At 69.9% G+C, this 55288-nt stretch carries 54 protein-coding genes and 2 tRNA genes (1 of these 56 cut by a window edge); 18 read left to right on the plus strand and 38 right to left on the minus strand.

Annotated features, from left to right (window positions below; genetic code table 11):
• The first annotated feature begins 308 nt into the window (after positions 1-308).
• Positions 309-1022: a response regulator gene (locus tag ACFWZ2_RS22515; RefSeq protein ID WP_384548298.1), complete on the plus strand. Its 714-nt coding sequence runs from the start codon at positions 309-311 to the stop codon at positions 1020-1022.
• A 30-nt stretch (positions 1023-1052) separates the two neighbouring features.
• On the opposite strand, the gene ACFWZ2_RS22520 is transcribed toward ACFWZ2_RS22515, so the two are convergent.
• Positions 1053-2102 carry a 3-oxoacyl-[acyl-carrier-protein] synthase III C-terminal domain-containing protein gene (locus ACFWZ2_RS22520; protein ID WP_384548300.1) on the minus strand — a complete coding sequence of 350 codons (1050 nt, stop codon included), beginning with the start codon at positions 2100-2102 and terminating at the stop codon, positions 1053-1055.
• A 215-nt stretch (positions 2103-2317) separates the two neighbouring features.
• On the opposite strand from ACFWZ2_RS22520, the gene ACFWZ2_RS22525 reads away from it, so the two are divergent.
• Entirely contained in the window at positions 2318-2587 is a 270-nt protein-coding gene (locus ACFWZ2_RS22525; protein ID WP_384548301.1) for an acyl carrier protein, read from the plus strand.
• Between the two features lie 136 nt (positions 2588-2723).
• Positions 2724-3635 (plus strand): LLM class flavin-dependent oxidoreductase, encoded by a 912-nt coding sequence (locus tag ACFWZ2_RS22530; protein WP_384548303.1) that lies wholly within the window; start codon positions 2724-2726, stop codon positions 3633-3635.
• 27 nt (positions 3636-3662) lie between these two features.
• Here the strand turns inward: ACFWZ2_RS22530 and ACFWZ2_RS22535 are convergent, their stop codons facing one another.
• From ACFWZ2_RS22535 to ACFWZ2_RS22560, 6 genes are all read right to left on the minus strand, one after another.
• Complete coding sequence (locus tag ACFWZ2_RS22535; RefSeq protein WP_384548305.1) at positions 3663-4142, minus strand: hypothetical protein; 480 nt, start codon at positions 4140-4142, stop codon at positions 3663-3665.
• A 6-nt stretch (positions 4143-4148) separates the two neighbouring features.
• Positions 4149-4763 carry an RNA 2'-phosphotransferase gene (locus tag ACFWZ2_RS22540; protein WP_384548307.1) on the minus strand — a complete coding sequence of 205 codons (615 nt, stop codon included), beginning with the start codon at positions 4761-4763 and terminating at the stop codon, positions 4149-4151.
• 224 nt (positions 4764-4987) lie between these two features.
• Complete coding sequence (locus tag ACFWZ2_RS22545) at positions 4988-5926, minus strand: MerR family transcriptional regulator (RefSeq protein WP_384548309.1); 939 nt, start codon at positions 5924-5926, stop codon at positions 4988-4990.
• A 27-nt stretch (positions 5927-5953) separates the two neighbouring features.
• Positions 5954-6886 carry a metal-dependent hydrolase gene (locus ACFWZ2_RS22550; RefSeq protein ID WP_384548311.1) on the minus strand — a complete coding sequence of 311 codons (933 nt, stop codon included), beginning with the start codon at positions 6884-6886 and terminating at the stop codon, positions 5954-5956.
• Positions 6883-8682 (minus strand): SDR family oxidoreductase, encoded by a 1800-nt coding sequence (locus ACFWZ2_RS22555; RefSeq protein ID WP_384548313.1) that lies wholly within the window; start codon positions 8680-8682, stop codon positions 6883-6885. Before ACFWZ2_RS22555 ends, ACFWZ2_RS22550 begins: the two co-directional genes overlap by 4 nt.
• Entirely contained in the window at positions 8679-9530 is an 852-nt protein-coding gene (locus tag ACFWZ2_RS22560; protein WP_384548315.1) for a M24 family metallopeptidase, read from the minus strand. Before ACFWZ2_RS22560 ends, ACFWZ2_RS22555 begins: the two co-directional genes overlap by 4 nt.
• Positions 9531-9800: 270 nt before the next feature.
• Here ACFWZ2_RS22560 and ACFWZ2_RS22565 point away from each other — a divergent pair, with 270 nt between their 5' ends.
• The 6 genes from ACFWZ2_RS22565 to ACFWZ2_RS22590 all read left to right on the plus strand — a co-directional run bounded on the left by ACFWZ2_RS22565 (position 9801) and on the right by ACFWZ2_RS22590 (position 14014).
• A complete protein-coding gene (locus ACFWZ2_RS22565; RefSeq protein ID WP_384548510.1) occupies positions 9801-10811 on the plus strand; it encodes an ABC transporter ATP-binding protein in 1011 nt (336 codons plus the stop codon).
• Complete coding sequence (locus tag ACFWZ2_RS22570; protein ID WP_384548317.1) at positions 10808-11689, plus strand: ABC transporter permease; 882 nt, start codon at positions 10808-10810, stop codon at positions 11687-11689. Before ACFWZ2_RS22565 ends, ACFWZ2_RS22570 begins: the two co-directional genes overlap by 4 nt.
• Entirely contained in the window at positions 11689-12600 is a 912-nt protein-coding gene (locus ACFWZ2_RS22575; RefSeq protein WP_384548319.1) for an ABC transporter ATP-binding protein, read from the plus strand. Before ACFWZ2_RS22570 ends, ACFWZ2_RS22575 begins: the two co-directional genes overlap by 1 nt.
• 11 nt (positions 12601-12611) lie before the next feature.
• Positions 12612-13331, plus strand: coding sequence for an ABC transporter permease (locus tag ACFWZ2_RS22580; protein ID WP_384548321.1), 720 nt, complete (start codon positions 12612-12614; stop codon positions 13329-13331).
• A gap of 93 nt (positions 13332-13424) precedes the next feature.
• Positions 13425-13634, plus strand: a complete 210-nt coding sequence (locus ACFWZ2_RS22585; RefSeq protein ID WP_384548323.1) for a hypothetical protein — start codon at positions 13425-13427, stop codon at positions 13632-13634.
• Between the two features lie 292 nt (positions 13635-13926).
• Positions 13927-14014: transfer RNA gene (locus ACFWZ2_RS22590), tRNA-Ser, on the plus strand.
• Between the two features lie 84 nt (positions 14015-14098).
• On the opposite strand, the gene ACFWZ2_RS22595 is transcribed toward ACFWZ2_RS22590, so the two are convergent.
• The 9 genes from ACFWZ2_RS22595 to ACFWZ2_RS22635 form a co-directional block, all read right to left on the minus strand.
• Positions 14099-14935: an HAD family hydrolase gene (locus ACFWZ2_RS22595; RefSeq protein ID WP_384548325.1), complete on the minus strand. Its 837-nt coding sequence runs from the start codon at positions 14933-14935 to the stop codon at positions 14099-14101.
• Entirely contained in the window at positions 14932-16209 is a 1278-nt protein-coding gene (gene serS / locus ACFWZ2_RS22600) for a serine--tRNA ligase (protein ID WP_384548327.1), read from the minus strand. The genes ACFWZ2_RS22595 and serS overlap by 4 nt, the downstream gene beginning before the upstream one ends.
• A gap of 668 nt (positions 16210-16877) precedes the next feature.
• Positions 16878-17813 (minus strand): prephenate dehydratase, encoded by a 936-nt coding sequence (pheA, locus tag ACFWZ2_RS22605; protein WP_384548329.1) that lies wholly within the window; start codon positions 17811-17813, stop codon positions 16878-16880.
• Between the two features lie 188 nt (positions 17814-18001).
• Positions 18002-19255, minus strand: a complete 1254-nt coding sequence (gene efeB / locus ACFWZ2_RS22610) for an iron uptake transporter deferrochelatase/peroxidase subunit (RefSeq protein ID WP_384548331.1) — start codon at positions 19253-19255, stop codon at positions 18002-18004.
• Between the two features lie 12 nt (positions 19256-19267).
• Positions 19268-21241: a copper resistance CopC/CopD family protein gene (locus ACFWZ2_RS22615; protein ID WP_384548333.1), complete on the minus strand. Its 1974-nt coding sequence runs from the start codon at positions 21239-21241 to the stop codon at positions 19268-19270.
• 14 nt (positions 21242-21255) lie between these two features.
• Positions 21256-21774 (minus strand): copper chaperone PCu(A)C, encoded by a 519-nt coding sequence (locus ACFWZ2_RS22620; RefSeq protein ID WP_384548335.1) that lies wholly within the window; start codon positions 21772-21774, stop codon positions 21256-21258.
• Complete coding sequence (locus ACFWZ2_RS22625; protein ID WP_384548337.1) at positions 21771-22499, minus strand: SCO family protein; 729 nt, start codon at positions 22497-22499, stop codon at positions 21771-21773. The genes ACFWZ2_RS22620 and ACFWZ2_RS22625 overlap by 4 nt, the downstream gene beginning before the upstream one ends.
• 91 nt (positions 22500-22590) lie before the next feature.
• Complete coding sequence (locus ACFWZ2_RS22630; RefSeq protein WP_384548339.1) at positions 22591-23313, minus strand: YcnI family protein; 723 nt, start codon at positions 23311-23313, stop codon at positions 22591-22593.
• A 124-nt stretch (positions 23314-23437) separates the two neighbouring features.
• The gene (locus ACFWZ2_RS22635) at positions 23438-24289 is read right to left on the minus strand and encodes a hypothetical protein (RefSeq protein ID WP_384548340.1); all 852 of its coding nucleotides are present in this window, start codon (positions 24287-24289) and stop codon (positions 23438-23440) included.
• Positions 24290-24553: 264 nt separating this feature from the next.
• Here ACFWZ2_RS22635 and ACFWZ2_RS22640 point away from each other — a divergent pair, with 264 nt between their 5' ends.
• Positions 24554-25030 (plus strand): ATP-binding protein, encoded by a 477-nt coding sequence (locus ACFWZ2_RS22640; protein WP_384548342.1) that lies wholly within the window; start codon positions 24554-24556, stop codon positions 25028-25030.
• 38 nt (positions 25031-25068) lie between these two features.
• Here the strand turns inward: ACFWZ2_RS22640 and ACFWZ2_RS22645 are convergent, their stop codons facing one another.
• Together ACFWZ2_RS22645 and ACFWZ2_RS22650 are read right to left on the minus strand one after the other, a co-directional pair.
• On the minus strand, positions 25069-25530 hold the full coding sequence (locus ACFWZ2_RS22645; protein WP_384548344.1) for a nitroreductase/quinone reductase family protein: 462 nt from the start codon (positions 25528-25530) through the stop codon (positions 25069-25071).
• Between the two features lie 88 nt (positions 25531-25618).
• Positions 25619-27124 carry a PLP-dependent aminotransferase family protein gene (locus ACFWZ2_RS22650; protein ID WP_384548346.1) on the minus strand — a complete coding sequence of 502 codons (1506 nt, stop codon included), beginning with the start codon at positions 27122-27124 and terminating at the stop codon, positions 25619-25621.
• Between the two features lie 47 nt (positions 27125-27171).
• Here ACFWZ2_RS22650 and ACFWZ2_RS22655 point away from each other — a divergent pair, with 47 nt between their 5' ends.
• A complete protein-coding gene (locus ACFWZ2_RS22655) occupies positions 27172-27669 on the plus strand; it encodes a carboxymuconolactone decarboxylase family protein (protein ID WP_384548348.1) in 498 nt (165 codons plus the stop codon).
• 77 nt (positions 27670-27746) lie between these two features.
• Here ACFWZ2_RS22655 and ACFWZ2_RS22660 read toward each other — a convergent pair whose 3' ends face one another.
• The gene (locus ACFWZ2_RS22660) at positions 27747-29207 is read right to left on the minus strand and encodes an aminopeptidase P family protein (protein WP_384548349.1); all 1461 of its coding nucleotides are present in this window, start codon (positions 29205-29207) and stop codon (positions 27747-27749) included.
• 109 nt (positions 29208-29316) lie between these two features.
• Entirely contained in the window at positions 29317-30840 is a 1524-nt protein-coding gene (locus tag ACFWZ2_RS22665) for a PP2C family protein-serine/threonine phosphatase (RefSeq protein ID WP_384548351.1), read from the minus strand.
• Between the two features lie 454 nt (positions 30841-31294).
• Between ACFWZ2_RS22665 and ACFWZ2_RS22670 the strand changes: the two genes are divergently transcribed.
• Both ACFWZ2_RS22670 and ACFWZ2_RS22675 read left to right on the plus strand, forming a co-directional pair.
• Positions 31295-31972 (plus strand): bifunctional DNA primase/polymerase, encoded by a 678-nt coding sequence (locus tag ACFWZ2_RS22670; RefSeq protein WP_384548353.1) that lies wholly within the window; start codon positions 31295-31297, stop codon positions 31970-31972.
• 55 nt (positions 31973-32027) lie between these two features.
• Positions 32028-32570 (plus strand): hypothetical protein, encoded by a 543-nt coding sequence (locus ACFWZ2_RS22675; RefSeq protein ID WP_384548355.1) that lies wholly within the window; start codon positions 32028-32030, stop codon positions 32568-32570.
• 220 nt (positions 32571-32790) lie between these two features.
• Here ACFWZ2_RS22675 and ACFWZ2_RS22680 read toward each other — a convergent pair whose 3' ends face one another.
• The 3 genes from ACFWZ2_RS22680 to ACFWZ2_RS22690 all read right to left on the minus strand — a co-directional run bounded on the left by ACFWZ2_RS22680 (position 32791) and on the right by ACFWZ2_RS22690 (position 35361).
• Positions 32791-33759, minus strand: coding sequence for a DUF5926 family protein (locus ACFWZ2_RS22680; protein ID WP_384548357.1), 969 nt, complete (start codon positions 33757-33759; stop codon positions 32791-32793).
• Between the two features lie 85 nt (positions 33760-33844).
• The gene (locus ACFWZ2_RS22685) at positions 33845-34462 is read right to left on the minus strand and encodes an ATP-binding protein (protein ID WP_384548359.1); all 618 of its coding nucleotides are present in this window, start codon (positions 34460-34462) and stop codon (positions 33845-33847) included.
• A 53-nt stretch (positions 34463-34515) separates the two neighbouring features.
• The gene (locus tag ACFWZ2_RS22690; RefSeq protein WP_384548361.1) at positions 34516-35361 is read right to left on the minus strand and encodes a glycerophosphodiester phosphodiesterase; all 846 of its coding nucleotides are present in this window, start codon (positions 35359-35361) and stop codon (positions 34516-34518) included.
• A 188-nt stretch (positions 35362-35549) separates the two neighbouring features.
• Between ACFWZ2_RS22690 and ACFWZ2_RS22695 the strand changes: the two genes are divergently transcribed.
• Positions 35550-37127, plus strand: a complete 1578-nt coding sequence (locus ACFWZ2_RS22695) for a S1C family serine protease (protein ID WP_384548363.1) — start codon at positions 35550-35552, stop codon at positions 37125-37127.
• A 70-nt stretch (positions 37128-37197) separates the two neighbouring features.
• A tRNA-Ser gene (locus ACFWZ2_RS22700) sits at positions 37198-37282 on the plus strand.
• A gap of 262 nt (positions 37283-37544) precedes the next feature.
• On the opposite strand, the gene ACFWZ2_RS22705 is transcribed toward ACFWZ2_RS22700, so the two are convergent.
• The 8 genes from ACFWZ2_RS22705 to ACFWZ2_RS22740 form a co-directional block, all read right to left on the minus strand.
• Positions 37545-38033, minus strand: a complete 489-nt coding sequence (locus ACFWZ2_RS22705) for a hypothetical protein (protein WP_384548365.1) — start codon at positions 38031-38033, stop codon at positions 37545-37547.
• Positions 38033-38722 carry a hypothetical protein gene (locus tag ACFWZ2_RS22710; protein ID WP_384548367.1) on the minus strand — a complete coding sequence of 230 codons (690 nt, stop codon included), beginning with the start codon at positions 38720-38722 and terminating at the stop codon, positions 38033-38035. Before ACFWZ2_RS22710 ends, ACFWZ2_RS22705 begins: the two co-directional genes overlap by 1 nt.
• A 206-nt stretch (positions 38723-38928) precedes the next feature.
• Positions 38929-40326, minus strand: coding sequence for a tyrosine-type recombinase/integrase (locus ACFWZ2_RS22715; RefSeq protein ID WP_384548369.1), 1398 nt, complete (start codon positions 40324-40326; stop codon positions 38929-38931).
• Positions 40320-40505, minus strand: coding sequence for a helix-turn-helix transcriptional regulator (locus tag ACFWZ2_RS22720; RefSeq protein ID WP_384548512.1), 186 nt, complete (start codon positions 40503-40505; stop codon positions 40320-40322). Before ACFWZ2_RS22720 ends, ACFWZ2_RS22715 begins: the two co-directional genes overlap by 7 nt.
• A 5-nt stretch (positions 40506-40510) precedes the next feature.
• Complete coding sequence (locus ACFWZ2_RS22725) at positions 40511-41986, minus strand: replication initiator (protein ID WP_384548371.1); 1476 nt, start codon at positions 41984-41986, stop codon at positions 40511-40513.
• 137 nt (positions 41987-42123) lie between these two features.
• Positions 42124-42864, minus strand: a complete 741-nt coding sequence (locus ACFWZ2_RS22730; protein WP_384548373.1) for a DUF2637 domain-containing protein — start codon at positions 42862-42864, stop codon at positions 42124-42126.
• A gap of 43 nt (positions 42865-42907) precedes the next feature.
• On the minus strand, positions 42908-44317 hold the full coding sequence (locus ACFWZ2_RS22735) for a cell division protein FtsK (RefSeq protein WP_384548375.1): 1410 nt from the start codon (positions 44315-44317) through the stop codon (positions 42908-42910).
• Positions 44318-44520: 203 nt separating this feature from the next.
• Positions 44521-44877: a hypothetical protein gene (locus tag ACFWZ2_RS22740; RefSeq protein WP_384548377.1), complete on the minus strand. Its 357-nt coding sequence runs from the start codon at positions 44875-44877 to the stop codon at positions 44521-44523.
• A 188-nt stretch (positions 44878-45065) separates the two neighbouring features.
• Between ACFWZ2_RS22740 and ACFWZ2_RS22745 the strand changes: the two genes are divergently transcribed.
• Entirely contained in the window at positions 45066-45470 is a 405-nt protein-coding gene (locus ACFWZ2_RS22745; protein WP_384548379.1) for a GntR family transcriptional regulator, read from the plus strand.
• Here ACFWZ2_RS22745 and ACFWZ2_RS22750 read toward each other — a convergent pair.
• From ACFWZ2_RS22750 to ACFWZ2_RS22760, 3 genes are all read right to left on the minus strand, one after another.
• A complete protein-coding gene (locus tag ACFWZ2_RS22750; protein ID WP_384548380.1) occupies positions 45451-45792 on the minus strand; it encodes a hypothetical protein in 342 nt (113 codons plus the stop codon). The two genes, ACFWZ2_RS22745 and ACFWZ2_RS22750, sit on opposite strands and share 20 nt — an antisense overlap.
• Before the next feature lie 1033 nt (positions 45793-46825).
• Positions 46826-47740: a hypothetical protein gene (locus ACFWZ2_RS22755; protein ID WP_384548382.1), complete on the minus strand. Its 915-nt coding sequence runs from the start codon at positions 47738-47740 to the stop codon at positions 46826-46828.
• Positions 47741-48179: 439 nt separating this feature from the next.
• Positions 48180-48557 carry a hypothetical protein gene (locus ACFWZ2_RS22760; RefSeq protein ID WP_384548384.1) on the minus strand — a complete coding sequence of 126 codons (378 nt, stop codon included), beginning with the start codon at positions 48555-48557 and terminating at the stop codon, positions 48180-48182.
• 175 nt (positions 48558-48732) lie between these two features.
• On the opposite strand from ACFWZ2_RS22760, the gene ACFWZ2_RS22765 reads away from it, so the two are divergent.
• A complete protein-coding gene (locus ACFWZ2_RS22765; RefSeq protein WP_384548385.1) occupies positions 48733-50073 on the plus strand; it encodes a helix-turn-helix domain-containing protein in 1341 nt (446 codons plus the stop codon).
• On the opposite strand, the gene ACFWZ2_RS22770 is transcribed toward ACFWZ2_RS22765, so the two are convergent.
• Positions 50051-50584 carry an NUDIX hydrolase gene (locus ACFWZ2_RS22770; RefSeq protein ID WP_384548386.1) on the minus strand — a complete coding sequence of 178 codons (534 nt, stop codon included), beginning with the start codon at positions 50582-50584 and terminating at the stop codon, positions 50051-50053. The two genes, ACFWZ2_RS22765 and ACFWZ2_RS22770, sit on opposite strands and share 23 nt — an antisense overlap.
• A gap of 165 nt (positions 50585-50749) precedes the next feature.
• Here ACFWZ2_RS22770 and ACFWZ2_RS22775 point away from each other — a divergent pair, with 165 nt between their 5' ends.
• A complete protein-coding gene (locus tag ACFWZ2_RS22775; protein ID WP_384548388.1) occupies positions 50750-51229 on the plus strand; it encodes an NUDIX domain-containing protein in 480 nt (159 codons plus the stop codon).
• 379 nt (positions 51230-51608) lie between these two features.
• Here the strand turns inward: ACFWZ2_RS22775 and ACFWZ2_RS22780 are convergent, their stop codons facing one another.
• The 3 genes from ACFWZ2_RS22780 to ACFWZ2_RS22790 form a co-directional block, all read right to left on the minus strand.
• On the minus strand, positions 51609-52010 hold the full coding sequence (locus tag ACFWZ2_RS22780) for an STAS domain-containing protein (RefSeq protein WP_384548390.1): 402 nt from the start codon (positions 52008-52010) through the stop codon (positions 51609-51611).
• 786 nt (positions 52011-52796) lie between these two features.
• On the minus strand, positions 52797-54311 hold the full coding sequence (locus ACFWZ2_RS22785) for a peptide MFS transporter (protein ID WP_384548392.1): 1515 nt from the start codon (positions 54309-54311) through the stop codon (positions 52797-52799).
• 88 nt (positions 54312-54399) lie between these two features.
• A protein-coding gene (locus ACFWZ2_RS22790) for a bifunctional DNA primase/polymerase (RefSeq protein WP_384548394.1) crosses the window boundary here: on the minus strand, positions 54400-55288 show its 3' portion. 26 nt of this gene lie beyond the right edge of the window; the window shows 889 of its 915 coding nt (coding positions 27-915); its start codon lies off the right edge, out of view — the gene reads right to left on this strand; its stop codon occupies positions 54400-54402.

Below are 55288 nucleotides of genomic sequence, written 5' to 3' on the forward strand. Positions count from 1 at the left end.
GGTCGGCGCGAGCCTGACCTCCGGAGCGGTCATCTGCGAGATCAAGGACTGACCCTGAGCCCCGACGCTCCCCGCCCTTGCTCCTTACGGCCTTTCATCCACCTTCAACTGCCGTGCACGCGCGTGTGGTGCATCGGAATCTCCGGTGGTGCGCCGGTCGATCCCACCTACGCCGCGGCCATCGACCAGGTCGCGGCGATGGGTGGGGGAAGGTGCTGCCGACCTCGGCTTCGACTCGATGACTGCATCGGACTTCTTCGACGACTTCGACGACCTCATCGAACTTCACGTCATACGGGGGAACACTCATGGATCCGATCCGCATACTGATCGCAGACGATCACACTCTCCTGCGAAACGCTCTCGCTGAGCTCCTGCAGGCTGAGGAGGGCATGGACGTGGTCGCGGGCGCGGGCCACGTGTCCGAGCTGTTGGATCTGGCCTCCCAGCACCAGCCCGACATCGTCCTGCTGGACATCGAGATGCCCGGCAACGACTGCCCGGAGGTGACGGTGCGCCAACTGCGGGGTGCCTCACCCGACACGAAGGTCCTCGTCCTCACGATGCACGACGCCCCGGCCCTGGTGCAGTCGCTGCTGACCTTGGGCATTCGCGGCTTCCTGCACAAGACGGTGAGCCGGCAGACGCTGTCGGCGGCCGTGCGGGATGCCTGCGCTCCGGGAGGTCCTGTGGCGGTGTCGCTCTCCGAGGGCAGGGTCACCATGGGGGCCACGCCCTCTCAGGGGCCGTTGTCGCCCCGTGAGACCGAAGTGATCGACCTCGCCGCGCAGGGGATGAGCAACTACCAGATCGCCCGTCACCTGGGTATCGCCGAAGGCACCGTGAAGCGCCACATGCGCAACATCTTCGACAAACTCCGGGCACGCTCACGCGTGGAGGCCGCCAACAAGGCGGTGGAAACAGGGCTGATATCCCACCCCGTCCCCGTCGGCCGACGCCCGCACCTCCACTCCCACGCCGACTCGTCCTGGGCTGGGCCGAATCCCCACGCACGGCCCTGAACAGGCTGTCGCCCTCCCCATCAGTCCGGATCAGTCCGGCGCTTGAACGACGAGGCAGGACCAGGTGAATCCGGCCCCGGCGCTGAAGACGAGCGCCGCTTCCCCGGGGCGGAGGGCGCGGGAGTGGATCAGCTCGGCCAGTCCCGCTGCCGCGTCACCGGCACCGAGGTGCCCGGTCGACCTCCCGTAGTCGAGAGGCTCGGCGTCCACAGTGTCGGCAAGAATCGGCAGCCAGAACTCCTGAAGGGTCTTCAGGCCGAAGCGCGGCAGCACCGCATAACGCAGGCGGGGGTCGCGCGGTCCCATCCCGGCGTCGCGCAGCGCCTCGTCGACGATGGTGCGGATGGCGTTCTCGTTCGCACGGATGAACTGATCATGGCCATGTTCATGCAGGTAGGCCCGTTTGGTGGCGCGCATGTCGACGCGGGGGCGGTGAGTACGTGCGGCGGCCGCGAAGGGGTCCGCGCCCCGGTGCATGGACTCCAGCTCCGATGCCGCCATGGTCACGATGGACCGCAGCCGCAGGGCATCCTCCGGTGCGGCCGGCGCCCGCAGGAGAACCGCTGTGCCCGCATCTCCGTAGACGACGCCGTAATCGCTGGTCCACCGGTCGAATCCTGGATTGGTGAACCGGTCTCCGGTGGTCACCATTCCCCAGCGGTATCCGTCGGTGGAATGCGCGGCGTTCGCCGTCATTCGGGCGACGGTGAGTTCCACTCCGGCCGCACCGCCGTTGCACACCTGCTGAATGCCGACGGGCATGGCGTGATGGGCGCCGAGTTCCTGGGCGACGTAATGGGCCGGAGACCACAGGTCATGTCCCTGGTAATACATCCAGGCGTGTACGCAGAGGTCGAGGGCCTTGGCCTCGATGCCGGCCTTCCGCAGTGTTTCGCGGGCCGCGCTCACCGCCATGCCGGGTGCCGGTTCCACCTCGGCCGAAGGGACCTCCGGATGGCCCAGTTCCTTGGCCTGCCGGGCGCGCAGCCGCCCGTCGGCCACAGCTTCGGTCAGCTTGGCGCGACCCTTCGGCAGCCACAGCGCAGCGGCCGCGATACTGACCGGCTCCACCGGCTTCATGCTCCGCACCACCTTCCCGTACGTCTGGTCGCATAGCCCTTCGTGCACACCTTGGCGTACCGGCATGAAAGGCTGGGCAAAGATCGTTGAAATTCCGCGCGATGCACCTTCGAGGCACATGGGGATGCCACTTTGGATGGGGTTGCCGAGATCGGCCGAATGGCGCTTGGATTTAAGGCGCCAAGGAATTCATAAAGACATGGAGGAAGACCCCGATGAGCAACGTCACCCTTTCCGAAGAGCTGCGGGAGAAGGTCCAGGAGATCGTCGCCGACGTGCTGGAAGCAGACGTGGCCGAGCTTTCGGACGAGACCAGCTTTCTGGACGACCTCGACGCCGACTCGCTGCTCGTGATCGAGATCTTCTCGCGCTTCGAGCGCGTTCTGGGCATCAAGATCCCCCAGGACGACATCACCGAGCTCGACAACCTCCCGGCCGCCTACGAACTGGTGTCGAAGTACACCCAGGGCTCCGTCGCCGCCTGACCGCCTCCCCGTCGGCGCGCGGTGGTGCGGGTCGGTCGAGACCCGGGTTCCGGGTCCGGTGGGCGGCGGCCTGCCACGCGGCGGCGGAGAGGTGACGGGCGGCTGGGGCCCTTGGGATCACCGTAGGCTCTGAGGTATGAGTCTGCGCCTGAGCACCGTGATCCTTCCCGTACGTCGCTGGAACGAGGGTGGTCGCGCTCAGTGGCTGCGGGCCGAGGAGCTCGGTTTCCACGCGGCGTACACGTATGACCATCTGGCCTGGCGCAGCTTCCGCGACGGTCCGTGGTTCGGTGCGGTGCCCACGCTGACCGCCGCCGCAGTGGCGACCGAGCGGCTGCGTTTGGGGACGCTCGTGACGTCGCCCAACTTCCGGCACCCCGTGACGCTCGCCAAGGAACTCATCTCGCTCGATGACGTCTCCGGCGGGCGGATCACACTCGGCATCGGCGCGGGCGGCAACGGCTTCGACGCCACGACGCTCCTCAAGGAGGGCGAGGAGCCGTGGACGCCGCGCGAGCGTGCCGACAGGTTCGGGGAGTTCGTGCCGTTGCTCGACCGGCTGCTGACCGAGGACTCGGTGACGTACGAGGGGACCTTCTACTCGGCGACCGAGGCGCGCAACCTCCCGGGATGCGTGCAGCGACCGAGGCTGCCCTTCGCCGTCGCGGCGACCGGCCCGCGCGGTCTGAGGCTCGCGGCCCGGCACGGCCAGGCGTGGGTGACCACGGGGGATCCGAAGCTCTTCGAGACAGGCACGCCCGAGGAGTCCCGCGAGGCGATCCGGGGACAGGCCGAGAAGCTCGGCAAGGCATGTGCGGACGTCGGCCGGGACGCGGCCGACCTCGACAAGATCCTGCTGACCGGCTTCACCCCGGACCGCAATCGGCCGCTGGAGTCCCTTGACGCCTTCGTGGACTTCGCCGGCCGCCACCAGGAGCTGGGCTTCACCGAGATCGTGATCCACTGGCCGATCCCCGATTCCGGCTTCGCCGCAGACCAGGCAGTGTTCGAGAAGATCGCTGTCGAGGCTGCCGCCCAGCTCCGCTGAGCGACTGAGCACGTGCGGACTCGGGGGTCAGCGGACCCTCGCGCTGAGCCACGGCGTCAGGCTCGCCATCGGGATGAACTCCTTGTACGTCTCGTCGCCCGGCAGCGGCACGACGAGGCGGTAGCCGGGCGGGAAGCGCCTGCCCTTGACGTGGGCGAGGCCGGAGAGGACCGACCGGACGAAGGCGGGCACGGAGTCGCGCGGGATGTCGTGGCACGCGACGTTCTCCACGGTGATCAACGCGTCGGCGCCGGACTCCGCGGAGCCGTCGTCGGGGTAGAGCCGCACCGAGATCCGGGGTGAGCCGCCGAACTCCACGTACGCCTCGTGCGGCAGCGAGCCGTCGGGGTCGGTGGTCACGCCGACGCCCGCGGTGCCGCGGCGCGAGGTCTGGTCGGCGCCGATGTCGTGGGTGACCTCGATCTGCCTGTCGTACTCACGGGCGAGCCCGCGCAGGGCGGTGAGGGCGGCCTCGGTGCTGTGCAGATGCTCCATGCGGTCGATCATGCCTGCTCAGCGGGGGCCGGGGAAGCGCAGATAGCCGGGCGGGACGGCGGCTGTCAGCCATACGCCGTTGGCGCTGACCTGGAAGGCGTGCCCGTCCCTGTGCATCGCGCCGGAGTCCACGGACAGGACGACGGGGCGGCCGCGACGGGCGCCGACGCGCGTCGCGGTCTCGCGGTCGGGCGAGAGGTGCACGGCGTGCCGGTTCATCGGGCGCAGTCCTTCGGCGCGGATCGCGGCCAGGTGGCGGGCCACGGTGCCGTGGAAGAGGTACGCGGGCGGGGTCGCCGTGGGCAGGGCCAGGTCGATGTCGACGGAGTGGCCCTGGCTGGCCCGGATCCGGCCGCCGTCGACGGCGAAGCGCTGCTTGTCGTTGACCGTCACCACGTGGTCGAGCTCGGCCCGGGTGATGGGGAAGCGGTGCGCGGCGGCCGCGGTGAGCAGTGCGTCGATCTCCACCCAGCCGTGCTCGTCGAGCGTCAGACCGATCCGCTCGGGCTGATGCCGCAGATGCTTCGAGAGGTACTTGGACACGGTGACGGTGCGCCGTGCGTCGCCGGGGTGCGGCTCGTCCGCGGCGGGGTGCGGCGCGTCCGCGCGGGGTGTAGGGGGTCCTTCTTTCATCCGTTCAGCGTCCCGGCGATCCGTTTCCCGTGCACGTGATTTTCGTCCGCCGCCGGACTCGGTTCTCTCTTTCCGTCGGCTTCCGTCGGCGTTCACTTTCGGCCGCCCACTTTTCATCGGCCAATTTCGTTCCACAGGTTTGATCCACAGCCAAGTCCAGTTATCCACAGGCTAATTGGCGATTCTGTGGACAACTCGCAGGCGATTAGCGGCATTTGGCCAATTTACTCGCTCTTGGGGTTAGTTGAGGCAAGTGCGTCCAATGTCCTTGCCTGGACCTCGCGTTCAGCGGCCGCCGCGATGAACGCCGCCGCGTTCTCCTCCCCAACCAGCGTCTGCACGGCCCGCATTGTGGAGGCGGGCAGAGCCACCACCTGCGGCTGATCCGCGGGCTCGGGCGGCAGCTCGGGGTCGAGGTGGCGCCGCAGGTGCAGCGTGGCGAACAGACGCATGGCACGCGCCAGTTCGGCGTCGACGGTCTGCTGTGCGAGCGGCCGCAGTCTGCGTACGAGAGAGGCCGCCTCGGACGCGTCCGCCTCGGTCGGCGGGTGATTGCCGAGATAGCGCGCGAAGACATGCTCGGTGGTGAACTCCAGGAAACGCGAGGCGATGTGCTCGACCTGCCCCCTCAACTCCCGCAGATGTCCCGAGATCGCGGACAGCGGAACTCCCGCCGCGTACAACTCGACGGCCACCGCCAGCTCTTGAGGGCTCGGAACGAGAAACTCGTCGTCGTTCCCCTGCACGGGCTCCAGTACGCCGAGCGCGATGGCGTCGGCGACGGCCGCCTCGTCCGGGGTGCCGCCGAACGCCGCCTCGAGCTCCGCCCGGGAGATCCGGTCGGCCTTCTCGTCCGTCCAGGGACCGTCGACCTCCGCGGCCAGACCAAGCACACCGCCGAGCCCCCGGCCGGCGTCCCAGGCCTCCAGGAGTTCCTTGATGGAGGCCAGGGTGTAGCCCCGGTCGAGCAGGTCGGCGATCTGCCGCAGCCGCGCCAGATGCGGGTCGCCGTACACATTGGACCGCCCGCGCCGCTCGGGGCGGGGGAGCAGCCCGCGGTCCTGGTAGGCGCGGATCGTGCGGACCGTCGCGCCGCTGTGGTGCGCCAGGTCCTCGATCCGGTACTCCAGCCGGTACCGCTCCGTGGGCTCCGTGTACTCCACGCTCCCCGCCCTCCGTGTCGCCTCGTGCTAGGCGATGGCCGACCGGCCCACCGCCGCCGCGGCAGCCCGTGCCGCGGGTGACTGCGCCAGATATTCGACGGCCCTGCGCAGCGAGCCCTCCTGCGAGGGATGGTACGACCGCCGCAGATAGCGGGGTATCGCCGCTCCGATCTCGCCCCAGGTGGGCAGCAGGCCCTTCCTGACCGCCCGGTTGTGCTCGGCGAGCGAGTACCGCAGCCGGCCCGCCAGTTGGGGGTCGTGGCGGATCAGATAGGCCGTGCCCCAGATCCACAGGTACAGCATCACGGGCGCGGTGACGGTCATGCCCGCGATGCGCCGGACGTAGCGGGGGACGCCGCTGCCGCCGCAGTGCTGGTACATGTCGAAGGCGACCGCGCGGTGCTCGACCTCCTCGGCGCCGTGCCAGCGCAGCAGGTCGAGCATGACCTCGTCGGAGCCCGCGTCGTCCAGGCCGTCGGCGGCCAGCACCCAGTTCCCCAGGACCGCGGTGAACTGCTCGATCGCGGCGACGACCGACAGCCGGAAGCGCAGCCACTCCTGGGTCGGTATCGGCGCCCCCAACGGCGGCCTCTCGCCGAGGAGTTTCTCGAAGAGGAAGTCGACGTACTTCGTGAACGCCGCGGTCTCGAGCCGCTGTGCCGCCAAGTGGTCCAGCACATACGCGTGCTGCACGCTGTGCGTGGCCTCCTGGCCCATGAAGCCCTTCACGTCCTGCCGCAGCACCGGGTCGGTGACCAGCGGAAGGCCCTCCTTGAAGACCTTCACGAACCACCGCTCCCCCGCGGGGAGAAGCAGATGCAGGACGTTGATGACATGGGTGGCGGTCGGCTCGTCCGGTATCCAGTGCAGCGGCGTCTCGTCCCAGTCGAACGAGACCCGGCGCGGAACGATCCTGTAGTGCTCCTCGGTGTGCGTGTCGGGATTCTGCTCCGTGCTCACAACGGCGGCTCCAATCGGGCTATCGCGCGCAGGGCCTTGGGAGTGAAGCGGGACATGAGGTGGGCGCCGCGGGCCTCGGGGGTCACCGGGACCACCGCCTGGTTCTTGACGACGGCGCGCAGGACGGCGTCGGCGACCTTCTCCGGCGGGTAGTTGCGCAGCCCGTACAGCCGGGACGTCCTCTTCTGGCGGCGCTTCTCCTCCTCGGCGTCGACGCCGGCGAAGTGCGTGGTCGCGGTGATGTTCGTGTTGACGAAGCCCGGGCAGATCGCGGAGACCCCGATGCCCTGGCCCGCGAGCTCCGCGCGCAGGCACTCGCTGAGCATCAGGACCGCCGCCTTGGAGGTGCTGTAGGCGGGCAGCGCCTTGGAGGGCTGATAGGCCGCGGCGGACGCGGTGTTGACGATGTGGCCGCCCTGGCCGCGCTCGGCCATCTGCTTGCCGAAGAGCCGGCAGCCGTGGATGACGCCCCACAGATTGACGTCGAGGACCTTCTTCCAGTCCTCGGTGCTGGTGTCGAGGAAGGAGCCGGAGAGGCCGATGCCCGCGTTGTTCACCAGGACGTCCACGACGCCGTACTCCGTGGCGACCTTCTCGGCGAGCTTCTCCATGGCCTGCTCGTCGGTGACGTCGACCGTCTCGCCCCAGGCCGCGGGGGCGCCTATCAGGCGGGACATCTCCGCCGTGCGGGCCGCGCTCTCCGCGTCCCGGTCGACGGCGATCACGCGCGCGCCCGACTCGGCGAACGCGAAGGCGGTGGCCCGTCCGATGCCGCTGCCCGCGCCGGTGACCAGGACGAGCTGGCCGCCGAACCGGTCGGCGTGCTTCCCCGTGGCCACACTGTCCTTGGCGGGCATACCGTCCTCGTTGGTGGTGATGAACTCGCTGATCCAGGCGGCCAGTTGATCGGGCCGGGTGCGCGGCACCCAGTGCTTGGCGGGCAGCGTGTGGCGGACCAGTTGCGGGGCCCACAGCTCCAGCTCGTCGTAGAGCCGCTCGGACAGGAAGATGTCGCCGGAGGGCGTGATGAGCTGCACGGGCGCGTGCGCGTACGCATCGGTGCGCGGCCTGCGCAGTCGCGCGCGGACGTTGTCCCGGTAGAGCCAGGCGCCGTGCGCGGCGTCCTGGGGCAGTGAGGACGTCGGATAGCCGCCGGACGGAACCTTCTCGACGCGCTCCAGGATCTTCGGCCACCGCTTGCCGAGCGGGCCGCGCCAGGCGAGCTCGGGGAGTACGGGGGTGTGCAGCATGTACACGTACCAGGACTTGGCGCCCTGGCCGAGCAGTTGACCGACCTTGCGCGGCGTCGGCCGGGTCATCCGCTTCTTGATCCAGTGCCCGAAGTGGTCGAGCGAGGGCCCTGACATGGACGTGAAGGACGCGATCCGCCCCTCCGTGCGCTTGACCGTGACGAACTCCCAGGACTGCACCGAGCCCCAGTCGTGCCCGACCACATGCACCGGCTTGTCCGGACTGACCGCGTCGATGACCGCCACGAAGTCGTCGGTCAGCTTCTCCAGGGTGAAGCCGCCGCGCAGCGGCCGCGGGGCCGTGGACCTGCCGTGGCCGCGCACGTCGTACAGCACGACGTGAAATCCGCACTGGTCCGCGAGACGTGCGGCGACCTCCGTCCACACCTCCTTGGAGTCCGGATAGCCGTGCACGAGCACGACCGTGGGCCGCTCCGGGTCGCCCAGTTCGGCGACGCACAGCTCCACCCCGCCCGTGCGCACCCAGCGCTCGCGGGCGTCCCCGATGCCCCTGTCGGTGCCCTTGCCGATTCCTGCGGTCGTCATGCGGCGGCCCTCTCCTCAGCCCAGCGCCGCACGTGCGGCAGATCGTCGTCCAGCCAGAACGCGCTCTGTTCGGGATCCTTGGAGTCGGTGACGACCAGGATCTCCTCGAACTTCGCGCCCGTACCCCGGAATCCGAGGTGCGGCTCGACCGCCCAGAGCCCCTTCTGGGGAGGGTGGTCGGAGAACTTGTAGGGGGACCACAGCGGGGACCAGCCGTCCCGGTGGCCATGGATCGCGTCGCTCGCGAGGCCCTTCAGCGACTGCGTGCCGAACCCGAACAGGTGCGGCGTCAGGCGCCGCTCCTTGACCCGGTCGACCTTGTGCGCGATGACGCCGAAGGGATACGCGCGATGGCGGTTGGCATAGCCCTGACGGACCATGAGGCGGTCCACGTCCTCGTATATCTCGCGCAGCGGGCGGCGCTCGCGGACCTCGCGCAGGATCAGCTCGCGGTGCGCCTCGAGGTCGGCGAGGAGCTTGTCGTGCACGGGATTGAGGCCGAGGCAGCCGGAGTAGCCGATGTCGGCCGTGAACCCCTTGTAGACCGGGGCCATGTCGAGGATGAAGGGCATCCCCGGCTCCAGCCTGCGGTGGGTGGGGAAGAACTGCAGGGGTATCCGGAAGTTCACGAACGCCGTGCGGTCCCCGAACCAGGCGAAGGGCAGGTGGAACCAGTCCCGCACACCCCGCTCGCGCAGCCACTCGCGCTGCATCCGCGCGGCCTCGCGCTCCGTCACACCCGGCTTGAGCTGAGCCGCGACCGCCTCCGCGCATTCATACGCGAGGGTCTGCACTTCCCTGAACCCCCGCAGCTCCGCGGAGAGTTCGCCTGTCACTGCTGAGGTCATGCCACCGTCCGTCCCGTGTCCGGCCCGCTCGTGCCGAGCCCATGTCCGGTCCATCGCCGTACGCGTTCGTAACTTGACACTGATGAATGTGACAATGCCCGGCGGCTACGTCAAGGGCTCTGCACAACCCTGCGGGACAGGTCCGGAAGAACCCCCAGGGGTCGACTTCCGGACGACCCTTACGGGCCCGTAATACTCCAGAGTGACGTCAGGTCGAGCCCGTGGTCTGACGACCGGTGTGGTCTGCGCCACTACCTTCGAAGCGTGACTGTGATCGCGACCGAAAGCCTGAGCAAGCGGTTCCCGAGGGTGACCGCTCTTGACCGGCTCTCCATGGATATCGGGCCCGGTGTGACCGGACTCGTCGGAGCCAATGGAGCCGGCAAGTCCACATTGATCAAGATCCTGCTGGGTCTGTCCCCCGCCACGGAGGGCCGCGCCGCCGTGCTCGGCCTCGACGTCGCCACCAGCGGCGGCGAGATCCGCGAACGCGTCGGGTACATGCCCGAGCACGACTGCCTGCCGCCCGACGTCTCGGCCACCGAGTTCGTCGTCCACATGGCGCGCATGTCCGGACTGCCGCCCACCGCGGCCCGCGAGCGCACCGCGGACACCCTGCGGCACGTCGGCCTCTACGAGGAGAGGTACCGCCCCATCGGCGGCTACTCGACGGGCATGAAGCAGCGCGTGAAGCTCGCGCAGGCCCTGGTGCACGACCCCCAGCTGGTCTTCCTCGACGAGCCGACGAACGGCCTCGACCCGGTCGGGCGCGACGAGATGCTCGGCCTGATCCGCCGCGTCCACACCGACTTCGGCATCTCGGTCCTGGTCACCTCGCACCTCCTGGGCGAGCTGGAGCGCACCTGCGACCACGTCGTCGTCATCGACGGCGGCAAGCTGCTGAGGTCCAGCTCCACCACCGACTTCACCCAGACCACCACGACGCTCGCCGTCGAGGTCACCGACTCCGACGCCCACCCCGACGGCACCCGCGCGCTGCGCGACGCGCTCCAGGGACGCGGCATCGGCACCGAGACCGGCGGCGAACTGCCCGGCGCGGGACACACGATCCTGCTCACCGCCGAGGGCGAGGAGACCTACGACCTCGTGCGCGACCTCGTCGCCGACCTCGGCCTCGGCCTGGTCCGGATGGAACAGCGCAGGCACCACATCGCCGAGGTCTTCAAGGACGAGCCGCGGCAGGAGCCCGTCTCCGAGCGCGCGGCCGCCTGGGCAGCCACCGCGGCCGCCGCACAGCAGAAGGAGGGAGGGGCGCGATGAGCACCGAGTCCACCCAGATCCACAACATCGGGTACCGCAACTACGACGGGCCGCGCCTCGGCCGTGCCTACGCACGCCGTTCGCTCTTCTCCCAGAGCCTGCGCGGCGCGTACGGCCTCGGGCGGTCCGCCAAGTCCAAGGTCCTGCCCATGATCCTCTTCGCGGTGATGTGCATGCCCGCCGCGATCATGGTGGCGGTCGCCGTGGCCACCAAGGCGAACGACCTGCCCGTCGACTACACGCGCTACGCGATCGTCATGCAGGCCGTCATCAGCCTCTTCCTGGCCGCCCAGGCCCCGCAGACCGTCTCCCGCGACCTGCGCTTCAAGACCGTGCCGCTCTACTTCTCGCGGCCCATCGAACGCGGTGACTACGTCCTCGCGAAGTTCGCCGCGATGAGCTCGGCCCTCTTCGCCCTGACGGCCGCCCCGCTGCTCGTCCTCTACGTAGGGGCGCTGCTCGCCAAGCTCGACTTCGCCGACCAGACCAAGGGATTCGCCCAGGGACTCGTCTCCGTGGCGCTGCTCTCGCTCCTCTTCTCCGGCATCGCGCTCGTCATCTCGGCGATCACACCCCGGCGCGGCTTCGGCATCGCCGCCGTCATCGCCGTCCTGACCATCACCTACGGAGCGGTGTCCACGGTCCAGGCGATCGCCCACGAACAGGGCAGCACCGGAGCCATCGCCTGGCTCGGACTGTTCTCGCCGATCACACTCATCGACGGCGTACAGACCGCCTTCCTCGGCGCGACCTCCGCCTTCCCCGGCGCGGAAGGCCCCTCCGCCGGAGTCGGTGTCGTCTACGTACTCGTCGTCCTCGCCCTCATCGCGGGCTGCTACGGCGCCATGATGCGCCGCTACCGAAAGGTCGGCCTCTGATGAGCACGATCACCATCGACCACACCTCCCGCTGGTTCGGCAACGTGGTGGCCGTCAACGACATCACCATGAACATCGGCCCGGGAGTCACGGGGCTCCTCGGTCCGAACGGCGCGGGCAAGTCCACGCTCATCAACATGATGGGCGGCTTCCTCGCCCCCTCCACGGGCAGTGTCACGCTCGACGCCAAGCCGATCTGGCGCAACGAACAGATCTACAAGGAGATCGGCATCGTCCCCGAGCGCGAGGCGATGTACGACTTCCTCACGGGCCGCGAATTCGTCGTCGCCAACGCCGAGTTGCACGGTCTGGACGAGCGCGCCGCCAAGAAGGCGCTCGCCACGGTCGAGATGGAGTACGCGCAGGACCGGAAGATCTCGACGTACTCCAAGGGCATGCGCCAGCGCGTGAAGATGGCGTCCGCCCTGGTCCACGAGCCGTCCGTGCTGCTGCTCGACGAGCCCTTCAACGGCATGGACCCGCGCCAGCGCATGCAGCTGATGGACCTCCTGCGGACCATGGGCGACCAGGGCCGCACGGTCCTCTTCTCCTCGCACATCCTCGAAGAGGTCGAGCAACTGGCCTCGCACATCGAGGTGATCGTCGCCGGACGGCACGCGGCGAGCGGAGACTTCCGCAAGATCCGCCGCCTGATGACCGACCGGCCGCACCGCTATCTGATCCGTTCCAGCGACGACCGCGCCCTGGCCGCCGCGCTGATCGCCGATCCGTCCACGGCCGGCATCGAAGTCGACCTCAAGGAGGGCGCGTTGCGCATTCAGGCGGTCGACTTCGGCCGGTTCACCACGCTGCTGCCCAAGGTCGCCCGCGACCACGGCATCCGGCTCCTGACGGTCTCGCCATCGGACGAGTCCCTCGAGTCGGTCTTCTCCTACCTCGTCGCGGCCTGAAGGGAGCCACCGTGTACGACCCCACTGTCGCCCGGCTCACCTACCGGGCCCTGCTCGGCCGCCGCCGGGCGCTGATCCTCTTCGCCCTGCCCGTCCTGCTGATCGTGATCGCCGCCGCCGTACGAGGCTTCAGCGGCGCCGACGACCAGGTCGCCGTCGACGTCCTCGGCGGCTTCGCGCTCGCCACGATGGTGCCGATCATCGGCGTCATCGCGGGCACCGGCGCGATCGGCCCGGAGATCGACGACGGCTCCGTGGTGTACCTGCTCTCCAAGCCGGTCAAGCGGCCCACGATCATCTTCACCAAGCTGATCGTCGCCATCGCCGTGACCATGGCCTTCTCCGCGATCCCGACGTTCATCGCCGGAATGATCCTGAACGGCAACGGCCAGCAGATCGCCATCGCCTACACGATCGCGGCGCTCGTCGCCTCCATCACGTACGCCGCGATCTTCCTGCTCCTCGGCACGGTCACCCGGCACGCCGTGGTCTTCGGGCTCGTCTACGCCCTGGTCTGGGAGGCCCTCTTCGGGTCCCTGGTCGCCGGGGCGCGCACCCTCAGCGTGCAGCAGTGGTCCCTCGCCGTGGCCCAGAAGGTCGGCGACGGCGACCTGATCACCTCGGACGTCGGCCTGCCGACCGCGACGGTCCTGCTGATCGCCGTCACGGTCGTCACGACCTGGTACGCCGGACAGAAGCTGAGGTCCCTGAAGCTGGCCGGGGAGGAGTAGCCCCCGCTCGCCTTGACGGCGCCTTCACCCTCCCACCAGCACACTGGTGGGAGGGTGCGCCGTTGAGCGCGCTGTTTCCGAGGAGGTGCCGCGATGGCATCGGAGGAGGACTGGGACGACGTCGTCCTGGACGAGGACTTCGTACGGTCCGCACAGCGGGCGGAGCCGTCCGCGCGGGCGCGCATGCTGACCGAGCGGTGGCGGGAGCGCGGGGCGCCCGAACCACAGCCGTGGCGCTCCGACGAGCCGCCCGCGGGGTGGTTCTTCAGCCGGTCGCGGCGCCGGAAGTGGCGTCGGCGCTGAGCGCTGCGCGGGCCCGGTGCGGGCCGGTGCCGGTGCGGCGCGGATTTAATCGGTGGCGGTGAACTCCCCGTGCGGGCAGAGTAGTTGATGTCAACGCGCCCGCCTTGGGCGCTCACCTTCTGGGAGAGGAGCCGACGTGTCCATCAGTACGAGTCCGTCGAGTTCCCAGCAGGGCAGCCCGCGGCAGGCTCCGGAGTAGTCGCTCACTTCGTAGAGCCCCCGCCCACGGGGGAGCTGCCCGGGGCGGCCGCTTCGAGCGCGCAGATCGCATCTCTGCGCGGGCCGCCCACCCGGAGGATTGGCCGAGTGGTAAGGCAGCGGCTTGCTAAGCCGTCGTCGGGGCTCATACCCCCGCGCGCGTTCGATCCGCGCATCCTCCGCGTAACCGGGGCTGGTGTTCATCACCGGCTCCGCCGAGTTCGTCCTCAAACGCCGGACGGGCTTGATATCCCGTCCGAGCCGCCTCACGGGCCGGATTGCCCCAGCAACCGCTCGAGCACCACCGCGATGCCGTCCTCCTCGTTCGAGGACGTCACCTCGTCCGCCACGGCCTTGAGGTCCTCGTGGGCGTTGGCCATGGCTACGCCGTGGGCTGCCCAGCCGAACATGGGGATGTCGTTCGGCATGTCGCCGAAGGCGATCGTGTCCGCGGCCTTCGCGCCCAGGCGGCGGGCCGCCAGGGAGAGGCCCGTGGCCTTGGAGAGGCCGAGGGGGAGGAGCTCGACGATGCCCTCGCCCGCCATCGTCACGCCGACCAGGTCGCCCGCCACCTGACGGGCCACGTCCGCGAGGGCGTCGTCGCTGAGGCCGGGATGCTGGACGTACACCTTGTTCAGCGGGGCCGCCCACAGGTCGGCGACGTCCGTGAAGGGGATGGTCGGGAGCGGGCCCTCCTGGACCGTGTAGCCAGGGCCGACCAGGACCTCGCCGTCGATGCCGTCACGGCTCGCGGCGAGCGCCAGGGGGCCGATCTCCGCCTCGATCTTGGCGAGCGCGAGCCCGGCCAGCTGCCGGTCGAGCGTCACCGAGGTGAGCAGCCGGTGCTCCCCCGCGTGGTAGACCTGTGCGCCCTGCCCGCACACCGCGATGCCCTCGTAGCCGAGGTCGTCGAGGATGTGGCGGGTCCAGGGCACCGCACGGCCGGTGACGATGATGTGCGCCGCGCCCGCCGCGGTGGCCGCGGTGAGCGCGTCGCGGGTCCGTCCCGAGACCGTGTCGTCGGGGCGCAGGAGCGTCCCGTCGAGGTCGGTCGCGACCAGCTTGTAGGGGAAGGCGGGCGTGACCGGAGCTGGGTGGCTCACTTGGCGATGGGCTCCAAAATCTCTCGTCCCCCGAGGTACGGGCGCAGCACCTCGGGCACCACCACGGAGCCGTCGGCCTGCTGGTGATTCTCCAGGATGGCCACGATCGTGCGCGGGACGGCGCACAGCGTGCCGTTCAGCGTCGCGAGGGGCTGGACCTTCTTGCCCTCGCGCATGCGGATGGACAGGCGGCGGGCCTGGAAGCCGTCGCAGTTGGAGGCCGAGGTCAGCTCGCGGTACTTGCCCTGGGTGGGGATCCACGCCTCGCAGTCGTACTTGCGCGAGGCCGAGGCGCCGAGGTCACCGGTGGCGACGTCGATCACCTGGAAGGGCAGGCCGAGGCCGGTCAGCCACTGCTTCTCCCACTCCAGGAGGCGCTTGTGCTCGTTCTCCGCGTCGTCGGGGGCGACGTACGAGAACATCTCGACCTTGTCGAACTGGTGCACGCGGAAGATGCCGCGGGTGTCCTTGCCGTACGTGCCGGCCTCGCGGCGGAAGCAGGGCGAGAAGCCCGCGTACCGCAGGGGGAGCTTGTCGGCCTCGACGATCTCGTCCATGTGGTACCCGGCGAGGGCGACCTCGGAGGTGCCGACCAGGTAGTAGTCGTCCTTCTCCAGGTGGTACACGTTGTCCGCGGCCTGGCCGAGGAAGCCGGTGCCCTCCATGGCGCGCGGGCGCACGAGCGCGGGCGTGAGCATGGGGGTGAAGCCGGCCTCGGTGGCCTGCGCGATCGCCGCGTTCACCAGGGCGAGCTCCAGGAGCGCGCCGACGCCGGTGAGGTAGTAGAAGCGCGATCCGGAGACCTTCGCGCCGCGCTCGACGTCGATGGCGCCGAGCAGCTCGCCGAGCTCCAGGTGGTCCTTCGGCTCGAAGCCCTCGGCGGCGAAGTCGCGCGGGGTGCCGAAGCGATCGAGGACGACGAAGTCCTCCTCGCCGCCGACCGGGACGTCCTCGTGGACGATGTTCCCCAGCTGGAGCAGGAGGCGCTTGGCGTCCTCGTCGGCCTCGTTCTGCGCGGCGTCGGCCGCCTTGACCGCGGCGGAGAGCTCGCCCGCCTTCCTCAGGAGCTCCTGCTTCTCCTCGGGCGATGCCTTGGGGATCAGCTTGCCGAGCGTCTTCTGCTCGTTGCGGAGTTCGTCGAAGCGGACGCCGGACGACCTGCGCCGCTCGTCGGCGGAGAGCAGGGCGTCGACGAGCTCGACGTCCTCTCCACGGGCGCGCTGGGAGGCGCGAACACGGTCGGGGTCCTCACGGAGCAGGCGAAGGTCAATCACCCCTCAAGGCTACCGTCGGACGGTTCCGGGCCACGACTCGATATTCCATTGTGTACGTTATGCCCGGTTTGCCGGAATATGAATTCCCGGTTCCGGGTAAACCGAATCAAGATCGATACGGCCGGAAAAGCTCCGCCCGACCCCTGTCGGCGACCGGTCAATAAAAAAGGTGCCAATCCCCGAAATGGGGCAGAGCGTCCTCGCCGCCTTGACTCGAACCCCTTGCGGGGGGCGGGACTTGAGGGCTCCGTCCACCCCTGTTGTCCACAGGGATGGGGGCCTCCGGAGAGTTATCCACAGGGTGTGCGAAAGATCTGTGGACGCCAGAATGAGGCGTTCCGAAAGCCGTATGTGCGACGAAGGATTCCCGTCCCAAACCACCTGCACACCCACTTTCGAGTGGAAATGGTTCGCTCCAAAGAGTTGATCAATGGAAAAGAGTGGACGAGGGGTGACGTACGAGGCTGTGGACGGACTTGCGGGCTGTGGGCCGATTTGTCGACCATGTCGTGCTTCGTTGTCGACTTGTCCCCAGGTCGAGATCGGATCCTGTGGATAACTTCTGTGGACAACGTAAATCTGCAGGTAGGAATGGCGCCCGGTGGATCCACATGGGCATCGGCGGACCCACAGGGCCCGCCGATGAGGTACCGGAGCGTCGCCGGTGGCTAGAAACGGCCGTCCTGGCTGCGCGTCAACCAGTCCGCCGCCGCCATGAACGCCTCGTCCGAGGTGCCGGGCCGCAGCGTCCGCACATCGGCGGGAGAGACCCCCGCCCGCGGATACGACCCCAGGAAGCGCACCTCGGGGCAGATCCGCTTGAGGCCCATCAGCGCCTCGCCGACCCGGCGGTCCGTGATGTGCCCCTCGGCGTCCACCGAGAAGCAGTAGTTGCCGATGCCCTGGCCCGTGGGGCGCGATTCGATCCGCATGAGGTTGACCCCGCGCACCGCGAACTCCTGGAGCAGTTCGAGCAGGGCACCGGGGTGGTCGTCGCCGAGCCAGATGACGACGGAGGTCTTGTCCGCGCCCGTCGGCGCCGCGGGCCTGGCGGGGCGGCCGACCAGCACGAAGCGGGTCTCGGCGTTCGCCGCGTCGTGGATCTCGCTGACCAGCGGTTCGAGGCCGTACGTCGCCGCGGCGAACTCGCCCGCGAAGGCCGCGTCGAAGCGGCCCTCCTGGACCAGGCGCGCACCGTCCGCGTTCGAGGCGGCCGACTCCCACAGGGCGTCGGGCAGGTGCGTGGCAAGCCAGTTGCGGACCTGGGGCTGGGCCACGGGGTGGCCGGTGACCGTCTTGATGTCCGTGAGCGCGGTGCCGGGGCGCACCAGCAGCGCGAAGGCGATCGGCAGGACCACCTCGCGGTAGATCATCAGGGGCTCGCCCTTGGCGAGTTCGTCGACGGTGGTGGTGACGCCGCCCTCGACCGAGTTCTCGATCGGCACGAGCGCGGCCGCCGCCTCGCCGTTGCGTACGGCGTCGAGCGTGGCCGGCACGGACACCATCGGGACGAGTTCCCGGGCGGCCGCTTCGGGGAGCGTGCGGAGAGCGGCCTCGGTGAAGGTGCCTTCGGGGCCGAGATAGGTGTAGCGCGTCGCCGACATACCGTCACCCTAATGGCCTGTCCGTGGCATGGCTCACGCGTCTCACAGGGCGACCCTCGCCCCACGAAGCCGAGCTCGGCCGAGCCCAGAGCCGAAGCCGGGCTCGGGGCCGAGCCCAGAGCCGAAGCCGAGCTCCGGGCCGAGCCCAGAGCCGAAGCCGGGCCCGACCCCGGCCCCGGCCCCTCCTCTCACGCCTCCAGCAGCCGCTGCCCCACGTACTCGCCCTTCGCCGCCCCGCCCGGCACCGCGAAGAGCCCGCTGGCCTCGTGCCGGATGAACTCCGACAGGGCGTCGCCCCGGTCGAGCTTGCGCTGCACCGGCACGAAGCCGCGGACCGGGTCCGCCTGCCAGCAGACGAAGAGCAGTCCGGCGTCGGGATCGCCGTGCGCGTCGAAGCCGTCGTGGTACGAGAACGGGCGGCGCAGCATCGCGGCGCCGCCGTTCTGGTCGGGCCGTGTGATGCGGGCATGGGCGTTGACGGGGATGACGACGGTGCCGTCGGCGCCGGTCTTCTCCAGCTGCGGCTCGGTGGTCTCCGTGCCGCCGGTCAGCGGCGAACCGTCCGACTTGTGCCGCCCGATCACCGCCTCCTGGTCCTTCAGACCGAGCTTCTCCCAGTCGTCGAGGAGCATCCGGATACGGCGTACGACGGCGTAGGAGCCGTTCGCCATCCATGCGGGGTCCCCGTCGCCCGGAACGAAGATCCGCTGGTCGAAGTCCTTGTCCGACGGCTTGGGGTTGTTCGTGCCGTCGACCTGGCCCATCAGGTTGCGGGTCGTCATCGGGTGCGCGGTCGCGCCCGGCGAGCGGTTGAAGCCGTTCATCTGCCAGCGCACGCGCGCGGCCCCCGCGGCCTCCTTCTGGACGGCGCGCAGCGCGTGGAAGGCGACGAGCGGGTCGTTCGCGCCGATCTGCACCCACAGGTCGCCGTTGCTGCGCGCCTTGTCGAGCCGGTCGGACGAGAAGTCGGGCAGCGGATCCAGGGCCTCCGGGCGCTGCTTCTCCAGGCCCGTGCGGGCGAAGAAGCTCGCGCCGAAGCCGAACGTGACGCTGAGCGACGAGGGTCCCGCGTCGCGGGCGACCGCCGTGTCGTCGTCGCCCACGGGCTCGCCCGCCATCAGCCGTGCGGCCGTCGCCGACCAGCGCCGGAGCAGGGCCGCCGCCTCCTTGCGGCCCGCGCCCGCCGTCAGGTCGAAGGCGACGAGGTGGCCGCGGGACTGGGTGGGCGTGGTGATGCCGGGCTGGTGTTTCCCGTGAAACATGACCTCGTCCGTGCCGAGCGACGCCAGCGCCGCCTTCGACGCGTCGTCCGAGCCCGAGCCCGAGCCCGAGCCCGAGGACGCCGCGGCGTAGCCGACCGCCCCGCCCCCCGCGCCGAGTGCGAGGCCGGTCGCGCCCGCGGTGCCGAGCAGCCGACGCCGCGAGATCCCGTTGTCCGCCATGAGTGGTTCCGTTCAGCCGATCTGCGCGTTCTTCTTCACGGTGACCTGGTCGATGTCCGAGGTCCGTACGGTCACCGCGATCTTCCAGTCCCCCGCCATCGGGATCTGCACCCCGCTCGCACTCCAGTGTCCGGTGGCGATGTGGTCCGGAGCGACGGGCAGCGGTCCGACGTCCTTCGACTTGAGGGTGAGGGAGACCTTCACCTCGGGGACGTCGAAGGCACTGCCGTTGGGCCGCTTTACGTAGAGGTGCATTTCGTTGCTGCCGGTGCGGCCCGGGTCCAGGTCGAGCTGCACGGTGCCCTTGCCGTCCGAGCCGCCCGTGTCGAAGGGCACCTTGAGGGAGAGCGGGCCCGAGCGCTGTGCCGCCGCGGCGGAGGTGGCCTTGGCGGCCTCTTCCTCGGTGCGGCCCGGCTCGGTGGTCGTCAGGACCGTGGTGACGGCAAGCAGGACGACGGCGATGCCCGCCTCGGTGAGCACCGAGCGGCGCAGGCCCGAGCGGTGCGGGTCGGCGTCGCGGATGCGCTTCTCGCGGGCGCTCGCCATGGCGGCCTGCTGCCGGGCGAGCTGGGCGGAGCGCTGCGGGTCGGCCCCGCCGGAGGGCACCGTGACGGGCTTCTCCGTGCGCTGCTCGACGACCACGGCGGCCGCGGCCTCCGGGGCGAGACCGCCCGCTTCGGAGGCGATGCGTCCGGTCCAGCGCCGCGAGACGTAGGCGACGCCCACCAGGACGACGACCAGGCCGACCTTGACCAGGAGCAGCTGTCCGTACGACGTGCCGGTCAGGGCCGACCACGAACCGACCTGCCGCCACGACTGGTAGAGGCCGGTCGCGGCCAGGACGACGACGCTGGTGAAGGCCACCCGCGAGAACCGCCGCACGGCCGCCTCCTCCACCGAGGGCGTGCGGTAGAGGGCGACGAGCAGTGCCGCGAGCCCGCCGAGCCAGGCGGCGACGGCCAGCAGATGCAGCACGTCGACAGGCATCGCGAGCCCGGCCTGGATGCCGGTCGACGCGTGCTCGGCCATCGCCCAGGTCGCCGCGATCCCGATGGCGACGACGGTGCCGCCGATGGCGAGCCCGAAGGTGAGGTCCTTCTTCTCCTTCGGGTCCTCGCGCTTCTCGTACGCCCCGAAGAGCACGGCGATGAACAGCGCGGCGGCGGCGAGCAGCAGGAGACGGGAGACGAGGGCCGCGCCCGTCTTGGTGTTGAGGACGTCGCCGAGCTTGGCCATGTCGAGGGCGTCGGCGAGCTTGCCCGAACCGGTGTAGGGGGCGCGCAGCAGGAGCAGGGCGAGGGTGGCGCCGGTCAGCGTGACCCAGCCGTACGTCACCAGACGCTGCACGGGCCGCACACCGGCGCCGCGCGGCCAGCAGCCGAGCACGAACGCGGCGCCGCCGACGACCAGGATGAACCCGGCGTACGAGAAGTAGCGCGCGATGTCGTAGAGCACGCCGACCAGGCCGCCGCCCACCTCCTGGTCGGGCAGCGCGACCTTCGTGTCGGAGGGCGCGCCGATGGAGAAGGTGAAGGCGCCCGCGATCGGATGGCTGTCGGCGGACACCACTTGGTAGGCGACGGTGAAGGTGCCGTCGGGCAGGCCCGAGCGGAGTTTCACGCCGTAGGTGTTGGAGCCCAGGTCGGTGGTCTTGTCGGTATCGGCGCGCTTGCCCTCGGGGTCGAGCACCCGCACCGAGCCGTCCGACATGGCGACCTTCTCGGAGAAGGTGAGCTTCACCTGGTCGGGGGCCTTGGCGACCACCGCTCCCTGCTTCGGGTCGCTGCCGGTCAGCGCGGCGTGCGCGGACGCGGGCGCGGCACCGGCGAGGAAGGCGCCGGTCGCGGCGACGACCACCAGGAGGAGCCGCAGGAGGCGTGGCCCGGCCCCTGCGCGGAAGGCGGTCCCTGCGCGGTGGGCGGTCCCGCCCCGATGATCGGTCCCGGAGCGGTGAGCGGTCCTGGAGCGGGGAGCGATGGTCTGCATCAACGGTCCGTCCCTCAGTGCGACTTGTGCGAGCCGTGCGCCGACCCGCCCTGCTGCTTGGGGTTGTACGTCGCTTCCTTGACCGGCACCTCGATCGTGATCGGGTCCGACTTCTGGAAGTGCAGCGTCAGGGCCACCTTCTCGCCCTGCTTCGGCTTCCGCTTGAGCTTTTCGAGCATCAAGTGGTTGCCGCCGCGGGTGAATTCGAGCTCGCCGTCCGCGGGCACGTCGAAGGACTTCTCCTCCTTCATCGTGCCGTTCTTGGAGCTGTGCAGCGTGACGTCGCCCGCGATGTCGCTGGTGGCGGAGGTCAGCTTGTCGGCCGCGCCCGCGTTGTCGAGCGTCAGGAATCCGGCCGCCATGTCGTCCATGGTGGGCTCGGGGACGAAGGCCCCGCTGACCTTGATCTCGGGCTTCTTCGCGGCCTTCGGGCCGGAGTCGTCGCCGCAGCCCGCGAGCGTCAGTGCGGCGGCCAGCGCTATGGCCCCACCGGCGAGGACACGGCGGCGGTGGGTGGTGGTGCGGTGGTTCACGGAGTCTCCCCCTTGATGATCTTGGGAAGGTCCTTGGTGTAGTCGGCCGCGGTGGCCTTCTCGCCGTAGATCACGTATCCCTTGTCGGTCTTCGGCGAGAAGGCGATCACCTGCGTGCCGTGCATCGAGACGAGCTTGCCCTTCTTGTCCTTCTTGGTCGGCTCGATGGTGATGGCGAGCTGGTGCGCCCCGGCCTGGATGGTCGAGAAGTCGCCGGTCAGGCCGGTGAAGTCGGAGTCGACGCCGTCCAGCCACTCGTGGAGCTTGGCGCGGGTGTCGCGCTCGGGGTCGGTGGTGACGAAGACGACCTGGAGCTTGTCCCGCTCGGCCTTGGAGAGGCCGGACTTCTCCAGGGCCTTCTTGGCGACCGCGATGTTGCCCATCGTCAGGGGGCAGGCGTCGGGGCAGTGCGTGTAGCCGAAGTAGAGCAGCGTCGGCTTGCCCTTCGTCCGCTCGCGCAGGTCGTACTTCTTGCCGTCCTTCACGTCGGTGAGGACGAGGTTCGGCTTCTCGTACGGGTTGTCCAGAACCGTCGCGGCCTTGCCGGAATCGCTCTCTACGGAGACGTCGGCCACGGACTTGTCGTCTTTCCCGCCACCGCAGGCGGTCAGGGTGAGAGCGGCCGCGGCGAGCAGGGCGGCTGCGGCGAGGCTCCTGCCACGGGTGCCGCGGTGGAGGCTCTTCTCGGTGCTCTTGTCAGTGCTCTTCGAGCTCTTCGTGCGCATACGAAAATGTCCCAGATGTGAGGGGGCCGGGGTGCACCGGGGCAGGCGTGTGCCGTGCCGGTGCACCCCGAGGGATGGCTCTGCCGCGGGCTCAGCCGGCGGTGCGGCGACGGCCGGCGAGCACGCCGAAGGCGACGCCCGCCGCGCCCACCACGATGCCGACGATGCCGAGCACCCGGGCGGTGGTGTCGCTGCTGTCGGAGTCCTCGGCGGCGGCGGTCTTCTCGGTGCCGGCCTTGGCGTCGTCCTTCGCCCCCGCGGCACCGTGCTCGTCGGAGGCGGCGGTCAGCTGGAGGGTGGGCGCCGGGTGCTCGGGCTCCTCCTGGCCCTTCTGCTGCGGCTCGATCCAGCGGACGACGTCCTTGTTGTCGTACGTCTGGATGGCCTTGAAGACCAGCTCGTCCGCGTTCTCGGGCAGCTGGCCCATGGAGACCGGGAACTTCTGGAAGGTGCCGGGCTGGATGCCCTTGCCGTCGGCGGTCCAGGTGACCTTGGAGACGGCCTCGTCGATCTTCTCGCCGTGCATCTCGAGCGGCTTGTCGAGCTTGGTCTTGGTGACCTTCGCGGTCCAGCCGGGGACGGGCTGCGTCATCACGGAGGCGAGCGGGTGGTCGCTCGGGAAGGAGACCTCGACCTTGTTGGTCGCGGCGTCGTCCTGCTCGTTCGGCACCTTGAAGTTGACCACGGCGTAACCGCCCTTGGCGGCCTCGCCCTCCGGCGAGACGCTCACGTGCGCGAAGGCGGGCGCGGAGAGGACGAGCACGGCGGTGGCGGCGACGGTGCCGACGGCTGCGATGCGGGACTTGGCATTCATGGAGGCACTCCACTCTCAGTAGTGGTGATCAGTACTCAGTACGAGGGGTTGGCGCGCGGCCGGGCGGGCACGCGCGCGTGCGTGCCGACGACACCCCTCCGTGCTGTGTGCGGAGTGCGGTGTGTCAGGCAGCGAGTTCGACGTCGTGGGCGGCCGGCGGGCCGCGCCTGATCACGGTGTCCTCGAGTGCGACCGTGCGGGGCTTGGGCGGCGCGAGCAGCGCGGTGCGCGAGGCCGACGGCCCGGTCGTCAGGTCCGCTCCGGGCAGTCCCGCCCGCAGGGCGCGTACGAGAGTGAGGGCGGAGCGCAGGGAACGTACGAGCGCCCCTTCGGCGACTCCGCACGCTCCATGGGCCGAGAGCCGGACGAGCCGGACCAGCGCGATGTCGCCGCGGCGCAGCAGCCACCCGGCGGCGACGGCCGCGAGGACATGCGCGATCAGCATGGGCAGCGAGGGCGTGAGCGACATGCTCATGCCGCCCATCGAGTCCATCGCGGTGTCCGCGGCCGCGGCGGCGGACTGCCCGTGGTGCATGCCCGCGTGGCCCGCACCGGCCGGACCGCCCGGTTCGAGGCCCGCCGTGCTGAGGATCCGCTGGGCCTGCGCCGGACTGATCGTCGCGGCACCCGCCCCGCAGACCAGGCGCGCGGCCCGCTCCACGAGGGAGGCATTGCCGTCGGGCAGGGCGGCCGCGGTGCCGTGCTGGCCGAGGCCGAACAGGGCGTGCAGACCGAGCTGTCCCGCCGCGAGCAGCGCGGCGATGCCGGGCAGCGAACGCTCGCGCCCGGCGAGCGGCAGCGCGACGGCCAGCACGGCGACGAAGCCCGCGGCCAGCGTCCACAGCGGGACGGCGACGCAGGAAGCGAGCACATGGCCCCCGGCGGACAGCACGACGCAGACCGCGGCGAACATCGCGGCCCTGAGCAGCCGGAGATCGGCTCCGGCGCGCGGCTGACGCTGGTGGGGGGCAGTCATGGCCGGGCCATCATCGCACTGGGCTTACCCGCCGCATACGGCAGGTCCGCTAGGTCCGGTTCGGGGTGATCAGGCCCTGTGTGGCCGGACCCGGGCAGAGTTCGGGGGCGGCTCCGGCGATCGTCCGCGGACGGGTCTTCCTACACCGCGCCGTACGGCCCACGCGTCCGCCGTATGGGCGGCATCACGTCAACTGGGCGCTTATTGACGGGCGCTCGCGGCAATACGTATCGGTATGTCGAGCCGCGGCCAGGAGGCTGGAGCATGAGCATCTGGTGGTCTCTCCATTTGCGGCGCGAAGCCGCGAGCGTGCCGCTCGCCCGTCGTCTGCTGATCGGCGCGATGGACACAGCGGGCGTGGATCCGGACGTTTCCTATGATTTGTCCGTCGCCCTCAGCGAGGCGTGCGCGAACGCCGTGGAGCACGGCGGCGCCGCCCCCGGGGGCACGAGCGGTGCCTATCGGGTCACCGCGTATCTGGACGGCGAGAAGTGCCGCATCGAAGTGGCGGACTCGGGCCCGGGTTTCCCCGGCGCCGCCGCGCCCGCCCCCGTGGCGCGCGGCTGTCCGCCGCCCCGGCCGCCCGCCGCGGAGACGGACGAGCACGGCCGGGGCCTGTGGCTGATCAGAGAACTCGCCGACCACGTCCAGCTCGGCAACAAGCCGGGCAGGGGTGGTGCGGTGATCAGCTTCGACAAGATCCTCAAGTGGCGTGAGGACGCTCCGCTGATGACGGCCTGACCCAGGTCGCCGCGATCACCGGAACTCACGCGACGCCCTCATCCGACGCGGGTCAGCGCGATCACCGGGACCGTCCGCGGGGCCCGGGCGCGGAACTCGGCGAAGTTCGGGTCCCGTTCGATCTGCCGCCGCCACAGCTCGTCGTGCTCGCCCTCGTCCACCGGCGTCGCGCGCGCCGCGTACCGCTCGCCGCCGACCTCGACGACGACCGAGGGGTCCTTGATCAGGTTGTGGTACCAGCCGGGGGCCGTCGCCGAGCCGCCGTTGGACGCGAAGACGACGAGGCGCTCGCCGTCCGGGAGACAGACCGCGGGGGTGGTGCGCGAGAGCCCGCTCTTCGCGCCGCGCGTGGTCAGCAGGAGCAGGGTGGCGCCTTCGAAGGGGCCGCCGACCTTCCCCTCGTTGGCGCGGAACTCCGCGATGACCCGGCGGTTGAACGGGTTGGTGTTGTTGCTGGTGTCCGTGCCGGTACCGGCGCCCGCGTCGGCGGCTGTGCTCATCGTCCGTCCCCGTCCCTCGTGGCGGGAGCAGCTGCCGCTGTTCCCCGAGCTGTCGTCGTGCGGCTCCTCAACGGCCCATGGCGTACGCCTATTTCCCCTGCTCCCTCTGGTGGTCCCGGTCACCCGGCGGCAGCGCCCGGCACAGGGCGTCGACCGCCGCTCCGTACGCGTGTTCCGCGGGCGTCGAGTAGCCGACGACCAGGCCGTCCGTGGCGGGCATCGTGGCTCCCGGGTGCCGGAACGCGGAGAGGCCGTCCAGCGCGATCCCCTGCCAGGCGGCGGCCTTGACCACGGACGCCTCCGTTCCTCGCGGCAGCCGGAGGACGGCGTGCAGACCGGCCGCGATGCCGGTGGCCGTGATGTGCGGGGCGCGCTCGGCGAGGGCGGCGACGAGCCGGTCGCGGCGGCTCCGGTAGCGCTGGCGCATCCGGCGGACATGGCGGTCGTACTGCCCGGACGCGAGGAAGTCGGCGAGCGTGAGCTGGTCGAGGACGCTCGCCCACGCCTCGCGCTCCCCCTTGGCGGCGAGCACTCCGTCGACGAGCTGTTCGGGCAGCACCATCCAGCCGATGCGTACGGCGGGGGACAGGCTCTTGCTGACCGAGCCGAGGTAGACCACGTGTTCGGGGTCGAGGCCCTGCACGGCGCCGACGGGCTCGCGGTCGTAGCGGAACTCCCCGTCGTAGTCGTCCTCCAGGACCAGGCCGCCGTGGGTGCGGGCCCAGTCGACGACGGCCGCGCGCCGGGCCGGGTGCAGAGGACCGCCGGTCGGGAACTGGTGTGCGGGCGTGAGCAGCACCCCGCGCACCCGCGGACCCGCGCCCAACTCCTCGATCCGGGCGCCCTGTTCGTCGAGGCCCAGCGGAACCGTCCGTACGCCCGCGCTCTCCAGGATCTCGCGATGGAAGCCGAGGCCGTACGACTCCACGGCAATGGGGTATCCCCTGCTCGAGCGGGGCCGAGAGCTTGGGGAAGGCCCCCGCAGCACCCCGCCGCCCGCACCCCGCGCCCCGTCGAACAGCAGCCGCAGCGCGTGCGCGAACCCGGAGCAGACCACGATCCGTTCGGGGTCGGCGCGCACCCCGCGGGCCCGCGTCAGATAGTCCGCGAGCGCCTCGCGCAGCTCGATCCTGCCGCGGGGATCGCCGGGCCCGAACGCCTCGTTGGGGGCGGCGCCCAGTGCCCGCCGGGCGGCCGCGAGCCAGGCGGTGCGGGGGAAGGACGCGGCGTCGGGCTGGCCCTGGCGGAGGTTGTGCGCGGGGGCCGCGGAGCGTGCGGGGGCGCGCTTGGGGACGCGGGAGCGCCGGGGCGCCGCGGCCCGCTCGGCGACCCGTGTGCCCGATCCCTGCCGCGCCGTCAGCCATCCTTCGGCGACCAGTTCGGCGTAGGCGTCGGCGACGGTGTTGCGGGCCAGGCCCAGGTCCGCGGCGAGCGAGCGGTAGGGCGGCAGGCGGGTTCCGGGGGCGAGCCTTCCGTCGCGTACGGCGTCCCGCAGCGCGCGGATCAGAACGGCCCTGCGGCTGCCCGGACCCGACAGGTCGACATGCAGGTCACTGCCGATGCGCTCCGCCAAATTGACCCATGATTCCGGCATGAGAATGCACCCTAGCCGAGGTCTTTCCGGGCCCTAGATTCATGGTCATGACGCACAACACGAACGCCACGCAGACCGCCGCCACCGCCGCCCCCCGGATCAACTTCGCCGAGGCCGCCCCCAAGGCCTTCAAGGCGCTCATCGGCTTCGACGCCGCCGCCCGCGAAGGCCTCGACCCGGCCCTGGTCGAGCTGATCCAGATCCGCGCCTCGCTCCTCAACGGCTGCGCGTACTGCCTCCACATGCACACTTCCGACGCCCGCAAGGCAGGCGAGGACGAGGCACGCCTGCACATGATCGGCGTGTGGCGCGAGGCCAGGAACTTCTTCACGGAGAAGGAGCAGGCGGCCCTCGCCCTCACCGAGGCGGTCACCCTCGTCGCGCAGGGCGGGGTCCCCGACGACGTCTACGCCGAGGCGGCCCGCCACTTCGACGAGCCCGAACTGGCCCGCGTCCTCGCCCTGATCTTCACCATCAACACCTGGAACCGCATCTCCCTCAGCACCGCCAAGGTCGCGGGCGAGGACGAAAGGGTGGCCCACTGACGGACGAGCGGGTGGCTCACCGACGCACGAAGGGCCGGTCCCCGAGGGGGACCGGCCCTTCACCGTGCGTACCGGCGTCAGCCCTTGAGCCGCGCCATCCACGCCTCGACGTCGTCGGAGGTGCGCGGCAGCGAGTCCGAGAGGTTCCGGTTGCCGTCGGCGGTGACGAGGATGTCGTCCTCGATCCGGACGCCGATGCCCCGGTACTCCTCCGGCACCGTCAGGTCGTCGGCCTGGAAGTACAGGCCGGGCTCGACGGTCAGGCACATGCCCGGCTCCAGCGTGCCGTCCACGTACGACTCACGGCGCGCGGCGGCGCAGTCGTGGACGTCCATGCCGAGCATGTGACCGGTGCCGTGCAGGGTCCAGCGGCGCTGCAGACCGAGCTCGAGCACCCGCTCGACCGGGCCCTCGACGAGGCCCCACTCGACCAGCTTCTCGGCGAGCACGCGCTGCGCGGCGTCATGGAAGTCGCGGTACTTGGCGCCCGGCTTGACGGCCGCGATACCGGCCTCCTGGGCCTCGTACACGGCGTCGTAGATCTTCTTCTGGAGCTCGTTGAAGCGGCCGTTGATCGGCAGCGTGCGCGTGACGTCCGCGGTGTAGTACGTGTGCGTCTCCACACCGGCGTCGAGCAGCAGCAGCTCGCCGGAGCGGACGGCGCCGTCGTTGCGCACCCAGTGCAGGGTGGTCGCGTGCGGGCCCGCGGCGCAGATCGAGCCGTAGCCGATGTCGTTGCCCTCGACGCGGGCGCGCAGGAAGAACGTGCCCTCGATGTAGCGCTCGCTCGTCGCCTCGGCCTTGTCGAGGACCTTCACGACGTCCTCGAAGCCGCGGGCGGTCGAGTCGCACGCCTTCTGCAGCTCGCCGATCTCGAACTCGTCCTTCACGAGGCGGGCCTCGGAGAGGAAGACGCGCAGCTCCTCGTCGCGCTCGGCGGTGACCTTGTCGGTCAGGGCCGCCTCGATGCCGGCGTCGAAACCGCGCACGACGCGGACCGGTCCAGTGGCCTCGCGCAGCGCGTCGGCCAGCTCGCGGACGTCGGACGCCGGGATGCCGTACAGCTGCCCGGCCTCGGTGAGCGAGTGGCGGCGGCCGACCCAGAGCTCGCCCTGGCCGTCCAGCCAGAACTCGCCGTTCTCACGGTCGGAGCGCGGCAGCAGGTAGATCGTCGCCTCGTGCCCGTCCGCCTTCGGCTCCATGACGAGGACGCCGTCCTCCGTCTGGTTGCCGGTGAGGTACGCGTACTCGACGGAGGCGCGGAAGGCGTACTCGGTGTCGTTCGACCGGGTCTTCAGGTTGCCCGCGGGGATCACCAGGCGCTCGCCCGGGAAGCGCGCGGAGAGCGCGGCGCGGCGGGCGGCGGTGTTCTCGGCCTGCGCGATCGGCTGCAGGTCGTGCAGCTCGGTGTCGGCCCAGCCGGACTTCATGCTCTCGGCAAGCTCGTCGGAAACGCCCGGGTACAGGCCGTTCTTGCGCTGCTTGATCGGCTCTTCTTCGGTCTCTTCCGGGGTCTCCGGGTTGAGCGAGTCCGACACGGTCTGCCTCCTCTGTACGACACTGGGCCATCCTCCATCGTACGGCCGTACGGAAGGGGGCCCAGGGGCGTAAGACCACTTACAGCGCGTGCCCGGCGCCTCACGCCGCCTACTCGAAGCGAGCCGCCATGATCACCACGTCCTCGTCGCTGTCCACCGCGTCGAGCCCGTCGGGCAGGACCGTCCGCAGCACGTGGTCGGCGATCGCCCCCGGGTCGTCCCTGATGCCCTTGGGCACGCTCGCCGCGGCCGCGTGCAGCCGCGCGAAGGCCCGGTCCATCGGGTCACCGGTGCGGTGCAGCAGACCGTCGGTGTAGAGAAGCACCGTTTCTCCGGGCTCCGGGCTGATCTCCACGCTGGGCGCCTCCCAGCAGGCGAGCATCCCGAGCGGCGCCGAGAGCGAGGTCTCCACGAACTCCGTGCGCCGCTCCCCGACGATCAGCGGCGGGCTGTGCCCCGCACCGGCGAGCGTGATCTTGCGCAGCGCGGGCTCGCAGTACGCGAAGAGGGCCGTCGCCGACCGCGCGGGCTCGGTGAGCCGCAGCAGCAGCTCCAGGTCGGAGAGCACGGCGACGGGGTCCTCGCCCTCCATCACGGCGTACGCCCGAAGGCTCGCCCGCAGCCGCCCCATCGCGGCGACGGCACTGGGCCCGGAGCCGGTGACCGAGCCGACCGCGAGCCCGAGTGCCGCGTCCGGCAGCGGCAGCGCGTCGTGCCAGTCGCCGCCGCCGCGCGGTCCCGTGCGGTGCCGCGCGGCGAGCTGCACCCCGGCGACCCGGGGCAGCCGCGACGGCATGAGCTCCTCGCGCAGGGTGTCGACGGTGGTGCGGGCGCGGTCCAGCTCGACGAGCCGCGCCAGGTGCTCGGTGGCGAAGCGCGCGTAGAGCCCGACGAGGTGCCGCTGGCGCTCCACGGGTTCGGCGGGCTCGTCGTACAGCCAGACCGCGGCGCCGATCCGGCCCGCCGCCTCGGTGGCGAGGGGCAGGGCGTAGCTCGCCGCATAGCCGAGCCGGGCGGCGACCTCGCGGTGGTGCGGGTCGAGTCCGTCGTCGGCGAGCAGGTCGGGCTGCGCGATCTCGGCGGGCGGGCCCGTCGTGCCCGTCGCGTCCAGGATCCGGCCGTACGACGTGGCGCCGCGCGGCACCGTCTCGATGTGCCCGAGCTCGGCGCGGGCGAGGCCGAGGCCGATGGTGGTGTCGGGCCCGAGTCCGTCGGCGGGCTCGAGGACGACGAGACCGCGCCGGGCGCCGACGAGGGCGGCACCGGCGCGCAGCAGCTCCCGCAGGGCCTCGTCGAGGCTGTCCGTGCGGGTCACGCGTTCGGTGAGTTCGTGCAGCGTGGTGAGGTCGGAGACCCAGCCGGCGAGCCGGTCCTGGATCACCGCGCCGGGTGCGGTGATCGGCACGGGAGAGTCGCCTGCTGCGGGTGTGACGGGTGCGCTGGGCACGACAGTGTGTGCCGGTGGCGGAACAGTGGAATCGATTCCGGCCACTTTCGGAAGGTGCGGGGCGTTCATGGCTGACGGCTTTCCGGCCGGTGCGTAATGCTCAATAGCATCGCAAACCCCCATGTCATTCTGCGCCGCTAGCAATGTCTCCAGATGTACACGCACTGATGAGGGGATGTCCAGCATTGTCCTGCTGGGATTCCTGGTGTCCGAGGTAATTCGGTGAACTACTTGCGATCTTGGGAACTTGGCCGAAAACTGTGCCAGGGAAGGGCATATTGCGGTCGACTGAGGTTGTTCGGCAGAGCGTTACAGCGGTCGTGATGGGTACGTACTCGGTGATGGCCAGGGGCAGTTGGGATCCGTCCGGAACCTGGCGAAGGACCGGGGCGTCTTAACTCACGACGACCGTGCCCCATCCTCCCGTGGCGGAGGCGGCAGAAATATCGCGGGACGGCAAACGCCAGGCGCCGCCACCCCACGCCACGTCAACGCTCGGTTCAGAGTGGTTCCCCATGCCACAGGCTGGGGTCGGATGTGCCAGCTCGTACGTACAGCGAAGTGATCCACACATGGTGTGATGTGGCCCGCAGTCTCCCCGGCGTAAACGCCGGCGTGCAACGGAAAGGAACGAGCGCTCATGCGCGAGATCCTCGGAAGGCGACGCAGGCTCCTGTCCTGGCGAACGGGAAGGAAGCCCGGCCGGAGTGCCGGACAGATCGGCGCGGCCCTGACCTTCGCGACCGCATGGCGGTGGCCCGTACTGCCCGGCGTCGGACTCGACCGGCGTGACGGCACGCGGTGCGCCTGCCCCGACCCCGACTGCGTGGTGCCGGGTGCCCACCCCCTCGACCCCGGCCTGCTCGCGGCGACGACCGACGAGCGGATGGTGCGCTGGTGGTGGACCAACCGCCCGGGCGCGCCCATCGTGCTCGCCACCGGCGGCCGCGCCCCGTGCGCCGTCAGCCTGCCCGCGGACGCGGGCCTGCGCGCCCTCGCCGCGCTCGACGACGCGGGCATCAGGCTCGGCCCCGTCGTCGCCACCGAGACCCGCCTGTACCTCCTCGTAGCCCCGTACTCCATGGCCCAGTTGGGCGAGCTCCTGTACGCCAAGGACTGGGTGCCCGGCTCCCTGCGCTTCCACGGGGAGGGCGGCTATCTCGCCCTGCCCCCCTCCGGCACGGGACAGGGACAGGTCCGCTGGGAGCGCGCCCCGCTGCCCGGCTCGGCGGCCCCCTGGGTCCCCGACGTCGAAGCGGTGGTGGACGCCGTCGTGGACGTCCTCACTCGTACGGGTGTGAGCGCGCCCGAGTTGTAGGGGAAATGGGCGCGCGGCGAACGGGCCGCGCGCCAACTGTCGTTATCTTCGGGCCATGCAACCCCGCCTGATGGTGCTCCTGGGCGTCGTGGCCGTCACGGTCGTCCTGCCGCTCGCCGGCGCCGCCGCGGGGCCGGTGGGCGACGGTGACGCGAAGTCGCCCCCTTCCTCCCCCTCACCCGCCCCCTCGGCGCCCCCCTCGCCGTCTCCTTCGGCGCGCCCGGACGCCTCGCTGCTCGCCGGACTCGGCATCGCCACCGCCGCCCGGTGCGGCCCCGAACTCTCCTCGCCGGACGGCGTCGAGGCCCAGACATGTGTCCTCCGACAGGGCCACGACACGTGGGCGCGTACCTATTACCGCAACGCCACCGGCGAGCAGCTGACGGCCGTTCTGACCGTGATGGGCCCGGCAGGACGCACCGTACAGATGCACTGTTCGGTGGGTGCGGAGGACGAACCGGGAGCGTGCGAGACGCCGCGCGAGCGGTCGGCGGGAGCGTCCGATGAGTACTCGGCGGTCGCGGAGTTCGCGGCGGGGGAATCGGGGGCGCTGCTGCTGCGCTCGGGGAGCAACTCGGCGGCCCCGCAAGGCAGTTGAGCCCCGAACCGGTCCCGGACATGGAAGGGCCCGGTTGCTGGCGACGGGGGATGCACCAGCAACCGGGCTACCTGAACGGTAACAAGAGATCGGCTCCTGGCAAATTCGATCTCAGTTATCCGGACAGGGATTTACCTGCCGCTGCGGGGAGTTGTGACGGGAGTCACGCCTTCCCCTCCGACTGACTGGTGGGTCAGCGGCGGACGGGTGTCCCGGCGGTTCAGCTCAGCGTCACCTGGCGGTTGGTGAGACCACCGCGCGCCCGGCGCTCGTCCGGTGTCAGCGGGGCGTCGGTGGCGAGCGCCGCCGCGAGCCGCTCGGCGAACTCCGCCGCGGGCTTCTCGATGTCGTCGGCGCCGACCCCGCTCGGCAGGTCCCACACCGGCACGGTCACGCCGTGCGCCCGGAAGGAACCGACCAGGCGCGTGCCCTCGCCGAGGCCGGACGTGCCCGCCGCGTGCAGCCGCGCCAGCGCGTCGAGGAGCTGCTCCTCGGGGTGCGGCATGACCCAGCGCAGGTGGTTCTTCTCCGGCGTCTCGCACCAGTAGGCGGCGTCCACGCCGGTGAGCTTCGCGGTCGGGATCGCCGCGGCGTTCGCCCGCTCCAGGGAGGCGGAGACCTCCGGCGTGGCGTTCTCCGCGTCCTGCACCCAGAACTCGAAGCCCGCGTGCACGACCGGCTCGAAGGCGCCCTCCGGGTCCAGCAGGTCCTGCAGCCGCGGCCCGTCGGCCGGCGCGCGGCGGGCCTGGACCGGGCTGCCGGGCTCCGCCTCGAAGGCGCGCCGCAGGGTGTCGGCCAGGTCGCGGCTGATGTCACCCGACGAGGTGTCGTTCTGCAGGCCGAGCAGGACCGAACCGTCGTCACGGCGCAGCGCGGGCCACGCCATCGGAAGGACCGTCGCCAGGGTGACCGAGGGAACGCCCTCCGGGAGCCCGCCCTTGAGGTTCAGCTCGACGGTCGCCGCGGGGACCAGCTCGCGCAGCGCGACCCAGTCGCACTCGCCGCGCAGGTCCTCGAAGGGGCGCTGCACCAGCTCGGTCACCGCGTGCGCGGCGGCCCGGCCGTGACAGGCCTTGTAGCGGCGGCCCGAACCGCACGGGCAGGGCTCGCGGGCCCCGACCACTGGGACCTCCCCGTCCTTGAGCTGAGGCTGCTGCTTGCCCTTGGTCTGGGGGCGCTTCTTGGCCATCTTGGGTGTCTCCCGGCTACGGCTCTCTTGCGTGTCTCTTGCGTACGGCCGCGAGCCTAGCCCCTGGTGCGGGTGGCGCCGGGACTCAGTCCAAGTCGTCGAAGGGGTCCGCGAAGGCGAGGTCCGAGAGCGCGGCCGCCGACGGGGCAGCGACGCGCGTAGCGAAATCCTCATGGCGGTGCCCCGCATCGACGACGACCCAGACGGTGACCTCGCCGTGCACGTCGTCGCGCACGCCCCAGGCATCGGCGAGCGCCGTGATGATGTTGAGCCCGCGGCCGCCGTGCGCGGTGACCGAGGGGGTCGCGGGAACCGGGCGGGTCGGACCCCCGCCATCGGTCACCTCGACCGTCAGCCGGCCCGTCTTGTCGACATGCCACGCCGCCCGCACATCTCCGTCGCCGACCAGGCCCCGGCCCAGCGGCCTGCCGTGCCTGCAGGCATTGCTGAGCAGTTCCGACAGAATCAGTACGGCATCGTCGATGACCGTGTCGGACACCCCGCGGACCCGCAACTGATCGCGCATCCGGTGTCTTGCTTCGCCCACGCCCGCAGGGCCATGGGGTACGGCCATGCTCGACGACGTGGGCACCTCCCGTGCCACCACCAACGCCACCCCCGAGACCTCCTTCGCCCCACGCCACGGTGTGGATGCCCCAATGGACTGGACCGGAAACCGGCCAATCCACGTGCGGTGACGCACTCGTAACGATCGAATACGGACCGAACGCGCCGGTGCACTCCCTGTAACGGAAGTTAGCGGAGGCCGAGCCGGGTCAGTTGGGACAGAACTTGCTTGGGGCGATTGGTGATGATCGCGTCGACACCCAGTTCGGCGCAGAGCTCGACGTCCTCGGGCTCGTTCACCGTCCAGACGTGCACCTGGTGGCCCGCGCGCTTCAGTTTGGCCACGTAGGCGGGGTGGTTGCGGACGATCCGCATGCCCGGGCCCGCGATGCCCACGCCGTCGGGCAGCCGTCCGTCGCGGTGGCGCGGCAGGACGAACTGCATGAGGAAGACCGTCGGCAGTGTCGGCGAGGCGGCCCGCACGCGGTGCAGCGAACGCGCGGAGAAGCTCATGACACGGACCGGGGAAGGCCCTTGGGCGGGCGGGGCGTCCAGGCCGAAGCGCTTGAGGAGCAGCAGGAGGCGCTCCTCCACCTGGCCCGCCCAGCGCGTGGGGTGCTTGGTCTCGATGGCCAGCTGGACGTGGCGGCCCGCCGCGTTGCTCTCGGCCACGAGTTCGAGGAGCCGCTCGAGGGTCAGGACGGAGGTGCCGTCGTCGCCCGCCGGGCCCTCCCAGTCGGGGCCCTCCCCCTCCGCGGTCTCGTCGTGCTCCTTCTTCCAGGAGCCGAAGTCCAGGGCGGCGAGCTCGGCGAGTTCCAGGGCCGAGACGGCTCCTCGGCCGTTCGACGTACGGTTCACACGCCGGTCGTGGACGCAGACGAGATGCCCGTCGGCGGTGAGCCGGACATCGCATTCGAGCGCGTCGGCACCGTCCTCGACGGCCTTCTTGTACGCGGCCAGCGTGTGTTCGGGAGCGTCCTCGGAGGCTCCGCGGTGGGCGACGACCTGGATCTGGTGCTGTCGTGCGAAGGTCACCGCGTCATCGTGCCATCACGGGGTACCCGCGGGCTCGCCCGAGGGCGGCGCCCTGGGACGCCGGACACACAGGATCGGCTTATGGTGCCCTGACAGCCCATGGGAAAAGCTGACTGGAGACACATGCACAGTTGGCACAGCCAGGCCGTGAACGAGAACGACGACAGCATGGACCGAGGAGAAGAGCTGTGAGCACCGAGAACGAGGGCAACGCGGTACCCCCGGCCCCGTCCGCACCTCCCGTGCCGGTGGACGCTCCCGCTGCTGCTCCCGCCGAGTCCGCTGCTTCGGGGGAGCCGGGGGGCCAGGGGCAGGGCCAGGGCCAGGGAGCCCCGGGGGGTCCTGCGGGTCCTGGGGGCCCTGAGGGACCGCACGCGGCGCCCGAACCCGCGCCCGCGCCCGTCCCCGCCAGGGATCCGTACGCCGCCCCCGCCGGGGACCCGTACGCCGCTCAGAGCGCGCAGCACGCCGCCATGGGTGCTGCGGCACCTGCGCAGGGCGCTCCGGCGCACGCCGCACCCGCGTCCGGCGCCGAGGGCTGGCCGCCTCCGCAGCCGCCGGTCATGCCGTCGTACGCGAGTGGGGGCGGGTCCGGCTCCGGCTGGGGCGCCTCGTACCAGCCGGAGGGGCCGAAGCCCGGCGGCCGGCGCGGCGGCCTCGTCGCCGCGGTGCTCGCGGCCGCCCTGATCGCCGGCGGTGTCGGCGGCGGCATCGGGTACTGGGCGGCGGAGCGGAACGACGACGACACCGGTTCGACCACGGTCTCCGCCTCGGACACCCCCGCCGACCTCAAGCGCGAGCCCGGCTCGGTCGCCGACATCGCGAACAAGGCGCTGCCCAGCGTCGTCACCATCGAGGCGCAGAGCGGCGGCGGCGAGGGCGGCACGGGCACCGGCTTCGTCTACGACACGCAGGGCCACATCCTCACCAACAACCACGTGGTGGCCTCGGCGGCCGAGGGCGGAAAGCTCCAGGCGACGTTCTCGAACGGCAAGAAGTACGCCGCCGAGGTGGTCGGCAGGGCCGAGGGCTACGACGTGGCGGTCATCAAGCTCAAGAACGCCCCGGCGGGCCTGAAGCCGCTCACCCTCGGCAATTCCGACCGGGTGGCCGTCGGCGACTCGACGATCGCGATCGGCGCCCCCTTCGGCCTCTCGAACACCGTGACCACGGGCATCGTCAGCGCCAAGAACCGTCCGGTGACCTCCAGCGACGGCGGGCAGAGCGGCAAGAGCTCGTACATGAGCGCCCTGCAGACCGACGCCTCCATCAACCCCGGCAACTCCGGCGGCCCGCTCCTCGACTCGCGCGGCGCGGTCATCGGCATCAACTCCGCGATCAAGCCCGCCGACAGCGGCGGCCTCGGCGGCTCGGGCCAGTCGGGCTCCATCGGCCTCGGCTTCGCGATCCCGGTCAACCAGGCGAAGAACGTCGCACGGCAGCTGATCAAGACGGGCCAGCCCGTCTACCCCGTGATCGGTGCCTCGGTCGCCCTGCAGCAGGACGGCACGAACGGCGCGACGATCTCCCAGGAGGGCCCGGACGGCTCGGGCGCGGTCACCCCGAACGGCCCGGCGGACAAGGCGGGCCTCAAGCCCGGCGACGTCATCACGAAGCTGGACGACTCGGTGATCGACAGCGGCCCGACCCTGATCGGCCAGATCTGGACCCACAAGCCGGGCGACACGGTCAAGCTCACGTACGAGCGCGGCGGCAAGGAACACACGGTCGACGTGACCCTGGGCCAGCGCAAGGGCGACAGCTGACCCACGGCCCACGGAGCCGACCCGCTAGTCTTGTCCCCGCGCCGACCCGGACTTCCGGTGGACGGCGCGGGGTGGGTTGCCCGAGCGGCCTAAGGGAACGGTCTTGAAAACCGTCGTGGCGCGAGTCACCGTGGGTTCAAATCCCACACCCACCGCAGCAGATCAGCATGTGTGCTGGTCAGAAGGGTGTCTCTCACTGAGAGGCACCCTTTCTCATGGGCGGCTGTCTCACCTTGATCCGCGACTGTCACGCTGTGGATCAGGGTGTGTGGACCAGGCGTGGACCACGCTGCGGCCCGAACGAGGCCGCTCACCAGGGGATTTGGGCCAGTGGTGGGGCAGCATTCGTCGGAGGCTGCCCCAGGACGGCGAACAGCGCCCCAAGGCAGGAACCCTGGAGCGCTGTGGCGTTGGCTGCTACTGCCCGACTGTGAGGGACCAGCGGACCGAGGAGGGAGCGGTCACTGTGACTGTGCCCTTTGGCCTCGCCTTCTTGAGGCCCAGCTCGTTGTACGTGCTGCTGACCTCGCCGTCCACGCAGTTGAGCGGGAAGTACATGCCCATAGGCTGGACGGTGACCTTGAGGGTGCCGTTGCCCTGGCAGTTGACGAGCACGGACAGCGGTCCCTTGGCGATATCGCTGAGCGGGATGTTCTGATTTCCCTTGGCCGCTGCGACCTCGGCCAGCGGCTTGCCCTCCGGAAGCTTGGGCGCCTTGCTGACCGATTCCCCGGGGATGTGTTCCGGTCTGGCCGCGTCCTTGGTGGGCGTCGCGGACGGTGTCGGCTTCGACTGGTCCGACGTGTCGTCCGATCCTGAGCAGGCACCAATCGTGAGGCTCACCAGCAGTGCCCCGGCGGCGCAGCTCACGGTGCGGAGGGTTCCCCGCTTGGCGCTGTTGGGCATCAGCTCTCCCAGATGTACCAGCCCACCCGGTACGGGGTGTAGCTGGTGATCGTCTTCTTCGGGGTCGTTGAGCAGTTGCTGTAGTAGGAGTAGCTCTTGCCCTTGTGCTTCAGCCGGTATACCCCGTACTTGGCGTGCGTGGTCTTCTTGGCCGGGGTGTCCACGGTGATGACGTTGCCGAGTTTCGCGGTCAGCTCAAGGGAGAGATTGACGCTGTACTCGTGCTCGATTTCGGCCACCATCGCGCTGGCCTTCACCTTGAGCCCCGCGGACACCGATATGCCGACCTTGGCGGTTACCTCAGCCTCGAACCGGGACTTCGCGGTACGGCTCGTGCCGTTGTAGTTGGAGTTCGTCGGGCCGACGCCCTTGTGGAACTTGCCGCCCTTGCTGGTGGGCCGGTACACACCGCCCGGCGTGCAGTGCTCGGCGGCAGGTCCGGGGTCGGGCTTGCCGACCGGCCACTCGGCCTCCCCGGTGGAGGCCTCGGGGTCTGCGACCTCGATGAGGTCTGTCTCCTCCGGCTCGGCTGGCGGTCCGGGCTGGACGGCGGTGTCTTCTGCGTCTGCCGCGGTGCTGACGACAGGTTCTGTGGTGGCCGCGTCGGCCAGTGCAGGGGTGGTCAGCCCCGCCATAAGGGCAAGTGTCGCCGCCGGTATCAGCAGGCCCTTGCTCGTTCTGATGCTCATGAAGCACCTTCCCCGATGAGCCGCCCTTACTGGGCGGCCGGTGCACTGAAAGTACGGGAGCGGTCGCGGGCGGTGAAGATCTTGTGTGATCTTCTGAGCAAGAATTGAGGTCATGCTTCGGGCATATGCGTCTTCATGGACCGAAAGAGCGCCGCCCTGCCCGATGTGGGTGTGGACGGCGCCTAACGAAACGCGCAGGACTGGCGTCAGTCTTCTTCCTCTGCTGCCTCCAGAGCCCGCTCAATCTGGCGGTTCGATCGTTCCTGACTACGGTGGATGGCCTTCGCGTAGAAGCGGAAAAGGACAGCGATGCTGTGGCCCGCACGGCGCGCGACCTCTGCCGGGGAGACCCCCGACTCAAGCCACAGCGAGACGCCCGCGTGCCGCAGGGAGTACGGCACGTCAGCCAGAGGTGAGGCCGCCTCAGTCTCCGTGAGGACCGCGAGCCGGGCAGCCTTCCAGATTTCGCCGTACTCCTTGGACAGCAGGTGGCCACCCTGCACGGCACGGAACAGGCGGCCGTCCTCTGCAGTCCCGAACTCCTTGATGTGGTCCCGGATCAAACGAACCTGTATGGGCGGGATCGGTACGGCACGAGTGGCCTTGCGGGCCCGCTTCTTCAGGCCGCGTGAGTCGTACGACTCCCCGGAGTCCGTCCAACCCGAGCCCACGCGCGGCGTGCTGGAGGACAGCAGCACTTCGCCCCATCCCTCTTCGGGCAGGGTGAAGTCCGTCTCGCGCAGGCTGGCCGCTTCGCCGGGGCGGTTAGCCGCGTAGTAGAGGCAGCCGAAGAACGCCATCAGATGACGGCCGCGTACCCCCTGGGCGCCAGCTGCCGTGATCAGTTGCTTCGCCAGCTTGGGACCGGGGACGAACTGGAAGTCGATTTCGTCGTCCGTTTCCGGGGACGCCCAGTCGACCTTAGCGAGCGGGAGAGACGGCAACAGCTCCCGTTCCACCGCGTAGCGGAGGCAGTTGGTGAACACCGGGACCTTGCGGTTCACGGTGTTGTCGGCGGCCGGTGCGCCGTCGAGCTTCAGCGCGAGGGCATCGAGCGCGGAGCGGACCACGGATGGGGTGTTCAGGTCCGAGATGTTTACCGACTTGCGGCTGATCCAGTCCAGAGCCGCCGCGATCTCGTCGGGAGGCTGCTGGGCGTCGACCCGGCGCTGCCACGCCTCCTCGCCGTCTCGGACGAACCGGAAGGCCCAGGAGTACAACGCCCTACGCAGCACCCTTGGGGCAGGGGCCCCACGACCATCCTTGACCAGTCGAGGCGTGACCGTCGCCAGAGCATCGGCGATGCCCGCACGGTGCTTGGCCGAGGCGCCCGGCCACTTCATTTCGGTGTACGCGAGGGTGTGCGCGTACCAGGTAGGCGACTTGAGTGCCTGGACTTCGGAGGCGGGCAGGCCGGTTTCCTCGTCGAACTGCTCGCGGTTGCGCAGCGCAGAGAGCAGTTCCGAACGGCGGCCGTCCGCCTGGGCCTTGATCTTGTAGCTCTTGGAGAAGGGCCGGGGGCCTACACGCCAGCGGAGTTGGTATGCCGCAGCGCGGTTGGCCCGCTTGCGGATGCCCCAGATCTGTACGTCGTACGTCAGCATGCGGGGACCTCGCAGGTGGAGAACCAGGCGTCGAGGTCCGAACGGCGAATGCGTATTTGGCCGTTGGGCAGCTTCAGGTACTGAGGCGCCTTGCCGCGGGCCCGCATCCGGTAGAACGCGGCCCGCGACATGCCGATCTCGTCGAGCGCTTCGGCCAGCGTGAGCTTCGGGTCTCGGATGGCAGTCACAGCCAGGGAGCTCCTTCGGACTTGGCGCGTTCCTTGAGGTCGCGCGAGGCGGCGAGGTCATGGCGGACTTGGGCGGCGAGGAGTTCTTCACCGGGGCGGTAGCCGCTGCTGAGGTAGGTCCAGGACGAGGCTGTGACAAGGGTGGTGTTCTCGTCGGTGGTGGGGAGGCCAGCGGAGGCGCGGGCGGCATCGGCTTGGGCGTGACGCCAGGCACGGCGTACGTCGCGCAGTGCGCCGAGGGTGGTGGAGTAGGCGCGGGACTTGCTGGAGAAGTGGCCGCGGAAGCCGAGCATGTGGGCCCACTTCCAGAGTTTGAGGTGGGCGAACTCCGGCAGGTGGCCGAGGGCCCAGGCGGTGCGGATCATCTGCCGGGCGTGCTGCTGGACGGGCAGGGCCTTGATGGGTTCGGCCTGTCCGGTGCCCTCGCAGTCGGCGCACAGGTCGCGGAAGCCGTCGGGGCCCGGTACGTGGCCGCGTCCGGCGCAGGGGCGGCACAGAAGGGTGCGGTCCACGGTGCCCGCGCCTTCGGCGTTCTTGGTGGCGTACTTGGCGACGTATCCGGCGACCTTGGCATCGGTGAGTTCGCCGTCGCCCAGGGCGGTGATGGGGTCGACCTTGAACTTGCGGCCCCAGGTGATGACGCGTTCGCCGACGGCGTCGGACTCGACGATGAGCCGGGCACGCTTCACGGCCTGGCCCACGGCGGCGTTCAGGGCGTCGAAGGTGGCCCAGGGCGGGGGCGGTGTGGTGTGGCCGTCGGGACCGTCGAAGCGGATCACGGCGTGGAAGTGGACCAGGCCGCGCATCTGGTACTCGGCGACCTTGGCGAAGGAGACGCGCAGGGCGGCGTTCAGTGCCTTCTGTGTCATGCCGAGGTGGGCGGCCAGGGCCCGGCGGAGGTAAGTGGTGAAGCGGGCCCAGAGCTGTCCGGCATGGGCGTTCCAGAGCACGGCGCCGGAGTAGTCGTAGGTGGCCGGGCGCAGCGGGGTGCCCAACTCCGGGGCGTCCTCGGTGTGATGGGTGCCGCAGGCGCAGGGGCGGGGCTTGCCCGCGTGGTCGGTCTTGCGGTTGTGGACGGGGCCGAAGGACGGGGCGGTGAGGGTGACGAAGGCGCGGGGGTGGTCGCGGACGGCTTCGGCGACGTTCTTGCCGCCGGACAGTCCGGCTTTGATCAGGTGGTAGGTGTCGGCGGCGTAGACGCGGGAGCAGGCGGGGCAGCGGGAGGAGCGGCGGTTGCCGCAGGTGGTGAGCAGGCGCCCAGTCGGTTCGTCCTCGGAGCGGTAGGAGCGGACCACTTCCTTGGTGGCCCGGTCGGTGGTGACCGTCCAGCCGTGGAGGTTGACGGGGCTCGTGCAGCCGCGCAGGTCGTGGACCTGCTGCTGTACGCGGTCGAAGTCGTGGGTGTTGGCCAGTTCGATCAGGTCCCGCAGGCCGGGGCTGATCACGTGGCGCAGGTCGAGGGGGCGGCGCATGAGGGGCGGGGTCTCCCATCTGGCGTGAGGGTGGGGCCTGCGGGCAGCAGCGAGCAGCGCTCGGGCTGCCCGCAGGCATGGCAGGTCGGGCCCAGGGGGCGAAGGGGGGGTGCCGGGAGTCCGGCGGAGGGGCGGACCTACAGGGCGGCGTGGAGGGCGGTGGCCATGGGCAGGCCGATGCCGAGCCGCATCTTGAGTTGGGCCGCGGTGATGGATTCGCCGTGCTCACCGTGGTGCGATGCGGCGATGGAACGTGCTTCGGCAAGCAGCGGTTCGGGGACCTTGACCGCAGGCGCAGGCGCGACGAGGGCAGCCGGGGCAGGGAGCGGTGCTACCGAAGCCGGAGCCGAAGCCGGAGCCGGTTCCGGCGCGACGGGCGGGGCAGGCGTTGCGGCGCGTTCCGTCTCGGCGGGGGCCGGGACAGGCTCTTGGGCCGGTTCCGTCTCAGCGGTGGGCGCCGGGGCGGTGGCGCTGGAGGAGACCTCGTGGAAGGAGCGCAGCAGCTGTGGGCCGACCGCTCCCCAGCCCAGGAGGAGCAGCGGGGCCACGGCGTCGATGGCGGCGCGGCCGTAGTGTCCGACGGCGAGGGGTTCGGCGACGTTGAGCGCCAGGGTCAGCAGGCCGGACACGTGCATGAGGCGGGTTGCCGCCTTCATCTGCTCGGGCGGGACGCCGCGCAGGGAGAGGTAGCGCAGGGCCACCAGGAGGCCGACCACGGACAGGTCGACCATCGGGGCGATGAGCGGTGCGATCGGGGCGGGGACGCCCAGGCGCAGGGCCAGGGACCAGACGTTGCCGAAGGAGAAGACGAACGCCAGCGCGGCGATGATGGCCATGACCACGGTCACGGTGCGCTGGGTGATCCGGTCCTCAGACATGGAGAGTTCACCTCCTTTCGCGGGTGTACGGGGGTCGATGTGGTCAGGCCGCCATCGCGGGGGGCTCGGGGGCGTCCTTGGCGAGGTCCACGGCCGTGCGCCCGGTCAGGTTCTCCAGGAGCCGGGCCGGGTGCTGCGTCAGGTGGGCGGTCTGCTCGGCGACGCGGGCGGCGTCCTCGTCGGCGACGTAGGGGGTGCGGATGCGCATGAAGCCGGGGCGGCCGTGCTGGGACATGACCGCGACGCCGACGTAGGCGGGGTCCTGGAGGGTGACCGGGCTGGCGTCGGGCCACTCCCGGATGTCGTCGCCGAGCGCGGCCACGGCGGCGTCGACGGTCTTCTGCGCGAAGGACAGGCCGACCGGGCACACGTCGCGGATGAAGGTGGGGATGGCGTCACCGGTGGTCTTCTGCGTGGTGAGCAGGGTCAGGAAGCCGACCGAGCGGCCCTTCTTCACCAGGTCTTCCACCAGGCGGGCATTCTCCGCCGCGAGCGCGGCCAGCCGCTTCGTGGCCGCATCCGAGCCCTTGTGGTCGCGGAAGTAGGTGTGGGCCTCGTCGATGACGATGACGACCAGCGGCCAGTCAGCCGAGGGACCGACGTGCCACATGTTCTTCACGCCCAGCACGTTGCGGATCGACGCGGAGCGGCCACGGCGCAGCTCCACCAGCTCTTTGAAGAGCTTGTTCGCCTCCTCCAGGTCATCCCCGCAGAACGCGAACGCCCGCTGTACCAGGTCGGCGTAGTCGCCCTCATAGGCGTGGGACACCTTCCCGTCGAAGAAGACGTACTGAACGGCAGGCGAGGGCGCCCAGTCACACACCAGCCGGTTCACACACGAGGTCTTCCCAAAGCCCGGCAGGCCGCCGACCGCCACCCCGGGCACCTCCTTGAGAGGCACGAAGACGGGCATGCCGAACTCGTCCACCCCCAGATCCCACTTCGCGTACTCCTGTGGCGGACGCCCGGTGGGCACGTGAGCCGTCGGCGTGATCAGCGGGTCCACCCGCACCCCGCGCAACATGACCTGCCCAGGCTTGTCCCCCGGCATCGCCGACACACGGGTCATACGCCAGGCATCCGCCAGGTAGGGGGCGGCCTTCTGGAACTCCGCCAGACTGACGCCCGGCAGGCAGTTCGCCCGCGCGATCACCCCGTACGCGTCATGCGCGACCTTCAGGGCGGGGACCAGGACGCGGGGCTTGACCGGCTTGTTGTCCGTGCTGGCCAGCGACGCCAGCGCGGTCGGCATCTTGTCCGTCACCGACAGCTTCAGCATCAGCGCGAGCCGCTTCCACGTCCGCCGGATACGTACGGCCTGCCGGATCGACTGCCGCGTCATGGCATCGGCACGTATGTAGCGCACCACCCACCACACCGCCCAACCGACCAGCACGGCCAGGCCGAGCAGCACGACGAGCGGGGCGAGGCCGGACACCTCCTGCACAGACATTCATTGCTCCCTGGGGTAGTAGAGGAAAGCCGTCAAAGCCGATTCGAGAGCCGCCCAGTCCTCAACGGACGCCAGGGGCGGATAGCCGTAACCGACCAGCACCGCCGCCACCGACGTCACGAGGGATTGACCAGGCCGGGCATCCGGCCCGGCGTGAGGCAACGGGTAGCTGCCATAGACGCCGGACCGGAAAGCGGCGCCGCTCACGCCGCGTCGGCGGCCTGGACCGGGGCGGCGAGTTCGATGCGGTCCGCGCGGTAGGCGATGCCGTCCGACAGCGAGCCGTTGAAGATCCGGGCCCACGGGGTGGCGAACAGCTCCACCGGCCGCACCGGCAGCCCCGGCTTCAGCCCGTTGGGAAGACCGGTCTCCGGAACGGTGATCTTCAGTGCCTCGGCGCGGTCCTCCTCCATGAAGAAGAGGGTGATCGTGTAGAGCTTCGCGCCGGTCTCGCGGTCGGTCGCGAACTGGGTCTTCTCCTGGTCCGCGTACTTCGGCACCGGCAGGGTGCCGACCATGAACGCAGCGGTCGGGAGCAGGCCAACACGGATACGGGCCATGGGAGTTACGTCCTTTCAGCAGGTTCTCCGCCGGGCGGCGAAGCGAGATCAACAGTGCACTACCCCCAACAGGTGCGTCAAGCGCCTAGCGCACCTTTCGCATGGCGTGAGCTAGCTCAGCGTGGGCAAGGGTGTGCCGCGTCAGGGTCTTACTGCGCGAGGTGAGCTAGGCCCGCTACCCTCGGACCATGAAGCTGCCCAAGGATTCCGACACTCCGCCGTACCGCCTGGTCGCCGAGGAGTTGCGGCGGCAGATTCGCTCCGGGCGCCTCAAGCCGGGCGAGCGGGTCCCTTCGTCGCGCGACCTCGAAGCGAGCTACGAAATCGCGAACATGACCGCGCGATCCGCGTTGCGCATGCTGCGCGATGAAGGGCTGATCTACTCCATGCCGGGGCGGGGCAACTTCGTTGCCGATCCCCTGCCCTCAGAGGCCGACCCGAAGGCCGGCGCTCCCGAGGCGGCAAGCAGCGGGCGAATGCCCACGCCGGAATACATCGAGCTGTCCGAACGACTGGACGCCATAAACGCCAGGCTCGACAGCCTGTTGCAGGTCTTCCAGCAACTCGGCGGCGCTACCGGCCCGAAGAAGTAGCGGAGCCCTTCTCGGCGACCCGACGCGCCATCTCTTCCAGCCGCGTCAGCTTCTCTTCCACCTCCTTGAGTCGCGCCGCAATACGTGCCGCCTCGTCCTCGTTCATGCCCACCCGTTCGTCGCCGTGCCGTTGTTGCGTGTCGCGTTCAGCCAGCTCCCGAAGGCTTGCCCGCACCGTCCAGCAAGGCGCCATCGCGGCTGTTGAGGTAGGTCTACCGGCCAGGCCGGACACGTACGAGGTGCACGGTGCTTCGCTCCCGCCTGGCGGGCAGAAACCTTCTTTTGCGTCCCGCCGGGCGGGATCGCGCCCCCGTGTGCTCACGTCGCTCCTCCTCCATCGACCGCATTTCGCGGCTCAACACATCTCGCTTACACACGGGGAAGGGGGCTGAAGTCCGCCCCGATGTGACACCCGGCTCCGTGATCCACGGCACATGGCACTCTCCCGATCTCCGGCATGGCCCTGTCGGACCCCTCACTTGCTAGAGGTGTCGAAAACTCGGTCGGTGTGACAGTCGCCGGGCAGAAATCAGCTCAGCACACGCCACTTACCACCTCGCTTACCACCAGCCGCTTACCAAGGTGGCGAAAGGATCACAGATGGCCTGGTAAGCCCCGCAAGGGGCAGCGCTTCGTCGTGTGACCGGCCAAGGGCCCAGCGCAGCAGAGCTGTTCAGAGTTTCTTTACTGGATCAAGGCGGCCCGCCTGCGGCGGTCCGCGCGCGCTGGCGGCCCGTGGCCGCCGCCGCTCCATGTCTCCGCCACCGCTGCGGCGGCCCCCCGCCGCTCAGCGCGCAGTACCGCCAAGGCGGACAGTCAGACCAGGAAGCAGCTCGACCACTTCGAGCTCCAGGACCAGGCCGACGCCCGCCGAGCGCAGCCACGCCACCCAACCGCCCACCGCTCAACGCCACATGACCCTCAGAACAGCAACCCGAGCCCAGTGGCCAAGCAGCGTCGGCAACGCCCAGGCCGGACCGAACAGCGGACCGTGACGCATATAGGTAGCGTGGCTGAGACCGGTACGGGGTTGCTGGAGACATACGTGACGGGTGCTTGTTCGGCACTCCCGCCGTCGTGGCTGACTTTCGGTGGCTGATGTCAGAACTGGGCTTCCAACGGCCGTGCAGCAACATGGATCCTCTTCGACTCGAAGACGGGGAACCGGAGTTGCAGCCGCACCCGCATTCGGACACGACGATCACCCCGGTACCATCGGCACCGGGGTCCTGATCAGGGATTCCACGACCGGACCACCCCGGAATGCTGTCCAGGCGGAGGGGTGGTCCGGTCTTCACGTTGCGGGCGTCCGCCGCTTGCCTCACGGGCAGCGAACGCCGGGGCTTACACAGCCATCAGGCCGCACGGGGCGCTTGGGCGGTGATGCGCTTCCACCACGCCGTCACGTCCCGGGCCTCCTCGATCGTCGGCAGCAGCGACAGGTCCGACCACACCCGGTTCAACTGGCCCCGGCCACCCTCGAATCCGACCACGGCCTCTACCCACGCCAGGCCCGCCTCGTACAACTCATGCGGCGGGCCGATCGTCGCCGACCGGGACGGCAACCACACTGAACGCAGCGGCTCCTGCGCCGTCTTGGCACGCAGCTCCTGTTCCGGGATCAACTCCTCGTGGATGTACCGCGTGAACTCCGCGGACTCCCGACCGGTCAGCTCGCGGCCGACCTGGACCCCGAAGAGCCGCCGGGTCACCTTCCGCGCGCACCAGAAGCCGTGCCCCGAAGCGACGAAGTGCGAGTACCCGAGGATGCCGCGCCGCTCGGGGCACGCCATCGTGTGAGCGCGCGAGATCAGCCCGTCCCCGGCATGGTGCTCGGCCAGGTGACACAACTCCCTGGCCACGAACATGGTGACCTCGCACTCCCCGGCACCCTGGTGGTACAGGGCATCAGGCATGAACAGGATCGTGGGACCCTCACAGTTCCCGCGCCGCTCCACGATGGTGCTGGCACCCGCAAGCATCCAGTGCCGCCACAGGTTCTCCTCCCGCAGCATCAGAAGGTCGTGAAACCCCTGCGCCTCCTCCTCGGACAGGGTGAGTTCCGCGATGTCCCGGTGCAGCCCCCTGCGTTGCTCGGCACTGACGTCGGCCACGAAGCCATGACGGGACGTGAGGCGGATCGTCGCCGCCTCAGGCAGAGACAGCCCGGTGATCTCCTCGACGAGTGGCGCGACCGCCCTGGCGGCCTTCTCGATCATCTTCCGGAACTCGGGTCGCGCCGGGCTCTCGGTGATCAGGGATAGGCGCATCAACAGACCTTCCAGACTCATGGCTGTACGAGGGTGACTGTGTTGTGGGAGTGGAGATCAGCGTCAGCGGGACGACCACCGCGGACGCGCCGATGATGATGAGCAGCATGAGAACCCGCTGCTTCACCGCCCTGCCGCCCACCGCGCGGATATCCGGGTAGAGGCCGGCCGCCGGGCTAAGCGTCGGCGTATGAGGGGGTCCAGGAAGGGCAGCACCATTCAACTCACTCGTGAAATAGGGGGGTTGGTGTTCCCCGCCCTGCCGGGGTCAGTGGGACCGATGCTCGGGGGAGCCATGCCGACAGGGCGGGGAGTCAGGGGTGGGGGTGCGGGCCGACTGGCCCAGCTCTAGGGCACCCACCAGGAGACGGCAGCCGCGCACAGCGGGCCGATCACTGTGGCCGCGCACAGCACCGTCATGAGAGCCGCGCGAGTGCGCTCACTCACCGCGCCGGATCCGAGCAATGTGCATCGCACGGAACAACGCCGTGACCTCGGCGACGTGCTTGCACTGCGTCCAGGCCATCACCCGGTTCGGGCCGCCAAGGTCCTCGGGCAGGTTCACCGTCTTACCGATGGTGCGCAGCGTGCGATCTGCGTTTTGGTAGTCCCGCTCACGCCGGGCATCGCCACCGGTGTGCGGACGCTCCGCCGCCACGAGAACCCTGAGGGCGTCGAGCAGACGCCGCATGGTCGCGAGGCTGTCTTCCCGGCCAGGGACCTCGAACACCACACGACGCCCCCACGCGATGTCGTCGGCGGTCTTTCCCAGGTCCAACTCGAAGCCAGCACCTGCCGCACTCACGCTCTTCGTCATGATCCCTCCAGACCGGAGGACTGACCCCCGGCAAGCAGTCGCGTCTGTTCGTTCGCCATGTTGAGAGCTTCGCGAGTTCAGCGACCGTGCTGAAAGGCCCAGCTGATTACCCAACTTGGGTAACATCACGACTGGTGACACGTAGCAACGTTGGGTAGTCCTTGGGAGCTTCACGATGACCGAGCAGTCCCGTCCGCAGGAACTTCCTGCCGGGCTGCTGACCGACCCTGAGATGATCGACGCATGTCGGGGGCGCGACTTCGCCCGGGTCTTCCGGATGGTCAAGGCCAGAGCAGGCATCTACCCCTCAATGATCGCCAGAAGATGCGAGCTGACGCCCAGTCGAGTCGGTGAAGTCATCTCTGGTCGACGGCAGTTGCTCCACATGGACGTCGTCGAGCGCATCGCCGACGGCCTGCGTATCCCAGGGCACATGCTGGGGCTTGCGCGACGGCCATGGGAGACGCCCCAGCCCCTCGGAGCCACCGAGCCCGAGGCACCCCAAGAGGCAGAGCCGGACAGGGGTGCGCCCGCTACTCTGCCTGGGCCGGATGTGGACAGCATCTTGGCGCTGACCACCAGATCAACCCTCAGCGCAGCCACCCTTGAGGCATTCCATTCGTCCATCGAGGACTACTGGCGACGCGATGACCAGCACGGCGGCGAGGCACTGAGACCAGCCATCGTCGGGCAACTGCGGTACGTGGTCGGACTCCTGAAAGAGAACCGGCCTGCCGCCATCCAGAACGGGCTGTACGGAGTCGCGGCCGAACTCGCACGTCTCGCCGGATGGACCTACTTCGACGCCCGCCAGTACAACCAAGCCCGCGCCTACTTCACCGAGGCGCTGCAACTGGCCAGGGAGAGCGACGACCGCCAGACCATGGCCAACGTCCTGGCCTGCATGAGCTTGCAGGCGACCTACCAGGACAAGCCCGCGGACTCGCTCGCGTTCGTGACCGCCGCCCAGGACCAAGCCCGGACGGCTCTGGGCACTACCCCGCGAGTCCTGTCGATGCTGTCCATGCGCGAAGCCTTCGCACACGCCACGCTCGGGAACAGGGACTCCACCCACCGAGCCATCGGGGAGGCGCACCACCACTTCGAGGCGATCCAGGCGAACGACCTCGACCCATCGTGGGTGACCTACTTCGACGAACCGAAGCTCATCGTGGACACCGGCATCGCTCACGGGCGGTTGGGCGAGGCCGCGACGGCGGAACCTCTGATCGCGGACGCATTGCGGCGGGAGAACCACTCCAACCAGCGCGGTCGTGCATTCCACGCGTTCTGGCTGGCACGTACGCAGTTGGACCAAGGCAAGCTCGACCAGGCGTGTCACACGGCCACACAGGCCCTGGAATCGGCGTCTGTGGTGGCGTCCGAGCGCGTGACGGGCCATCTCAGGGAGTTCTACGACCAGTTGGCCCCACACAGGCAGGAGCCCGTAGCCCTGGCCTTCGAGGCGCGGCTACGGGCACTCCTACCGTCGGTTAGCGGATCGATTCATCCATGAGCAGGTAGAGGAGGCCGACGAGCGAACCACTGCTCACGATCTCCTTGCGGTCGATCATCCCTCGTACCTCTGAGAGGGGAATCCACTCGATGCGGTCTGACTCGTTCTTCTCGGTCGGTGGCCCCGCGTAGGTGGCGCCGTCGATGCGGAAGACGTGGTGCTGGGAGTCTGTGATCCCGTTGGCGGGCTCGGCGTAGATGAGGGACTTGACGGGGCCAGGCTCGTAGCCGGTCTCCTCCAGGACTTCGCGAGCCGCCGCCTCTTCAGGAGTCTCACCCTCCTCCACCAGGCCCATGGGCAACTCCCAGGCCCAGGAGTTCGTGATGAAGCGATGCCGCCACATCATCAGGACTTCTTGCCGATCGTTCACCACGGCGGCAACGGCCAGGTGCCGAAGGCGAACGACGTGGTACTCCCACCTGCGCCCGTCAGGCTGTTGGACGTCGACCAGGCACAGATTCACCCACTTGTTGGTGTAGACCTGTCGCTCACCGTGGGTCTTCCACTCCATACTTGCGGCCCCTCTCGATCGGTCTCCAGGATCTCAGACTGATCGGGGAGCGGACGCAAGTTCGGCTCTTTTCGCGTCAGACTGACGAGATTTACTTACGCTGCCCCTGTGTGGCATCTCCGCCACCATGGCGACGGCGGAGCCAGAACAGCAGGAAGGGTGACCATGGCGTGGGCCGAGAACGAGCATGAACAGCGGATGGCGCGACCGAGGATGGCGGCGGGCGCCCTGTTCTTCGATGCCCAGGGACGTGTGTTGCTGGTCCGTCCTTCGTACAAGCCGATGTGGGAGATCCCCGGCGGGTACATCGAGACGGGCGAATCCCCCTTGGCCGCATGCCGCCGCGAAGTCGAGGAGGAGCTAGGCATCACACCGGCCATTGGCCCGCTCCTGGTGATCGACTGGGCACCGAACTCCGGCGAGGGCGACAAGGTCCTCTACATCTTCGACGGCGGTGAGCTGAACGCGGACGCCGCGGCGTTGATCAAGCTCGCCGCTGACGAGCTGTTGGCCGCCGAGTTCCACCCGGTGGAAGACGTCGATCAGCTTCTGATCCCCAGACTGGCCCGCAGAGTAAAGCGCGCCGTGAGCGCGCGAGGCGAAGGCCAGGCCACCTACCTCGAACAGGGCGAGCCGCCAGCTTAGCCAATTCATGATCGCTAACGTGGGCGATCAGTTCGCGAGGTCGGCAGGGCCCTCGCAGGTCGCTGTCCAATCCTTCAGCCGTAGTCGTCACGGAAACGCGGTCACGCCCGACTGCAAAGAGCGCCTGTCAGCGGTGCCCGCGTCTGGTGGCGGCATGGCAGGGCCTGCTTCGGGAAGTCGGTCCCTATGGCGATGGATGCTCAGCGGAGTCCGCTGTGGGGGCGGCTGAACGTCAACTGTGAGCGTGCCCGTCAGTTGGTACGGACGGCACGTCTGTTGACCGAGGAGAGAGACCGGCTGCTCGACGAGCACTATCGGCTCAGGCATCAACTGGCCTGCGTCGCTGAGGAGCGTCGGACCTTCCTGCGGTAGCGAGCGGCTATGCATCCCCTGATGGGCGCCTGCCGGGTCGTGGCGGGAGGTAGCCGCCCCCTCCGGTCAAGGGCAGGCGGGGATAGAGGCCGGTGCGGTCGAGTGCTCGGCGGATGGCGGGACTTGCTGCGATGAGGGTGAGGCGGCCGTCGGCGTGCTGAAGTGCGCTGCGGATGCCGAGCAGGGTGTAAAGACTGGCGTTGTCGCACCAAGTGATCGCGGACAGGTCCAGGGTGATGTGTCGTTTGCCATCGGCCAAGATGTCCACGACCGCGTCACACAGGGCGGGGACGGTGGCGTAGTCCAGGTCCCCGGCCAGCCGGAGCAGGACGTGGCGGTCGCTGGCGGTGGACGCGTCTTGGATGGTCAGCCGCTCCTGCGCGTCGGTTGTGTTGTACTCCCCCGCCATATGGCCAGTTCTGTCGCATCGAGAGCAATGCGTCAAGGCCGTCCAGGGCGGTGGCATGGGTGTTCCCGGACCGGGTAGGTGCGCAAGACACCTTGGTCTTGGCCCGATCCCCGCTGAGCCGGGTGGGGCGGCCACCGCCTGGCCGGGATGTGTCCGGCAGGGCGGCGGCCGCGTGCACGAGCCCCGAGGGCTCCCTACCTTCGGGCTCGCGCGAGAGGGTCCTGGCCGATGGACGGGGGGCATTGCGGGAGGATGCCCCCCGCCCGTGTTCGCTGTCGGCAGGACGGGGTTCGGTGGTTCCTGTTGTCCTGCTCGGAGCGTAGGACGGTCTTCCGGGTCCGGACAGGCCCACACTGGCCTGGTACTTCTGATTCCCCTGCGCGGCTGGGCCTTTGCCGGTTCCGGGCTGCACTCATGGTGCGGCGCTTGACGGCAGTACTGACGGCAACGACGGCACACGGCGTCTCACGACCGCGATCTTGGGCGATCAACGCGGCAAGGTGAGGCACCCCTCCAAGGCGCTGCCCGATCCTCGGCTGATGAGGACGAGGTGCGAGCCGGAGCCAGTGGACCAGGTGTGGACCACCGAGGCCCCTGTCCCCAGCCGCAGGCAGCGTATCGGCAGGTCAGCGATCCAGCGCCGCCGGAGAGGTACGCGGTCTTGAAAACCGTCGTGGCGCGAGTCACCGTGGGTTCAAATCCCACACCCACCGCAGGGCTGGTCCGCAAGGCCAGATGACAAGGGGCGCTGCCGAGTCGGCGGCGCCCCTTGTGCGTGGGCGGGTGTTACTTCACGTCGCTCATCAGGGCCGCTATCGGCTTGCGGAAGGTGAAGATGCCGATGCCCGCGAGGACCGCGAGGGTGGCTTGGACGGCGAAGTAGGCGCCGCCGCCGGTGGCGTCGCCCATCAGTTGCTGGATGATCGCGGCCACGCAGTCGCCCGCGGTCACGGCGAGGCACCAGACGCCCATCATCTGGCTCGCGTACTTGCGCGGTGCCAGTTTCGTCGTGGCCGACAAGCCGACGGGAGACAGGCACAGTTCGGCGACCGCGTGGATCAGGTAGACCGTGGCCAGCCACATCGGGGTGACCCGTTCTCCGCCGGACGCGGCCGCCTGCGCCGCCACCATGACGAAGAAGGAGGCGCCGACCGCGACCAGGGCCGTCGCGAACTTCACCGGGACGCTCGGGTTGCGGCTGCCGAGCCACTGCCAGAGCATCGCGGCGACCGGCGCGAGAGCCATCACGAACACCGGGTTCATGGACTGGAACCAGCTCGTCGGGAAGGTCCAGCCGAGGACAGCGTTCTCGGTGTTGTCCTGGGCGAAGAGGTTGAGGACCGAGCCCGCCTGGTCGTAGATCATGAAGAAGGCGGCGGCCGCGACGAAGATCCAGATGAAGCCCGTCATCTTGGACTGCTCGTCCGCGGTGAGGTCCTCGTCGCGCTTGATCCGTGCGAAGCAGGCGACCGGCAGCGCGAGCCCCGCGAGGGTCAGCGGCCACAGCACCCAGCCCACGCTCAGTGAGCCGGTCAGGCCGACGACGGTGTAGCAGGCGGCCGCGAGCGCGAGCCACAGCAGGCCGCGCTTGATGAGGCGCGAGCGTTCCCCCGCCGTCAGCGGGGCGTTGACGACCGAGCTGGCCGCGGCCAGGTGGCGGCTGCCGAGCAGGTACTGCGTCAGGCCGAGGCTCATGCCCACGCCCGCGAGCGCGAAGCCCAGGTGCCAGTCGACGGACTGGCCGACCGTGCCGATGGTCAACGGGGCGATGAAACCGCCCAGGTTGATCCCCATGTAGAAGATCGTGAAGCCGCTGTCCCTGCGCGGGTCGGTGCGGTCCGGGTAGAGCTGGCCGACCATCGTGGAGATGTTGGACTTCATGATTCCGGCGCCGAGGGCGATGAGGGCGAGGCCCACGAAGAACGTCGCCGTGACCGGGACCGCCAGCAGGAAGTGCCCGCCCACCATCGCGAAGCCGCCGAACGCCACGGCCTTGCGGGCGCCCCAGACGCGGTCGGCGACCCAGCCGCCGGGCAGCGCGAGCAGATAGACCATGGCGTTGTAGACGGAGAAGATCGCGGCGCCGGTGGCGGCGTCGAAGCCGAGCCCGCCCTTGGACTCGGGGGCCACCAGGTAGAGCACGAGGAGGGCCCGCATCCCGACGAAGCTGAACCGCTCCCACATCTCCGTCATGAAGAGCGTGGCCAGGCCGCGGGGGTGTCCGAAGAACGTGGCGCCGTCGGGGGACGGGGCGTTCGGCGACGGGGGTGCCCCGTCGTTCTTCGTCAGGGGTGCGGTCATGATCAGGTCCTTTGGTGCCGGGCAGTCCAAGCAATTGGAACGGCGTAAAGTCGCCGCTCTGCCCGGCAAAGGTCCTGAAACGGACAGCCTAAAGTCCCGAACCGGACGGATGGTCCGGATTCCCGCCCCTCGCGTGCTTCGTCAGCCGTGCCGCGGACGCGATCGTCGAGCGGGCCTCGCGGTCCGTGAGGCCGACATGGAGTGCGGCGTCCGTGAGCTGGGGGGCGAGGGTCTCGCCGATGCCGTTCTCGTAGGCGCGGCAAGCGGCCCAGAACAGCCGGGTGTTGCGCTGTCCCTCGTGGGCGGCGAGCACGAACTGGACGAGTCCCTGGCCCTGTTGGGCGGGCGGCTGTTCCGTCGTCGGGTGCGCGGGATGGTGGGCGCGGGGCGGGGGCGTGAGCAGTCGGAGCAGGGCGGGCGGGCAGGGCGCGGGCGGGAGCTGGGCCGTGCCGGGCACCGTGCTGTAGACGCCGTGCTCGGTGCGGGAGCCGGGGCCGACGAGGTAGCCGCCCGCGCCGCGGATGTCGATGCCGGGGGCGAGCCGGCCCGCCGAGTTGGGCACCACGGCGTCGGGCGGTCCCGCCAGCCAGATGTGGCGGCCGCCGCTCGGCGTGGTCACGACGACGGTGGCGGGGATCGTGAAGAGGTGGCGCAGCGCCAGTTCGCGCAGGGCGGCGGAGGCGTCGGCGCCCGACTTGGTGTCCAGGTCGATGCCGATCAGATGGTGCGGGGGCAGTCCGCAGGCGATGCCGTATCCGGTCGCCCAGGGGGCCGCGGCGAAGAGTTCGCGGATGCGCCGCGGGTCGGTCGACGCGTCGTACACGCCGTGGCCGAGCCTGCCGCATTCGCCGTGGCAGGGGGCCGGGTGGGGGTCTTCGTGGTGGGGGGAGCGCAGGGCGGGGAGCTTGGTGCCGGACAGCGGGATCACCGCGAGGCCGCGCTCGGCGGCGGACAGTGCGTGGGCGAGCGCCAGGGCG

Origin of the sequence: Streptomyces sp. NPDC059002 (genome assembly GCF_042740435.1) — a bacterium.
Classification (GTDB): Bacteria; Actinomycetota; Actinomycetes; order Streptomycetales; family Streptomycetaceae; genus Streptomyces.

Bases quoted from the DNA above. Each gene is read 5' to 3' on its own strand.
- ACFWZ2_RS22560 (WP_384548315.1), bottom strand. From the start codon at position 9,530: ATGACCTCAGCAGTGACAGGCGAACTCTCCGCGGAGCTGCGGGGGTTC.
- ACFWZ2_RS22515 (WP_384548298.1), top strand. From the start codon at position 309: ATGGATCCGATCCGCATACTGATCGCAGACGATCACACTCTCCTGCGA.
- efeB (WP_384548331.1), bottom strand. From the start codon at position 19,255: ATGGCGGACAACGGGATCTCGCGGCGTCGGCTGCTCGGCACCGCGGGC.
- ACFWZ2_RS22705 (WP_384548365.1), bottom strand. From the start codon at position 38,033: ATGCCCAACAGCGCCAAGCGGGGAACCCTCCGCACCGTGAGCTGCGCC.
- ACFWZ2_RS22555 (WP_384548313.1), bottom strand. From the start codon at position 8,682: ATGACGACCGCAGGAATCGGCAAGGGCACCGACAGGGGCATCGGGGAC.
- ACFWZ2_RS22635 (WP_384548340.1), bottom strand. From the start codon at position 24,289: ATGACTGCCCCCCACCAGCGTCAGCCGCGCGCCGGAGCCGATCTCCGG.
- ACFWZ2_RS22725 (WP_384548371.1), bottom strand. From the start codon at position 41,986: ATGCGCCGCCCCCTCGACCTGCGCCACGTGATCAGCCCCGGCCTGCGG.
- ACFWZ2_RS22535 (WP_384548305.1), bottom strand. From the start codon at position 4,142: ATGATCGACCGCATGGAGCATCTGCACAGCACCGAGGCCGCCCTCACC.
- ACFWZ2_RS22540 (WP_384548307.1), bottom strand. From the start codon at position 4,763: ATGAAAGAAGGACCCCCTACACCCCGCGCGGACGCGCCGCACCCCGCC.
- ACFWZ2_RS22570 (WP_384548317.1), top strand. From the start codon at position 10,808: ATGAGCACCGAGTCCACCCAGATCCACAACATCGGGTACCGCAACTAC.
- ACFWZ2_RS22670 (WP_384548353.1), top strand. From the start codon at position 31,295: ATGCGCGAGATCCTCGGAAGGCGACGCAGGCTCCTGTCCTGGCGAACG.
- ACFWZ2_RS22675 (WP_384548355.1), top strand. From the start codon at position 32,028: ATGCAACCCCGCCTGATGGTGCTCCTGGGCGTCGTGGCCGTCACGGTC.
- ACFWZ2_RS22715 (WP_384548369.1), bottom strand. From the start codon at position 40,326: ATGCTGACGTACGACGTACAGATCTGGGGCATCCGCAAGCGGGCCAAC.
- ACFWZ2_RS22735 (WP_384548375.1), bottom strand. From the start codon at position 44,317: ATGTCTGTGCAGGAGGTGTCCGGCCTCGCCCCGCTCGTCGTGCTGCTC.
- ACFWZ2_RS22520 (WP_384548300.1), bottom strand. From the start codon at position 2,102: ATGAAGCCGGTGGAGCCGGTCAGTATCGCGGCCGCTGCGCTGTGGCTG.
- pheA (WP_384548329.1), bottom strand. From the start codon at position 17,813: ATGTCGGCGACGCGCTACACCTATCTCGGCCCCGAAGGCACCTTCACC.
- ACFWZ2_RS22780 (WP_384548390.1), bottom strand. From the start codon at position 52,010: ATGGCGGGGGAGTACAACACAACCGACGCGCAGGAGCGGCTGACCATC.
- ACFWZ2_RS22625 (WP_384548337.1), bottom strand. From the start codon at position 22,499: ATGCGCACGAAGAGCTCGAAGAGCACTGACAAGAGCACCGAGAAGAGC.
- ACFWZ2_RS22755 (WP_384548382.1), bottom strand. From the start codon at position 47,740: ATGCGCCTATCCCTGATCACCGAGAGCCCGGCGCGACCCGAGTTCCGG.
- ACFWZ2_RS22775 (WP_384548388.1), top strand. From the start codon at position 50,750: ATGGCGTGGGCCGAGAACGAGCATGAACAGCGGATGGCGCGACCGAGG.
- ACFWZ2_RS22665 (WP_384548351.1), bottom strand. From the start codon at position 30,840: ATGCTGGACATCCCCTCATCAGTGCGTGTACATCTGGAGACATTGCTA.
- ACFWZ2_RS22575 (WP_384548319.1), top strand. From the start codon at position 11,689: ATGAGCACGATCACCATCGACCACACCTCCCGCTGGTTCGGCAACGTG.
- ACFWZ2_RS22730 (WP_384548373.1), bottom strand. From the start codon at position 42,864: ATGTCTGAGGACCGGATCACCCAGCGCACCGTGACCGTGGTCATGGCC.
- ACFWZ2_RS22650 (WP_384548346.1), bottom strand. From the start codon at position 27,124: ATGCCGGAATCATGGGTCAATTTGGCGGAGCGCATCGGCAGTGACCTG.
- ACFWZ2_RS22640 (WP_384548342.1), top strand. From the start codon at position 24,554: ATGAGCATCTGGTGGTCTCTCCATTTGCGGCGCGAAGCCGCGAGCGTG.
- ACFWZ2_RS22655 (WP_384548348.1), top strand. From the start codon at position 27,172: ATGACGCACAACACGAACGCCACGCAGACCGCCGCCACCGCCGCCCCC.
- ACFWZ2_RS22770 (WP_384548386.1), bottom strand. From the start codon at position 50,584: ATGGAGTGGAAGACCCACGGTGAGCGACAGGTCTACACCAACAAGTGG.
- ACFWZ2_RS22525 (WP_384548301.1), top strand. From the start codon at position 2,318: ATGAGCAACGTCACCCTTTCCGAAGAGCTGCGGGAGAAGGTCCAGGAG.
- ACFWZ2_RS22765 (WP_384548385.1), top strand. From the start codon at position 48,733: ATGACCGAGCAGTCCCGTCCGCAGGAACTTCCTGCCGGGCTGCTGACC.
- ACFWZ2_RS22680 (WP_384548357.1), bottom strand. From the start codon at position 33,759: ATGGCCAAGAAGCGCCCCCAGACCAAGGGCAAGCAGCAGCCTCAGCTC.
- ACFWZ2_RS22585 (WP_384548323.1), top strand. From the start codon at position 13,425: ATGGCATCGGAGGAGGACTGGGACGACGTCGTCCTGGACGAGGACTTC.
- ACFWZ2_RS22630 (WP_384548339.1), bottom strand. From the start codon at position 23,313: ATGAATGCCAAGTCCCGCATCGCAGCCGTCGGCACCGTCGCCGCCACC.
- ACFWZ2_RS22785 (WP_384548392.1), bottom strand. From the start codon at position 54,311: ATGACCGCACCCCTGACGAAGAACGACGGGGCACCCCCGTCGCCGAAC.
- ACFWZ2_RS22530 (WP_384548303.1), top strand. From the start codon at position 2,724: ATGAGTCTGCGCCTGAGCACCGTGATCCTTCCCGTACGTCGCTGGAAC.
- ACFWZ2_RS22645 (WP_384548344.1), bottom strand. From the start codon at position 25,530: ATGAGCACAGCCGCCGACGCGGGCGCCGGTACCGGCACGGACACCAGC.
- ACFWZ2_RS22745 (WP_384548379.1), top strand. From the start codon at position 45,066: ATGAAGCTGCCCAAGGATTCCGACACTCCGCCGTACCGCCTGGTCGCC.
- ACFWZ2_RS22760 (WP_384548384.1), bottom strand. From the start codon at position 48,557: ATGACGAAGAGCGTGAGTGCGGCAGGTGCTGGCTTCGAGTTGGACCTG.
- ACFWZ2_RS22615 (WP_384548333.1), bottom strand. From the start codon at position 21,241: ATGCAGACCATCGCTCCCCGCTCCAGGACCGCTCACCGCTCCGGGACC.
- ACFWZ2_RS22710 (WP_384548367.1), bottom strand. From the start codon at position 38,722: ATGAGCATCAGAACGAGCAAGGGCCTGCTGATACCGGCGGCGACACTT.
- ACFWZ2_RS22740 (WP_384548377.1), bottom strand. From the start codon at position 44,877: ATGGCCCGTATCCGTGTTGGCCTGCTCCCGACCGCTGCGTTCATGGTC.